This is a genomic window from Kribbella pratensis, from assembly GCF_004366075.1.
Classification (GTDB): Bacteria; Actinomycetota; Actinomycetes; order Propionibacteriales; family Kribbellaceae; genus Kribbella; species Kribbella pratensis.
Genome location: NZ_SODU01000002.1, coordinates 1,033,033 through 1,090,703 on the forward strand (window position 1 = coordinate 1,033,033; position 57,671 = coordinate 1,090,703).

The 57,671-nt window shown below is 68.8% G+C and carries 44 protein-coding genes (2 of these 44 only partly in view); 28 read left to right on the forward strand and 16 right to left on the reverse strand.

What is annotated here, in order from left to right:
• From EV137_RS20090 to sftH, 7 genes are all read right to left on the reverse strand, one after another.
• Nucleotides 1-406 carry the 5' end (the start) of an ABC transporter ATP-binding protein gene (locus tag EV137_RS20090; protein WP_134130324.1) on the reverse strand. 695 nt of this gene lie to the left of the window's left edge, so the window shows 406 of its 1,101 coding nt (coding positions 1-406); the start codon lies at nucleotides 404-406; its stop codon lies beyond the left edge, outside the window.
• Nucleotides 406-1,227 (reverse strand): carbohydrate ABC transporter permease, encoded by an 822-nt coding sequence (locus tag EV137_RS20095; protein WP_134130325.1) that lies wholly within the window; start codon nucleotides 1,225-1,227, stop codon nucleotides 406-408. Before EV137_RS20095 ends, EV137_RS20090 begins: the two co-directional genes overlap by 1 nt.
• Nucleotides 1,224-2,159, reverse strand: a complete 936-nt coding sequence (locus tag EV137_RS20100; protein WP_134002528.1) for a carbohydrate ABC transporter permease — start codon at nucleotides 2,157-2,159, stop codon at nucleotides 1,224-1,226. Before EV137_RS20100 ends, EV137_RS20095 begins: the two co-directional genes overlap by 4 nt.
• On the reverse strand, nucleotides 2,159-3,586 hold the full coding sequence (locus EV137_RS20105; RefSeq protein WP_134002530.1) for an extracellular solute-binding protein: 1,428 nt from the start codon (nucleotides 3,584-3,586) through the stop codon (nucleotides 2,159-2,161). Before EV137_RS20105 ends, EV137_RS20100 begins: the two co-directional genes overlap by 1 nt.
• Nucleotides 3,587-4,119: 533 nt before the next feature.
• A complete protein-coding gene (locus EV137_RS20110; RefSeq protein ID WP_238175442.1) occupies nucleotides 4,120-4,887 on the reverse strand; it encodes a ricin-type beta-trefoil lectin domain protein in 768 nt (255 codons plus the stop codon).
• Between the two features lie 331 nt (nucleotides 4,888-5,218).
• Complete coding sequence (locus tag EV137_RS41090) at nucleotides 5,219-5,653, reverse strand: hypothetical protein (RefSeq protein ID WP_202871049.1); 435 nt, start codon at nucleotides 5,651-5,653, stop codon at nucleotides 5,219-5,221.
• Nucleotides 5,654-5,689: 36 nt separating this feature from the next.
• Nucleotides 5,690-7,999, reverse strand: coding sequence for a DNA 3'-5' helicase SftH (sftH, locus tag EV137_RS20120; RefSeq protein ID WP_166679946.1), 2,310 nt, complete (start codon nucleotides 7,997-7,999; stop codon nucleotides 5,690-5,692).
• Nucleotides 8,000-8,160: 161 nt separating this feature from the next.
• On the opposite strand from sftH, the gene EV137_RS20125 reads away from it, so the two are divergent.
• From EV137_RS20125 to EV137_RS20155, 7 genes are all read left to right on the forward strand, one after another.
• Entirely contained in the window at nucleotides 8,161-8,520 is a 360-nt protein-coding gene (locus EV137_RS20125; protein ID WP_272948965.1) for an STAS domain-containing protein, read from the forward strand.
• 237 nt (nucleotides 8,521-8,757) lie between these two features.
• Nucleotides 8,758-11,061: a sodium-translocating pyrophosphatase gene (locus tag EV137_RS20130; RefSeq protein WP_134002536.1), complete on the forward strand. Its 2,304-nt coding sequence runs from the start codon at nucleotides 8,758-8,760 to the stop codon at nucleotides 11,059-11,061.
• 92 nt (nucleotides 11,062-11,153) lie between these two features.
• Nucleotides 11,154-12,359: a DUF4142 domain-containing protein gene (locus tag EV137_RS20135; protein WP_134130327.1), complete on the forward strand. Its 1,206-nt coding sequence runs from the start codon at nucleotides 11,154-11,156 to the stop codon at nucleotides 12,357-12,359.
• 273 nt (nucleotides 12,360-12,632) lie between these two features.
• Nucleotides 12,633-13,625: an ABC transporter ATP-binding protein gene (locus EV137_RS20140; RefSeq protein WP_134002540.1), complete on the forward strand. Its 993-nt coding sequence runs from the start codon at nucleotides 12,633-12,635 to the stop codon at nucleotides 13,623-13,625.
• A 1-nt stretch (nucleotide 13,626) separates the two neighbouring features.
• Nucleotides 13,627-14,391, forward strand: coding sequence for a hypothetical protein (locus tag EV137_RS20145; RefSeq protein WP_134130328.1), 765 nt, complete (start codon nucleotides 13,627-13,629; stop codon nucleotides 14,389-14,391).
• A gap of 177 nt (nucleotides 14,392-14,568) precedes the next feature.
• Nucleotides 14,569-15,363, forward strand: coding sequence for a DUF2785 domain-containing protein (locus EV137_RS20150; RefSeq protein WP_134130329.1), 795 nt, complete (start codon nucleotides 14,569-14,571; stop codon nucleotides 15,361-15,363).
• 307 nt (nucleotides 15,364-15,670) lie between these two features.
• Nucleotides 15,671-16,975, forward strand: coding sequence for a cytochrome P450 (locus tag EV137_RS20155; protein ID WP_134004289.1), 1,305 nt, complete (start codon nucleotides 15,671-15,673; stop codon nucleotides 16,973-16,975).
• 8 nt (nucleotides 16,976-16,983) lie between these two features.
• Here the strand turns inward: EV137_RS20155 and EV137_RS20160 are convergent, their stop codons facing one another.
• On the reverse strand, nucleotides 16,984-17,787 hold the full coding sequence (locus tag EV137_RS20160) for a TIGR03619 family F420-dependent LLM class oxidoreductase (protein WP_134130330.1): 804 nt from the start codon (nucleotides 17,785-17,787) through the stop codon (nucleotides 16,984-16,986).
• A gap of 188 nt (nucleotides 17,788-17,975) precedes the next feature.
• Here EV137_RS20160 and EV137_RS20165 point away from each other — a divergent pair, with 188 nt between their 5' ends.
• Nucleotides 17,976-19,547, forward strand: a complete 1,572-nt coding sequence (locus EV137_RS20165) for a GGDEF domain-containing protein (RefSeq protein ID WP_238175443.1) — start codon at nucleotides 17,976-17,978, stop codon at nucleotides 19,545-19,547.
• 15 nt (nucleotides 19,548-19,562) lie between these two features.
• Entirely contained in the window at nucleotides 19,563-21,134 is a 1,572-nt protein-coding gene (locus tag EV137_RS20170) for a GGDEF domain-containing protein (protein WP_238175444.1), read from the forward strand.
• Here the strand turns inward: EV137_RS20170 and EV137_RS20175 are convergent.
• Entirely contained in the window at nucleotides 21,128-22,570 is a 1,443-nt protein-coding gene (locus tag EV137_RS20175) for a DUF7059 domain-containing protein (RefSeq protein ID WP_134130331.1), read from the reverse strand. The genes EV137_RS20170 and EV137_RS20175 overlap by 7 nt on opposite strands.
• 88 nt (nucleotides 22,571-22,658) lie before the next feature.
• Nucleotides 22,659-26,294 carry an NPCBM/NEW2 domain-containing protein gene (locus EV137_RS20180; RefSeq protein WP_134130332.1) on the reverse strand — a complete coding sequence of 1,212 codons (3,636 nt, stop codon included), beginning with the start codon at nucleotides 26,292-26,294 and terminating at the stop codon, nucleotides 22,659-22,661.
• A 156-nt stretch (nucleotides 26,295-26,450) separates the two neighbouring features.
• Here EV137_RS20180 and EV137_RS20185 point away from each other — a divergent pair, with 156 nt between their 5' ends.
• Both EV137_RS20185 and topA read left to right on the forward strand, forming a co-directional pair.
• Nucleotides 26,451-27,818 carry an alpha/beta hydrolase gene (locus tag EV137_RS20185; RefSeq protein WP_134130333.1) on the forward strand — a complete coding sequence of 456 codons (1,368 nt, stop codon included), beginning with the start codon at nucleotides 26,451-26,453 and terminating at the stop codon, nucleotides 27,816-27,818.
• A gap of 242 nt (nucleotides 27,819-28,060) precedes the next feature.
• The gene (gene topA / locus EV137_RS20190) at nucleotides 28,061-30,820 is read left to right on the forward strand and encodes a type I DNA topoisomerase (protein ID WP_255517814.1); all 2,760 of its coding nucleotides are present in this window, start codon (nucleotides 28,061-28,063) and stop codon (nucleotides 30,818-30,820) included.
• 6 nt (nucleotides 30,821-30,826) lie between these two features.
• On the opposite strand, the gene EV137_RS20195 is transcribed toward topA, so the two are convergent.
• Nucleotides 30,827-31,240 (reverse strand): hypothetical protein, encoded by a 414-nt coding sequence (locus EV137_RS20195; protein ID WP_134002554.1) that lies wholly within the window; start codon nucleotides 31,238-31,240, stop codon nucleotides 30,827-30,829.
• A 104-nt stretch (nucleotides 31,241-31,344) separates the two neighbouring features.
• Here EV137_RS20195 and EV137_RS20200 point away from each other — a divergent pair, with 104 nt between their 5' ends.
• The 3 genes from EV137_RS20200 to EV137_RS20210 all read left to right on the forward strand — a co-directional run bounded on the left by EV137_RS20200 (nucleotide 31,345) and on the right by EV137_RS20210 (nucleotide 36,555).
• Nucleotides 31,345-31,782: a Fur family transcriptional regulator gene (locus EV137_RS20200; protein WP_134002556.1), complete on the forward strand. Its 438-nt coding sequence runs from the start codon at nucleotides 31,345-31,347 to the stop codon at nucleotides 31,780-31,782.
• Nucleotides 31,783-31,909: 127 nt separating this feature from the next.
• A complete protein-coding gene (locus EV137_RS20205) occupies nucleotides 31,910-33,688 on the forward strand; it encodes a sialidase family protein (RefSeq protein WP_134130334.1) in 1,779 nt (592 codons plus the stop codon).
• Between the two features lie 98 nt (nucleotides 33,689-33,786).
• Nucleotides 33,787-36,555 (forward strand): glycoside hydrolase family 2 TIM barrel-domain containing protein, encoded by a 2,769-nt coding sequence (locus EV137_RS20210; RefSeq protein WP_238175445.1) that lies wholly within the window; start codon nucleotides 33,787-33,789, stop codon nucleotides 36,553-36,555.
• 99 nt (nucleotides 36,556-36,654) lie between these two features.
• Here EV137_RS20210 and EV137_RS20215 read toward each other — a convergent pair whose 3' ends face one another.
• Nucleotides 36,655-38,067, reverse strand: a complete 1,413-nt coding sequence (locus EV137_RS20215; protein WP_134130336.1) for an aminotransferase-like domain-containing protein — start codon at nucleotides 38,065-38,067, stop codon at nucleotides 36,655-36,657.
• Between the two features lie 63 nt (nucleotides 38,068-38,130).
• On the opposite strand from EV137_RS20215, the gene EV137_RS20220 reads away from it, so the two are divergent.
• The 7 genes from EV137_RS20220 (at nucleotide 38,131) to EV137_RS20250 (ending at nucleotide 46,969) form a co-directional block, all read left to right on the forward strand.
• A complete protein-coding gene (locus EV137_RS20220; protein WP_134130337.1) occupies nucleotides 38,131-39,225 on the forward strand; it encodes a pyridoxal phosphate-dependent aminotransferase in 1,095 nt (364 codons plus the stop codon).
• Between the two features lie 43 nt (nucleotides 39,226-39,268).
• Nucleotides 39,269-41,254: a dTMP kinase gene (tmk, locus tag EV137_RS20225; protein WP_134002565.1), complete on the forward strand. Its 1,986-nt coding sequence runs from the start codon at nucleotides 39,269-39,271 to the stop codon at nucleotides 41,252-41,254.
• The gene (locus EV137_RS20230) at nucleotides 41,251-42,459 is read left to right on the forward strand and encodes a DNA polymerase III subunit delta' (RefSeq protein ID WP_134002567.1); all 1,209 of its coding nucleotides are present in this window, start codon (nucleotides 41,251-41,253) and stop codon (nucleotides 42,457-42,459) included. The genes tmk and EV137_RS20230 overlap by 4 nt, the downstream gene beginning before the upstream one ends.
• 243 nt (nucleotides 42,460-42,702) lie before the next feature.
• A complete protein-coding gene (locus EV137_RS20235) occupies nucleotides 42,703-43,368 on the forward strand; it encodes a DUF4190 domain-containing protein (RefSeq protein ID WP_134002569.1) in 666 nt (221 codons plus the stop codon).
• A gap of 31 nt (nucleotides 43,369-43,399) precedes the next feature.
• Nucleotides 43,400-44,374, forward strand: coding sequence for a DUF4190 domain-containing protein (locus tag EV137_RS20240; protein ID WP_134130338.1), 975 nt, complete (start codon nucleotides 43,400-43,402; stop codon nucleotides 44,372-44,374).
• A gap of 94 nt (nucleotides 44,375-44,468) precedes the next feature.
• Complete coding sequence (locus EV137_RS20245) at nucleotides 44,469-45,434, forward strand: PSP1 domain-containing protein (RefSeq protein ID WP_134130856.1); 966 nt, start codon at nucleotides 44,469-44,471, stop codon at nucleotides 45,432-45,434.
• Nucleotides 45,431-46,969, forward strand: coding sequence for an alpha/beta hydrolase (locus EV137_RS20250; RefSeq protein ID WP_134002573.1), 1,539 nt, complete (start codon nucleotides 45,431-45,433; stop codon nucleotides 46,967-46,969). Before EV137_RS20245 ends, EV137_RS20250 begins: the two co-directional genes overlap by 4 nt.
• Here the strand turns inward: EV137_RS20250 and EV137_RS20255 are convergent.
• Nucleotides 46,966-47,595: a hypothetical protein gene (locus EV137_RS20255; protein ID WP_134002575.1), complete on the reverse strand. Its 630-nt coding sequence runs from the start codon at nucleotides 47,593-47,595 to the stop codon at nucleotides 46,966-46,968. The genes EV137_RS20250 and EV137_RS20255 overlap by 4 nt on opposite strands.
• A gap of 89 nt (nucleotides 47,596-47,684) precedes the next feature.
• Here EV137_RS20255 and EV137_RS20260 point away from each other — a divergent pair, with 89 nt between their 5' ends.
• The 3 genes from EV137_RS20260 (at nucleotide 47,685) to EV137_RS20270 (ending at nucleotide 50,419) form a co-directional block, all read left to right on the forward strand.
• Nucleotides 47,685-48,038 carry a sterol carrier family protein gene (locus tag EV137_RS20260; protein ID WP_134004299.1) on the forward strand — a complete coding sequence of 118 codons (354 nt, stop codon included), beginning with the start codon at nucleotides 47,685-47,687 and terminating at the stop codon, nucleotides 48,036-48,038.
• Between the two features lie 106 nt (nucleotides 48,039-48,144).
• Nucleotides 48,145-49,431: an MFS transporter gene (locus EV137_RS20265; protein WP_134002577.1), complete on the forward strand. Its 1,287-nt coding sequence runs from the start codon at nucleotides 48,145-48,147 to the stop codon at nucleotides 49,429-49,431.
• A gap of 13 nt (nucleotides 49,432-49,444) precedes the next feature.
• Nucleotides 49,445-50,419 (forward strand): hypothetical protein, encoded by a 975-nt coding sequence (locus tag EV137_RS20270; RefSeq protein ID WP_134130339.1) that lies wholly within the window; start codon nucleotides 49,445-49,447, stop codon nucleotides 50,417-50,419.
• Here the strand turns inward: EV137_RS20270 and EV137_RS20275 are convergent.
• Entirely contained in the window at nucleotides 50,407-51,015 is a 609-nt protein-coding gene (locus tag EV137_RS20275; protein WP_202871051.1) for a TetR/AcrR family transcriptional regulator, read from the reverse strand. The two genes, EV137_RS20270 and EV137_RS20275, sit on opposite strands and share 13 nt — an antisense overlap.
• A gap of 104 nt (nucleotides 51,016-51,119) precedes the next feature.
• Here EV137_RS20275 and EV137_RS20280 point away from each other — a divergent pair, with 104 nt between their 5' ends.
• On the forward strand, nucleotides 51,120-53,231 hold the full coding sequence (locus EV137_RS20280; protein ID WP_134130340.1) for an MMPL family transporter: 2,112 nt from the start codon (nucleotides 51,120-51,122) through the stop codon (nucleotides 53,229-53,231).
• On the opposite strand, the gene pdxR is transcribed toward EV137_RS20280, so the two are convergent.
• Nucleotides 53,224-54,690, reverse strand: coding sequence for a MocR-like pyridoxine biosynthesis transcription factor PdxR (gene pdxR / locus EV137_RS20285; protein WP_134130341.1), 1,467 nt, complete (start codon nucleotides 54,688-54,690; stop codon nucleotides 53,224-53,226). The genes EV137_RS20280 and pdxR overlap by 8 nt on opposite strands.
• Before the next feature lie 28 nt (nucleotides 54,691-54,718).
• Here pdxR and EV137_RS20290 point away from each other — a divergent pair, with 28 nt between their 5' ends.
• The 3 genes from EV137_RS20290 to EV137_RS20295 are packed head-to-tail and all read left to right on the forward strand — an operon-like array spanning nucleotide 54,719 to nucleotide 57,167.
• The gene (locus tag EV137_RS20290; RefSeq protein ID WP_134130342.1) at nucleotides 54,719-55,519 is read left to right on the forward strand and encodes a methyltransferase; all 801 of its coding nucleotides are present in this window, start codon (nucleotides 54,719-54,721) and stop codon (nucleotides 55,517-55,519) included.
• Nucleotides 55,516-55,656, forward strand: a complete 141-nt coding sequence (locus EV137_RS40660) for a hypothetical protein (protein WP_166679948.1) — start codon at nucleotides 55,516-55,518, stop codon at nucleotides 55,654-55,656. The genes EV137_RS20290 and EV137_RS40660 overlap by 4 nt, the downstream gene beginning before the upstream one ends.
• A gap of 20 nt (nucleotides 55,657-55,676) precedes the next feature.
• A complete protein-coding gene (locus tag EV137_RS20295; RefSeq protein ID WP_134130343.1) occupies nucleotides 55,677-57,167 on the forward strand; it encodes a CYTH and CHAD domain-containing protein in 1,491 nt (496 codons plus the stop codon).
• Between the two features lie 122 nt (nucleotides 57,168-57,289).
• On the opposite strand, the gene EV137_RS20300 is transcribed toward EV137_RS20295, so the two are convergent.
• On the reverse strand, nucleotides 57,290-57,671 hold the end of the coding sequence (locus EV137_RS20300; RefSeq protein ID WP_134004303.1) for a monocarboxylic acid transporter. The gene runs 1,250 nt beyond the window's last position; the window shows 382 of its 1,632 coding nt (coding positions 1,251-1,632); its start codon lies off the right edge, out of view — the gene reads right to left on this strand; it ends in the stop codon at nucleotides 57,290-57,292.

Sequence of the window (57,671 nt, forward strand, 5' to 3'; positions counted from 1 at the left end):
ACAGTTGGCCGGGCTTACGTTCGAGCAGCCCCTGCAAGGACAGTTCGCCCGCAGTGCGCTCAGCCGTCGCGGCACGAGTGGCGGCCGCGACGCGGCGTACCTTCAACGGATAGGTGATGTTCTCGGAGACGCTCATGTGAGGGAAGAGCGCGTAGTCCTGGAACACCATCGCGACGCCGCGCTTGCCCGGCTCGGTGCGGGTCACGTCCGCCGCGTCGATGCGGATGCTGCCCTCGCTCGCGGGCTCCAGGCCGGCGATCGTCCGCAGCAGCGTGGTCTTGCCGCAGCCCGACGGACCGAGGAGGGCGAAGAACTCGCCGTCGGCCACGTGCAGGTCCAGCCCGTCGACGGCGCGGACGCCGTTCGGGTAGACGGTTGCGAGGCCTTCGATGTCGATGCCCGCCATCAGCTCTTGATCCCTCCGTGGAAGCGGAACCCGTAACGCGAGTTCACCAGCAGGTACAGCACGACGACCGGGATCGAGAACAGCAGCGAGAACACCGGCAGCACTTGCAGGTTCACGCTGCCGCCTTCGTCGGTGAGGGTCTGCATCAGCACCGCACCGGGCTGCTTGTCGATCGACCGGATGAGCAGGAAGGGCACCAGGAAGTTGCCCCAGGAGTTGACGAACGCCCAGACCATGATGGTCGCCAGCCCGGGGCGTGCGACCGGGAGTACGACATCGCGCAGGATCTGGCCGGTGGACGCGCCGAAGACCCGCGCCGACTCCTCGTAGGACTTGGGGACCGCGTCGACGAAGTCCTTCAGGATGAAGATGGCCGCCGGCAACAGCCCGCCGGTCATCACCAGCGCGACGCCGAACCGGGAGTCGATCAACCCGAGCTGGAACATCATCACGAAGATCGGGACCATCGCCGCCGTCCCGGTGACGACCGAGGACAGCAGCAGCAACCCGTACAGCAACGCGTCCCGGCCGGGGATGCGGACCCGCGACAAGGCGTACGACGCCAACGCGGCGAACGCGGTGACCGCGACAGCGGTCGTCACGCAGATCAGCAGCGAGTTGACCATCGAGTGCATCGCGTACGGATGGCCGAGCGTCTTCCGGACGTTCTCCAGCGTCCAGTCCGGCCAATGCACTCCGAGGCCCGGCGAGGCGTCGAACGGCGCCGACGCGATCCACAGCATCGGTACGGCGAAGAACAGCGTGATAGCGCAGATCAGGACGTAGAACCCGATCCGGCGCACGACGTAGCCGGGCCTCATGAGCGCCTCCGGAGCAGCCGCAGATAGACCAGTGAGACCAGGAGGTTCGCGATCAGCAGCAGGAACGAGATCGCCGACGAGTACCCGAGCTCACCGCCCTGCAGCGCCACGTTGTAGATGTAGACCGGCACCGTCTCGGACTCGTGGTTCGGTCCGCCCTTGGTGAGCAGGAACGGCGAGAAATCGTTCGCCGTCCACAGCGAGATCAGCAGCGTGTTGGTCAGCACATGCCCGCGGATGTGCGGAAACACGATGTCCCGCAGCGTCTGCCACCCCGATGCCCCGACCATCCGCGCCGACTCGAGCTGCGACGGCGGGACGGCCTGCAGCGCCGACGAGTAGAGCATCATCGAGAACGCCGTACCGCGCCATGTGTTGAACACCACCAGACACGCCATCGGGTAGTCGATGAGCCACGCGGTTCCCGGCGTACCCAGGATGCCGTTGAGCGTGCCGCCGTCCCGGTCGTAGAACGCGACCCACAGGTACGCGACCACGGTCGACGGCAGGATCCAGGCCAGCAGCGTGAAGGCCTCGACCGTACGGCGGACCACCGGGCGAGTGCGGCGAAGGACCCACGCCAGTGTGAACCCGAGGATGTTCTGCCCGATGATGGCGGAGCCGAGCACGAACAGCAACGTCAGCCACAACGCGTTGTGGAACAGCGCGTCGTTGAGCGCCTTCGTGTAGTTCGACAACCCCACCACCGACGGCGACACGGCCTCGACGCCGGTCAACCGGTAGTTGGTGATGCCGATGTAGATCGTCCAGATCGCGGGGAAGACCAGGAAGGCGCCGATCAGCAGGAGCGCGGGCGCGACGAAGCCGAAGGCGCGGCCGACGCCGAGTCCCGCGACGTCCCCGGCCGGACCACGGGTACGCCGTGCCGGCTCAGGGGGCCGAGCCGGCACGGGTGCGGAGGCGGAAGTCATCAGTTACTGGTGACCTTGTCCTTGCCGCCGGCCGCGGTCTCGACGACCTTCTGGTACGCCGTCGCGGCGGCGTCGGTGCTCTTGCCGCCGACCACGTCCGCGGTCGCCTGCTGCAGTGCCGCGGAGACCTTCGGGTACTCCGCCCGGCCCGGACGGTACTGCGTGATCGGCAGCACCTTCTCGGCGACGAAGCTCAGCATCGGGTCGCTCTTCAGCACCTCGCTGTTGACGTCCGACCGCTGCGTGATCTTGGCGGCGCCGGCCAGCGACTCCTTGACCATCTCCGCGGAGTTCATGAACTGCAGGAACTCCCAGGCCTGCTGCGGGAACTTGGTGTTCGGGTTGATCACGGTCGCGCCGCCGCCCGACATCGACACGAAGTCCTGGCCCTTCACGCCGGCGCCCGGCTTGCTCGCCGGGATCAGCGCCCACCCGACCGCGGTGTCCCGGTCGGCCATCTTCGCGACGCCGGCCTTGGGTTCGACGACGCTGCGCCAGAAGTAGTCGCTCTCGAGCAGGATGCCGATCTTGTTCGCGGCGAACTCGGCGAACGACTTGTCCCGGCCCTTGGCCTCGCGCTGCAGCACGGGGTCACCGAGACCCGTCGAGTAGACCTGGTGGTAGAAGTCCAGCACCTGGCGCAGTTGCGAGGTGTTGCCCAGCCACTTGCCGTCGGAGTTCACGGTCGCGCCGGTGCCGACCAGCAGCGGCAGTACGCCCTGCATGGTGGTCGCCTCACCCATCGCGGTGCCGGCGTTGATCTGGATCGGCGTCACACCGGAGATTTTCTTGAGCGCCTGACCTGCGGAGATGATGTCGTCCCAGGACTTCGGCTGCCAGTCGGCGGGCAGTCCGGCCTGCTGGAAGAGCTTCTTGTTGAAGTACAGGACCCGTCCGTCGGTGCCACCGGGTACGCCGTACCGCTGGCCGTTGTAGCTGCCGAGCGCCTGGACCGACTCCGGGATCTGCTTCCAGCCGTCCCAGTCGTCGACCTTGGCGGCCTCGCCGACGGTGTCGGTGAGCGGCTTGATGTAGTTGGCCTGGGCGAACTCGCCGACCCAGATGCCGTCGATCTGGAACAGGTCCGGTCCGGACTTGTTCGACAGGTCGAGGGAGAGCTTCTGCTTGTAGACCTCGTCGTCGGAGCCGTCGCCCTGGAACTTGACCGTGACGTCGACGCCCTTGCCCTTCTGGTCGGCGACGAACTTCGGGATCAGGACGTCTTGGACGAAGGTTGCCCCGGCGCTGCTCTTGCCGCCCTTGACCGAGTTCGACCCGAAGGTCAGCTCGACCTTCTTGGCGTCGGCGTTCCGGTTCGCGTCCTGGTCGCCGCTGCCGGAGTCGGACGAGCCGAGGCATCCGGTGAGCAGGGCGAGGGCCGCGGCGCCGAGTACGCCGGCGGTGGTCAACCGCGAGAGTGATCGCATCAGGGCTCCTTGCAGAAATGGTCCGGCGACAGTGCCGGTCAAACATTGGCACTCATCCGCGACTATGTGAAGACTTTTTCCCAACCCCGAGGCGAACGTTGTCGGGGGCTGTAGGCAACCAACCGTGAACTGTCAAGTCCGGTTCCCGCGTGATGCGTTGCGGAAGAGTTAAAGGATGCTCAAGGTTCTGCGACAACCGGTAATTGTGTAGATACAGAGGGTGAGTGGCCGAGCTACTGTCTAGCCGTTCGATTCAGCGGATCGGAGGTGAATGACGTGTCACTGCTCCATGGAGTCGCTTGCCTTGTCGACGACCTGCTCGGGCATTGCTGGTGCTGGTGGTGACCTTGGCCTGCGCGGTGACGACACCGGGCTCCCGCTGACGCGCAAGCAGCGGGACATCCCGGAACTCATCCCCGAGCGCCGCTTGGCCCCACCGCGAGAGACACCGCGAGAGACAAGGAGTGAAAAACGGCCGGCCCCGACGATGTCGGGGCCGGCCGTCCTCTCGTTGGCCGGTGTTCGAACTCGACTCAGCTCTGAGCCAGCTGCATCATCTGCTTCGGCAGTGTCGTCATCTCGGCCGGGATCGGAACCTGTGGCCTGATCAGCGACAACAGGCTGGCGGCCGCGCCCGCGATCGGCAGCGGCAGGGCCAGGCCCAGCGATGCCAGCAGCGCGTTCACGAGGGCCAGCACCGCGCCCAGGATGTCCAGACTCGGGATCGGCAGACCGCTCCAGGCCTGGATCGGCGTGCCGGCAGCGCTCATCGTGCCGGTCGGTTGTGCCTGCTTGGCCTTCCCCTTGCCAAGCAGCGACGTCAGGGCGAGCCCACTGGCCTCGTTCACGAAGGTGCCGGTGTCCTCGTCGTAGTTCCACTTCTGCCCGTCGCCGCTACGGCAGGGCAGGACCAGCAGTGGAGCCGAAGCCGGCACCTTGGCCAGGTCCGCGCCGCTGTCCAGGCAGGCTCCGGTCGTCGCAAGGGCGCCACCGACGCTCTTGCTCATCGCGACCTGCAGCTGGCCGGACTCGGTGTAGATCCACTCCTGGGTCTTGCCTTCCTTGCCCGGGGCGCACGCCATCATGACCGCCATCGGGACCTTGTCGGCCGTGACGAACGTCAGGCAGTAGCGCGTGTCGGAGCGCGTGGCGATCTGTTGTGCCACACCCACCGATACGCCCGGGGCCTTCGAACCACTGGGTTCCGGGTTCGCGGCTTGGGCCGGTACGGCGGTGGCGATGGCCACGCTGACCGCGAGCACCACCACGCCGGTGCGGCTGAACAGCTTGCGGATGATCAAGACAACCTCCAGAGGTCGTGCCATCTCGTGGCGTCAGGTCGTCGGGACCCCGTGGCGCGAGCCGGGTTTGCCGGCAGTGACTCAGCGCGACGTTGACGCCACAACCAGTAAGGCACAGGTGTGACCGAGGGGGTTATGCCGATTCCGCGAAACTTGATGCCAATGGCAACTAACTGCCAGGCGAAGTTCGTTGCGCAAGGCATCTACATCGAGTCGTCAGCTCGCTGTGTGGTCGCCGTGCGGAGGCTGTGAGTCGTTCGAGATCTTACGGCAATCCGGTGGTATGCCGGTCATCGTCAGTGCATGGTTGATGCCCTAGGCAACTGAGTGGTCAGTGGTGCTGTTTGGTGTCCTTGGGGTCCGGCGCCAGCTCCTGCTCGGTGGCGAGGCGCTCGTCGGCAGGGCCTTCGCGGGTGCTGCCGGTGCCGGCGGGGAGGTCGGCGGACGCATCACTCTGTGTGATCTCGCCTCCGACCTTGTCACTTGATGCAGTCGAAGTCACCGCAGGGGTGCCGTTCGTCGCCTGGGCGCGCAGTTCGCGCATCTCCTTGCGGCGGCGCAGGCCTCGCCCGAGGCCCTTCTTCAGCAGCCACAGGGCGACGACGAGGGCGGCGCCGGTGACCGCGCCGAGGAAGAACACGGTCGGCACCGAGACGCCGAAGTCGACGCCGAAGACCTCCAGCTTGGTGGAAGCGCTCGACGAGACCGAGACGCCCAACCCAAACAGCACGACCAGCACGATCAGGACGATTCCGAGAACGGCCATGGCGACCCGCCTATCTGCCGGCCCAGAGCCGGCCCTTCAGGCCTCACTGCTTAACAGTGCGGAGAGCAGCGCCACCGCGCCGCTCTTGTCGAGTGGGTTGTTCTGGTTCCCACACTTTGGTGACTGTACGCACGACGGGCATCCATCCGTACATTCACAGTGTGCAATCGCCTCGCGTGTCGCCGTCAACCACTCGCGCGCCGCGGCGTACCCGTGTTCGGCGAAGCCGGCCCCGCCGGGGTGGCCGTCGTACACGAAGACCGTCAGTCGGCCGGTGTCGGCGTGGCGGGCGGTCGAGACACCGCCGATGTCCCAGCGGTCGCAGGTGGCGAAGAGTGGGAGTAGGCCGATCGACGCGTGCTCGGCGGCATGCGCCGCTCCCGGCACGTCTTCCAGCCCGAGGCTCTCGACGGCGGTGTCGGGCATGGTCCACCACACGGCCTTGGTTCGCAGGGTGCGCTCCGGCAGGTCGAGCGGCTGTTCGTCGAGTACGTCGCCGGTCGCGATCAGCTTGCGCTGGTACGAGATGACCTGGCTCGTCACCTGGACCCAGCCGCGCGACAACTCCGCCGTACCCCACGAGCACGTTTCCTCGGTCGCGAGGATGCTGATCTCGGTGACGTCCCGCGCGAAGGTCGTGTAGTCCGGGGAGGCCGGCTCGACGACTGCGGCGTGCCCCTCGAGGTCGAGCGAGCGCACCAGGTAGGACTCACCCGCGTGGACGTAGACGGCGCCCTCGTGGACCGATGCATGGGCCGAGCCGCCGTCGACCGTGCCGAGCAGACGGCCGGTCTGGGCCTCCACGATCTGCACCGTCTTCCCGCCGGCCGACCGGATGTCGATGGCGTCGACGGCTCGCTCGCGGCGCGTCCAGAACCACCCGTGCGGCCGTTCGCGCAGCGCGCCCTGCCGCACGAGCTGGGCGATCACCTGCGCCGTCGTCTCGCCGAAGACCTCGAAGTCGTCGGGAGTCAGCGGCAGCTCTTGCGCCGCGGCACACAGCTGAGGCCCGAGCACGTACGGGTTCTCCGGGTTGAAAACCGTAGCCTCCACCGGGCGCCCGAAGATCGCTGCCGGATGTCGCACCAGGTAGGTGTCCAGCGGGTCGTCCCGTGCGATCAGCAGCGCCACCGCGTCCCCACCGGCCCGGCCTGCGCGTCCAGCCTGCTGCCAAAGCGACGCGCGTGTACCTGGCCAGCCAGAGAGCAGTACGGCGTCCAGCCCCGCAATGTCGATGCCCAGCTCGAGAGCGTTCGTTGCCGCGACTCCCGTGAGCTCACCGCTCTGCAGCATGCCCTCGAGCCGCCGGCGTTCCTCAGGTAGATAGCCGGCCCGGTACGCCGACACCTGGTCGATCAGTGTCGGGTCGACCTCGGCCAGGTTCTCCCGGGCCGTCATCGCGACCGACTCGGCTCCACGCCGCGACCGGACGAAGGCGACCGTACGGACACCTGTGACGACCAGATCGGTCAGGAGATCGGCCACCTCGGCTGTGGCGGACCGGCGTACCGGTGCGCCGTTCTCGCCGTGCAAAGAGGTCAGAGGCGGCTCCCACAGGCCGAACGCGATGCCGCCACGCGGAGAGCCGTCCTCGACCACCTCCACCATCGGCAGCCCGGTCAGGCGCTCACCTGACACGGCCGGCTCGGCCACGGTCGCCGAGGCGCAGACAAAGATCGGATGCGCCCCGTACTGCGCGCACACCCGACGCAGCCGCCGCAGTACGCCGGCGACATGCGCACCGAAGACGCCGCGGTAGTGGTGGCACTCGTCAACCACGACGTACTGCAGGCAGCCCAGGAAGCGCGCCCAGCGTTGATGGTTCGGCAGGACCGACCGGTGCAGCATGTCCGGGTTGCTGAGCACGTACGTCGCGTAGTCGCGCGCCCAGTCGCGCTCGGTCCGCTCCGAGTCGCCGTCCAGCGTCGTGGCCCGCAGACCGGGCACGGAGTACGCCGAGACCGCGCGGAGCTGATCGTGCGCGAGCGCCTTGGTCGGAGACAGGTACAACACAGAGGCGGTACGGCGGTGTGGTGAGGCCGCCTGCGCGATGCTCAACGTGGCGAAGGCCGGCAGCAGGTACCCGAGCGACTTACCGGACGCCGTCCCGGTCGCGACGACCACGTGTTTCCCGGCGTACGCCGCCTCGGCCGTCGCCACCTGGTGAGTCCAAGGGGCCGTGATGCCGGCGTCCCGCAGCTGGTCGAGGACCTCGGGCGGGACCCAGCGCGGCCAGTCACACGTTTGTCCCACGCGCGGCGGCACCGACTCGACATGCGTCAGCCGGTCGTCGCGACCGGCGGCCAGGCGCTTCAGGACGGCAGCCGCCTCACCACCTGCACGCATACCGGCACCTTAGGCCCTGGCATGGACACTTGCTCGCTGAGGACCAGCTGAGAGCTGCACGGTCGGATGCACGCGCTTTTTCGGGACGGGAATCGACTTCGGGTGGGCGAGATGAAAGAGTTTTCGGCAACGGGTCTCACTCACGGTCCGTACATGGTTGAATGCAGCAGTTCACGGGATCGGAGGCCGAAGTGGATCTGTCGCTGACCGCGCGCGCCGAGGGCGGGCGCACCGTCATCGAGGTTGCGGGGGAGATCGACGTCTACACCGCACCGAAGCTCCGCGAGAAGATCGCCGCGCTCGTCGACGAAGGGGTCTACGACCTGGTCATCGACCTGGAACGCGTGGAGTTCCTGGACTCCACCGGCCTCGGCGTTCTCGTCGGCGGACTGAAACGGGTGCGCACCCACGACGGATCCCTGTCCCTGGTCTGTACCCAGGAACGGCTGCTGAAGATCTTCCGGATCACCGGCCTGACCAAGGTCTTCGACATCCACCCGGACGTCGCCTCGGCGATCTGATCACAGCGAAACGGGTCCACCTCACTACGTTCGGTGAACGTTGCGCCCAGGTTCCGGCGCAGGTCTTGCCGGGTCGGCCGGGTATGGCGTAGACCACCCTGTCGTCAGGTCTGGTCGGGAACCCGTTAGAGTAACCCACCGCGCCAGGCCACTGGCGCTGTGTCGTATTTCCCCAACCCTTCGGTTGCGGCAGACGGGGGCCGTCAAGCCTGGATGGGTTGCCTACAAGGAGGACGGATGTCCGCGCTGCTTGCTCCACAAGCGGTGGATCTTTCGTCGAGCAACACCACACTGGTGATCGTCGTCGGGGTGATCGCGATTCTCGCGGTCGTCATCGCGATGGTCTTCCGGGGCCAGGTGCTTGCCGCGAACGATGGCACCGAGAACATGAAAACGATCGCCGCGGCGGTTCAGGAAGGCGCCTCGGCGTACCTGAACCGGCAGTTCCGGACATTGTCGATCTTCGCCGTGGTCGCGTTCCTGCTGCTGTTCCTGCTGCCGGCGCACACCGACGGCGGCAACGAGACCACGCTGAAGATCTTCCGCTCTGTGTTCTTCCTGGTCGGCGCGGGCTTCTCCGCCGCGATCGGCTACCTGGGCATGTGGCTCGCGACGCGCGCCAACGTCCGGGTGGCCGCGGCCGCGCGGGACGAGGGCCGCGATCCGGCCATGCGGGTCGCGTTCCGCACCGGCGGCACCGTCGGCATGGCGACCGTGGGCTTCGGCCTGTTCGGCGCCGCGCTGGTCGTGCTGCTGTTCAAGGGTGACGCCCCGACGGTGCTCGAGGGCTTCGGCTTCGGCGCCGCGATGCTCGCGATGTTCATGCGGGTCGGCGGCGGTATCTTCACCAAGGCTGCCGACGTCGGCGCCGACCTGGTCGGCAAGGTCGAGCAGAACATCCCCGAGGACGACCCGCGGAACGCCGCGACGATCGCCGACAACGTCGGGGACAACGTCGGTGACTGCGCCGGTATGGCGGCCGACCTGTTCGAGTCGTACGCCGTGATGCTGGTGGCCTCGCTGATCCTCGGCAAGGCCGCGTTCGGCGAGCAGGGCCTGATCTTCCCGCTGATCGTGCCGGCCATCGGCGCGCTCACCGCGGTCCTCGGTGTCTTCCTGACCCGTCCGCGGACCGGCGAGAACGGTCTGCGCACGATCAACCGCGCGTTCTACATCTCCGCGGTGGTCTCCGGTGTGCTCTGTGCGGTGGCGGCGTTCGTCTACCTGCCGGGCAGCTTCAAGGACCTCACCGGCGCGACCGAGGCGATCGCCGCGCACGACGGCGACCCGCGGCTGATCGCGACCTTCTCGGTCCTCATCGGCATCGTGCTGGCGGCGATCATCCTGGCGCTGACCGGCTACTTCACCGGCACCGAGGACAAGCCGGTCAAGGACGTCGGCAAGTCGTCGCTGACCGGTGCCGCGACCGTGATCCTGTCCGGTATCTCGGTCGGCTTCGAGTCCGCCGTCTACACCGCCGTGGTGATCGCGGCGGCCGTGTACGGCGCCTTCCTGGTGGGTGGCACCGGTGTGGTCGCGCTGTTCGCGATCGCGCTCGCCGGTTGCGGTCTGCTGACCACCGTCGGCGTCATCGTCGCGATGGACACCTTCGGCCCGGTCTCCGACAACGCGCAGGGCATCGCCGAGATGTCCGGTGACGTGGACGGCGAGGCGGCCCAGATCCTCACCGAGCTGGACGCCGTCGGCAACACCACGAAGGCCATCACGAAGGGCATCGCGATCGCGACCGCCGTACTGGCCGCGACCGCGCTGTTCGGTTCGTACACCGACGCCATCCGCACCTCGCTGGCCGAGAACTACGCCAAGTTCGAGGCGGACGCGCTGGTGTTCAACCCGGGCACGCTGGTCGGCCTGATCCTCGGTGCCGCGGTCGTGTTCATGTTCTCCGGTCTCGCGATCAACGCCGTCGGCCGCGCCGCCGGTGCGGTCGTCTACGAGGTACGTCGCCAGTTCCGCGACATCCCCGGGATCATGGAGGGCACGGGCAAGCCGGAGTACGGCAAGGTGGTGGACATCTGCACCCGCGACTCGCTGCGGGAGCTGGCCACCCCGGGTCTGCTGGCGCTGACCGCGCCGATCGCCGTGGGCTTCGGTCTCGGCGCCGCGGCGCTGGCCGGCTACCTGGCCGGTGCGATCGGCTCCGGCACGCTGATGGCGGTCTTCCTGGCCAACTCCGGTGGTGCCTGGGACAACGCCAAGAAGCTGGTCGAGGACGGCAACCACGGCGGCAAGGGCTCGCCCGCGCACGAGGCCACCGTCATCGGTGACACCGTCGGTGACCCGTTCAAGGACACCGCCGGTCCCGCCATCAACCCGCTGATCAAGGTGATGAACCTGGTCTCGGTGCTGATCGCGCCGGCCGTGGTGGGGATGTCGTCGATCGGCGACGACACCAACACGCCGCTGCGGATCGTCATCGCGGTCGTCGCCGTGGTGATCCTGGCCGCGGCCGTGTACGTCTCCAAGCGCCGGGAGTCGGTCATCTCCGACACTCCGGCCGAGGTGAACGCCGCAGCCTGATCGCAGGATCTGCCGAGACGGCCCGCCGGTTCCGACCGGCGGGCCGTTCCGTATGTCTGGACCCGAACCGTCCGCTCACTTACTGTCATGGTGTGAGGATTGCCCGGGTGTCCGCGCTGCTGCTTCTCGTTGCGGCGGGCGTTCTGGCAATGCTGCAGCCGGCGAACGCGGCGACACCGCAACCGGATGTCTCCTATCTCAACGCCGCCCACCAGCTCAACCTGACCATCAGCGAGGCCGCCCACACGGCGGCGGCCAAGGGCCGGACCTCCTGCGTACGGCGGGTCGCCGCCCAGCTGGAACGTGACCATCGCAAGCTTTCCGCACAGGAGCTCGACGTCGCCACGCGGCTCAATATTCTGCTGCCGACAGCACCTTCGGCGGCCCAGCGTCGCCAGCTCGACGTACTTGCGGCCAAGGCCGGCACCACGGCGTACGACGCCGCCTGGCTGGCCTTCCAGCGTCAGGAGCACCAGCAGTATCTGGCACTGGTAGAAGGCGAGCTTCCGATCAGTGCATCGCCTGCCGTCGAGGCACTGGCCGACGGCGCCAAGCCGGTCATCCAGATGCACCAGCGCTCGATCACGGGTACCTGTCGCGTCGGGACCACCACTCCGGTGGTGCCGACTGGAGAGGGCGGCCAGCAGGCCGAAGCCAACCTTGCCCGTACCAGGGCCGCACTGATCCTCATGGGTATCGGAGTGGTGCTGCTTCTGGTCGGCAAGTCGATCTCGCTGAAGCGACGCGTCCTGGGGATCGCAGCACTCGCGGCGGGTCTCGTGATGATGTTCGGAGGCCAGCCCGCCAACACTGGAAAGGTCCCGGATGCGGGTAAGTCGACCGCGGACCGAGAGGCCGCTGTACCGCCTGTCCGTCTGAAACTGCCCGGTGTGCTGGAGGCCTCGGTGCAGCCGGTTGCTGCCGGTGGCGACGGTCGGCTGGAGGTACCCAAGTCGGCCGCTGACGTGGGCTGGTGGGCCGCAGGTGCGGCGCCAGGCTCTGTTGGTGGCACAGTGCTGCTCGCGGGTCATGTGGACACCACTCGCGGGCGCGGGGTCTTCGCAGCGCTCTCCGGCGTACCGGTCGGCGCCAGGGTCGCGGTGACGGGTGGAGACGGCGGCGAGCACTGGTACCGCATCGTTGCGCGCCGTACCTATAAGCAGGAGGCCCTGCCCGCCGACCTGTTCCACGGTGCAGCGAAGCCCCGGTTGGCGTTGGTGACCTGCACGGGTTCGTACGACCGTACGGCGCACCGCTACAGCGAGAACCTCGTGCTCTACGGCGTTCCGCTGGACTGACCTTCTGGTAGTCACTTCCAGACCGAAGTACGTCGTACGTCGACTTTCGGCTGATGTGCGGGACCCTCCGCATGGGGGATCGTCGGGGTTGTGGTCAGGGGCATAACCGATAGCAGCCGCCCGCGGACCGGCGGCAGAATCAACCCAGGGGTGGACACACCGGATCCGCCCGGGGTCCGATGCCCGGCACCCGTCCGGCCTCGATACTGATCTCATCACGACACAACCCGCCCGACCGGGGACACTTCACGCAGGCGAACGAGGAGCACGGCGATGATCGAGGCAAAAGGCCTCACCAAGCGATACGGCGCAACAGTTGCCGTTGACAACCTGTCTTTCGAGGTGAAACCCGGCAGGGTGACCGGCTTCCTGGGCCCGAACGGGGCCGGCAAGTCCACCACCATGCGGATGATCCTCGGACTCGACACCCCGACGTCCGGCGAAGTCACCATCGACGGACAGCGGTACCGCGACCTGCACCGGCCGCTGACCAAGGTCGGCGCGTTGCTGGACGCCAAGTGGGTGCACCCGAACCGCTCGGCGCGGTCCCACCTGATGTGGATGGCCGCGTCCAACAAGTTGCCGAAGTCATCGGTCGACAAGGCGCTCGACATGGTCGGCCTGACGTCGGTCGCGAACAAGCGGGCCGGCGCCTTCTCGCTGGGCATGTCCCAGCGGCTCGGTATCGCCGGCGCGCTGCTCGGCGACCCGGAGGTGCTGCTGTTCGACGAGCCGGTGAACGGTCTCGACCCGGAGGGCATCGTCTGGATCCGGACCTTCATGCACCGGTTGGCCGACGAGGGCCGCACCGTGCTGGTCTCCAGCCACCTGCTGTCCGAGATGGCGCTCACCGCCGAGGACCTGGTCGTCATCGGCCGCGGCAAGCTGATCGCGCAGAGCACCACCCAGGAGTTCGTCGACCGCGCCAGCGGTACGACGGTGAAGGTGCGGACGCCGCAGCTCGACCAGTTCGCCGGCGTGCTGAACCAGCAGCACCTGACCACCCGGATCGAGGACGTCGAGGACCAGGGCAAGGTGCTGTTCGTCGAAGGCGACCTGACCACCGACCAGATCGGCGAGGCCGCCGCCGCGCACGGCATCGTGCTGCACGAGCTGACGCTGCAGCGCGGTTCGCTGGAGCAGGCATTCATGCAGATGACCGGTGATTCGGTCGAGTACCACGCGCACGAGGAGATCGCCGCTGTGACCTCGCTCGACGCACCCGACGCCGCCGAGGTGGCCGCGGGTCCGAAGGAGGACAACTGACATGTCGGTGATCGCTGTCGAACGCATCAAACTCTTCTCCACCCGCTCACCGTGGTGGTGCATGATCATCGCGGCCGTGCTGACCGTCGGGTTCGCGGCCTTGACGACCGGCTTCCTGAAGGGCGCCGACGAGCAGCAGGCGACCATCTTCATCACCCAGCCTGGCGCGCAGCTGAGCCAGATGGTGATGATGGTGATGGCCGCGCTGGCCGTCACCACGGAGTACCGGTTCGGCACCATCCGGACCAGCTTCCAGGCCGTTCCGCAGCGCGCCGCGCTGCTGCTCGGCAAGACCGCGGTGGTTGCGTTCCTGGCCGGCGTCATCGGCCTGATCGCGTCCTTCGGCGCCTGGGGGATCGGCAGCCTTTTCGCGAGCAACGCGGACCTGGCGATCGACACCGGCGCCGAGTGGCGGCTGCTGGCCGGCCAAGGTCTGATCTTCTCGATCTCCGCGGTGTTCGCGGTGGCGGTCGGCATCCTGATCCGGCAGAGCGCCGGTGCGATCGCGATCCTGATCCTCTGGCCGCTGCTGGTCGAGAACCTGGTCAACCTGATCCCGAAGGTCGGCGACGACCTGGCCAGGTGGGCGCCGTTCGCGAACGGCAGTTCGTTCCTCAACCAGGGCCAGGACTTCGGTCTGGCCGGACCGGGCGCGGGCGGCAGCGACTTCGCGCTCAGCCCGTGGTGGGCCTTGCTGTACTTCGCCGGCTGGGCGGCGGCGCTGATGACGATCGCCCTGGTGTCGGCGAGCAAGCGCGACGCCTGACAAGTCCACCCCGGTCAGCGGTTGAGGGGCCCCTGACCGGGGCAGGGGCCCGGCCGGGCTGAGGGGTCCTGGTCGCGACGGCCCGTGGTGCATCCGGTCTCCGGATGAACCACGGGCCGTTTCCCGTCCTGATTCGGGCCTGGCCGCGTGGCCCGCCGACGCATTACGGTGCCGCGCATGACGGACTGGGCGCACGTGCGTGAGGCGGGTTTCGAGGTTCCGGGAGGTCGGCCGGTGGGGGAGATGGTGGCCGAGCTGGTAGGGATGCTGCGGTCACCGGATCCCGTCGTACGGGACCGGCAGGCGTACTCCGTGCTGGCGACCTGGATCGGGCGCGGCGTGCTGTCGACGGACGAGCTGCGGGCGCTCGGCGACGAGATGGTGCCGCGGTTCACCGACCCGGAGATCCAGGCGCGGACGTTCGCTCCGCTGATCCTGGACTCGATCGTGACGGCCGGCGTCTTCGAACCGAGCTGGGTGCCGCCGTTCGAGCGCTGGTACGTCGCCGAGGAGGATCTGCGGGGGTACGACGAGAAGCTCGGCTGGTTGCACGCGGTGGCGCACGGCGCGGATCTGCTCGGGGCGCTCGGGCAGCACGCGGCGGTGGAGCCGGTGCAGATGCTGCGGCTCGGGATCGGGCGGTTGCTGACCCCGACGCCGTACGTGCTGCGGGACATGGAGGACGACCGGCTCGGGTACTCGCTCGCGGCGACGCTGACGCGCGACGACCTCACCGGCAGCGACGCGACCGACTGGCTGGACCCGGCGATCCGGCAACTGTCGAAACCGCCGGCCGAAGGGATCACGCCCGAGGTGACGAACACGATCCGCACGCTGCGGGTGCTGTACGTGCTCGCCGACCACGGTCTGCTGGTCAGGGATGCGAAGAAACTCACACGGATTCCGCAGGCCGACCAGGTCAAGACAAAGCTCGCGGACGTGCTCCGGATCGTCACGCCGTACTATCTCTGAGCCTGAAGTGGTCGGCGGCAACTACCTGCAGGGGTACGACGCATCCGACTTTCGTCTGGACTTTCCCTGAATCCTCCCCGAGGAACGGCACGTCGTAGTCCAGGGCGGAGTACAGGTGGTTTCAGGTGGCAGTGGAGGCTCGGTCCGTGACAAGGTCTCTGCTGGCACGCCATGGCCCCCTCCCATGGTGGAGCCAACGCCACTACCGGAGTAGTGCCAACACCATCAGATCTGGTCCCCGGCGAGGTTAGCTTTGACTTACACAGCCGCTGGGGGCAGCGGGTTTCAGAGAGGGCGCGTGGAAGTCATGGTTGCGACATACCTGAAGAGATGGGTGGGCAACCGCATTCTCAACAGGACCACCCGCAAGGGTGGCCTCGACCTGTCGAAGATGCGGATGTTCCCGCGCCAGGTCTCGATGCCGTTGCGCCGCGAGGGGCTCGATCCGGTCCCGGAGCTGGCCCAGGTGCGCGAGACCGAGCCGGTGCACAAACTGGCTCATCTGTTCGGGCTGAACGTCTTCGTCGTGAGCGGTCATGCCGAGGCGAAGGCAGTGCTCGCCGACAGCACGAACTTCAGCAACGACATCCGGCCGCTGGTCGGCTCGGACCCGAACAAGCCGTCCGAGGGCATCGGGGGTCTCGGGTTCACCGATCCGCCGGACCACACCCGGCTGCGGAAGCTGCTGACGCCCGAGTTCACCAAGCGCAAGCTGGCCCGGCTGGAGCCGGCGATCGAGAAGATCGTCAACGACCAGCTGGACCTGATGGAGGCCAAGGGCCCGGTCGCCGACATCGTCGCGGACTTCGCCTTCAACGTGCCGTTCCTGCTGATCGCGGACCTGCTCGGTGTCGAGGAGTCCGACCGCGATCGCTTCCGTGCGCTCGGGCCGGCCCGGTTCGACCTGTCCGGCGGCGGGATCGGGGTGTTCGGGTCGGCGTCGGAGTCGCGGGACTTCCTGTTCGAGATCGTCCGCAAGCAGCGGGAGAACCCCGGCGACGGGCTGATCGGGTCGATCATCCGCGAGCAGGGTGACGACCTCGACGACATCGAGCTCGGCGGGCTGGCGGACGGGGTGTTCCTGGGCGGGTACGAGACGTCCGCGAGCATGCTGGCGCTGGGCACGCTGGTGCTGTTGCGCGACCCGTCGAACTTCGAGCGGATCCGCAACGAGCCGGGTGCGGTCGACGTGATCGTCGAGGAACTGCTGCGGTACCTGACCGTGGTGCAGGTCGCGTTCCCGCGGTTCGCCCGGCACGACCAGGAGCTGTTCGGTCAGCAGGTGAAGAAGGGCGATCTGGTCGCGGTGTCGCTGTCCGGCGCGGATCGGGACAAGAAGGTCTTCGGCGCGGACGCCGAGGACTTCTACCCACGCCGTACGGTGTCGTCCGCGCATCTCGCGTTCGGACACGGCATGCACCGGTGCGTCGGCGCCGAACTGGCCAGGATGGAGCTCCGCGCGGCGTTCACCGCCCTCGCGCACCGCTTCCCGGACCTGTCGCTGGCCGTCCCCGAGGAGCAGCTCCGCTTCCGCGACTTCTCGATCGTGTACGGCGTCGAGTCCCTCCCCGTCCGCCTCCACGCATCCCCCGCCGAACAGGTCGCCGGCTGACCCGTGGGTTAGGTCAGCTGGAACCGTTCGGCGAACTGGGTCAGTTCGTCCAGGTCTGGGGTGGTCACTACCAGGCGGGTGACGCCTTGGGACTCGTAGGTTGCTGCGGCTTCTGATGTTAGGTCGATGGAGGCCCAGCGGGTGTACTCGAGGTTGGGGCGGGTCGACGTGGCCAGCTTCCATTGGGCCGCGCGTTCGGCCGGGGTCAGCGCGCCGCCTGGGAAGTACCCGTCGCCCCGGGTGCCTGCGCGGCGGGCGGCCGCGCGGCTGGAGCCGCCGATGTGGATCGGCAGTGGCGCCAGCGGATGCGGGAAGCTGCTCAGGTCCTCGAACTCGAAGAACTCGCCCGAGTAGCTGACGCGATCCCCCGACCACAGCAGCCGCAGTACGTCGATTGCCTCGTCCGTACGTCGTCCGCGGGACGCGAAGTCCACACCCACCGCCCGAGCTTCCCCCGGCAGACTGCCCACGCCGACGGTCAGCAAACGCATCCGCCCCTTCGACAGTACGTCGAGGGTCGCCAGCCGCTTCGCCAGCACCACCGGGTGGTGGTACGGCAGCAACAGCACCGCAGTCCCGAGCAGGAGCCGTTCCGTGGACGCCGCCACGAACCCGAGCAGCTCGAGCGGATCGCCGTACGGCAGGTCGGTCGGCATCTCGTACCCGCCGAAGGTGGCGCCGCGATACAGCGCCACGTGTTCCGGCACGTACAACCCCTCGAACCCGCACTCCTCCGCGCGCCGCGCGAACCTGACCAGCCGCTCCGGATCCATCCCGTACGCCGGCGTGCTGTAACTCACCGCGAATCTCATCGCCGAACCGTAAAACCCTGTCCCCAGGGTCAACGCAAACAAAGAGAAAATCTGTACGCCGAGTGCGGTTCTTGTGGCACTAGGTGGTCGTTGGCTGGATCGGGTCGTGACAGGACCGGGGGTGGGTGGTCACAATGGGCGGTCCGGCCCGAGGTGCGGGTGACGGAACAGGGAAAGGCCGTCGCGGTATGGGGAATGGCGAGATGGCGGCGGACGACGCGCTGACCGCACGGATCGCCGCCGCGATGACCGCGGCCCAGTCGGGTGGGCATGCGACGGCGGCTGCGGAGATCGAGGCAGTCCGGGCCGAGCTGGGCGGAGTGCCGAGCTACACGTTGGCGGCCGCGGAGTACGTCCGGGGTGTGACGGCCCACCATGCCAGTGACGCCGACGAGGCACTCAGAGCGGTCGATGCGTGTATCGAGATCGCCCGCGCGATCGACGAACCGGGCTGGGAAGCGAACGCCCTGCCGATCCGCATCATCAACCTCGCCCGCAGCGGCCGCGGCGGTGACACAGTCAACGACCTGGTCGCCGCCGAAGCAGCCTTGAACCGCACCAGGGACACCGGGCTGACCGCCTGGGCGCACACCGGCCTCGGCTACGCGTACGACGTCCTGCGGCTTTTCGAACTGTGCATTCCGCATTACGAGCTCGCCACCCAACTGGACGCCGATGTCTTCGAGCTGGCCGAGTCGCAGGCGATCGACCGGCTGAACCTCGCCGAGACGCACCTGCGCTGGGCGCACGAACTCGAACGCCTCGGTGATCCTTTGTATACAAGGGAGATCGAGGAGCGCCTGGCGTCGGCGGCGTACTGGGCGCGCGAGGCCGAGCGGGTGGTGGTCGACGACGAGACCCAGGAGTTCTGGAAACTCAGCGCCCGGCTGTGGATCGCCGCCGCCGCGACCGCCGCGAACCCGGACCAGGCGGTCGCCGACCTGACCGAGATCCGCGACGAGATCAGCAAGCTCGGCGAGACCGAGCGGCTCGCGATCGCCGGCGCCTACCTGGCCCGGGCCCTGCAGGCGCAGGGGAAGTCCGAGGAGGCCAAGGTCGCGGCGGACCGGGCGGCCGACGACCTGCTTCCGTTGGCCGACCCATCGACCCACGTCCTGGTGCTGCAGACCCGTTCGGAGGTCGAGGCGGTCGACGGTACGGCGGGTGCCCTGGCGGGCCTGGCCTACGCGCGATCGGTGGCGCGGGGGTGGTGGAAGGAGCGGCAGCGCGCGCTGAACGCCGTACGGCATGCGCTTGCCGCGCACGACCTGCCGGCCCGGCACGACGCCGAGTGGCACGCGGCGCGGCAGGACCCGCTGACCGGGGTGGGGAATCGCCGCGCGCTGGACGAGCGGCTGACCGCGGCCCGGGACTCGGGCCGGGCGGTGACGTTGCTGGCGATCGACGTGGACGATCTGAAGCTCGTCAACGACACGTTCGGCCACGCCTGCGGGGACGAATTGCTGCAGGTTGTTGCAAATCTCCTGGTAGAACAGGCGCGAGCGACCGATGCCGTGATTCGATCAGGGGGCGACGAGTTCTTCGTGGTGCTCGACCAGCCGGACGCCAAGGGCGGTGCCCAGCTGGCCGAGCGGATCCGGGTCGCCGTCGAGGCGATCGCGGCGACGACGGACACACCGTGGCTGCGCCGGCTCGGGTTGAGCCTCGGGTACGCCGCAACCGCCGAAGGAATTGCCGTGGAGCAGTTGATCTCCCGGGCGGACGAGCGTCTGTACCGGGAGAAGCGCCGCAAGAAGTGACGAAGGGTGGGAGGTGTGGTGCGGGAGACGTCCGGGGTGACGACGCGGATCGCGGCGGCGATGACGCGGGCACAGTCGGGCAATCCGGCCGAGGCGGCGCTCGAGCTGAACGCGTTGCTCGCCGAGCTGGGCCCGGAGCCCACCCACGAGCGGGCCGCCGCGGAGTACGTGCGAGCCGTCGCGGCGCATCACGCCACCGACTCGGTCGAGGCGCTGGACGCAGTCGACAGTTGCATCCGGGTGGCCCGCGCGATCGACGAGCCGGGCTGGGAGGCGAACGCGATCGCGCTCCGGATCGTCACGCTGATCCGGACCGGCGAGGGCGGTGACTCGGTCGCCGATCTGGTCGCCGCGGAGAACGCGCTGTCCCGGACCCGCGACCTCGGCCTGGCAGGCTGGGCGCACACCGGCCTCGGCTACGCGTACGACCTGCTTCGGCTGTACGAGCTGTGCATCCCGCACTTCGAGCTCGCCGCCGAGGGCGACCACGACCCGCTCGGCCTGCCCGAGGCGCCGGCGATCAACCGGCTGAACCTCGCGGAGTCGAACCTGCGCTGGGCCCACGAGCTCGAGCGGCTCGGCGACACGTCGTACGACGAGGAGATCAAGGAACGTCGGCGCGCCGCACACCGCTGGGCCGGCGAGGCGGTCGAGGTGATCCTCGCCGCCGACCTGCTCGGGTACTGGCCGATGGCCGGGCGGATGTGGCTCGCGGCGAGCAACGACAGCGCGGACGCGGGCGAGGCGGCCGTGATCCTGAAGGACTGCCGCGACCAGCTGGCCAAGCTCGGTGATCTCGAGCTGGCTGCGATCGCGGGCGCGTACCTGGCCAAGGCGTACCTGGAGTGCGACCGGATCGGTGAGGCGATGGACGCCGCGGACCGGGCGGCGAGTGACCTGCCGCCGACGTCCGATCCGCCCGTGGAGGCGTTGGTCCGGCACACCGCCGTACAGATCAGTGCGGAGGCCGGGGACACTGGTGCGTCCTCCGGGCTGCAGTACGCGCGGGCGATCAGCCGGGGCTGGTGGGCGGAGCGGTTGCGTGGGTTGTACGCCGTACGGAGCGCACTGGCCAACCACGAGCTCTCGATCCGCCACGATGCCGAGTGGCGCGCTGCGCGTGAGGATCCGCTGACCGGCGTGGGGAATCGGCGTGCGCTCGACGAGCGGATGTCGGTGGCGCAGGACTCCGGCCGCTCGATCGCGGTGATCGCGATCGACGTGGACAACCTGAAGGTCATCAACGACAGCTACGGGCACGCCAGCGGCGACGAGGTGCTGCGACGGGTCGGGACACTGCTGACCGAGCAGTGCCGCGCGGAGGACGTCGTCGCGCGCGCGGGCGGGGACGAGTTCGTCGTCGTACTCGACAACCCGGACGAGCGTGGTGCGCCTGAGCTGGTCGAGCGGATCAAGTCCGCGGCGGATCGTGAGGCCGAGCGGGCGGAGGAGCCGTGGTTCGCGCTGCTGCGATTGAGTGTCGGGCAGGCGAGCAGCACGGACGGTACGGCGGTTGCGGAGCTGCTGAAGGAGGCGGATCGGCGCATGTACGCCGAGAAGCGTCGACGCCGGCGCGCCGCTCAGTAGGTTAGGAAGCCTTCTATTACGAGGTTTCTGATCTGTGGGAGGTAGTCGGCGAGTACGTCGACCACTGGGCGGTCCATGAGGTCCGCCAGCGCTGCGAGGATCTGTCCGGTGCTCAGGTCGCCGTCGCAGGCGCCGACGAAGCCGGCCATCACGGTGTCGACCTGCTCGGCCCTCCGCATGCCACGCTGCCGTCGGAGCACGATCGTGGCCGGGTCCTCGGCTCCTGGCTGCCCGGTGGTCTCCTGGATGACGTCGTCCGCTACGTGCAGGTGCAGAGCGGTGAGGTCGGCCGGGAGGCCTTCGAGGCGTTCGAAGCGGTGCAGGACGTGCGGGCCGATCGGGCGCTCGATCTCGTACGGCCAAGCCTCCGCGGCCAGGGATCCTTCGACGTTGTGCAGCGTGATCCAGCCCATGCCGATCGCCTCGACGTTGTGCTCTTCGAGGTAGCACATCCATTCGTCGTACCTGGTGGTGTACTGCGGTGTGCCGTGCAGACCGGCGTCGCGGAGCCAGAGCTCGACGTACTCGGACGGGTCGAGTTGCTCGCGCTGGACCGCCCAGGCCGAGCGGTCGCCCGTCCAGGCGGCGATGCGGTCCTGCCAGTCCTGCCCGCGGACACAGGTCCAGTTGGCGAGCAGTTGGCACCATCCGCCGTCGGTCAGGTGGTCCGGTGCCTGGCGGACGAGCTGCTCGACCACGGCGTCGCCGGTGAACTCGGTCTCGCGGTAGGTGAGATCGCCGCCGGGCGGGGAGATCACGTACGGCGGGTTGCTGACGATCAGGTCGAAACGCTCGCCCCGGACGGGCTCGTACAGACTGCCGTCGCGGAGATCGAGGTCGATGTGGTTGAGCGCGGCCGTCGCTCTGGCGAGTTGAAGGGCGCGCGGGTTGACGTCGGTTGCTGTGAGCTGGTTGACGTGGTCCGCGAGATGCAGCGACTGAATGCCACATCCGGTGCCGATGTCGAGCGCCCGATCAGCCTTGATCGGGACGGTCAGGTGGATGAGGCTGAGGCTGGCCGGCGCGATGCCGAGCACATAGTCCGACCGCATCGCCTCCCGCCGCCCGTCGAGCCCCGGCGTGAGGTCCGCCACCACCCACCAGTCCCGCCCATCCTCCGCAAACGGCCTGATGTCCAGCACCGCCCGCACCTCGTCCCCACCACGCTCTGCGATGCCTAGGGCAATCAGATCGATCCCCGGAAACGCCTGCTCTACAAGGCTTTCCGGAACCGCCCGCTGGAGCAGGAACAGACGGATCATCGTGTCGAGCGCATCACCCGACGCCGTACGACGCGCTGCCGCCGCAGTCTCGTTCCGCGCCAACGCCCCGTTCGCCTGTACGCCGAGCCGCTCCGCAACCCCTTCCACGGTGTACCCCGCCCCGGCGAACGCCGTACGCAGCCGCTGCACCACCTGCCCCGTCAGTTCCCGCATGCCCACATCCTCGCACTCCGCGACTTGCCTACTGAGGTGGAGGGTTGCCCCCTGAGATTTCCGGCGGGCAACCCTCCAGCTGTGGGGGCTAGGGGTTGCAGGTGAGTTTGGCGTCGGCCCAGTCGGCGTGGTCGCTGGTGACGCCGTCGCCGCCGTCGGTTACCTGGAGGGTGAGGGTTTGGGAGCCGGTGACGTCGACCGTGGTGGCGGCGGTCGGTGAGGTGCCGGTCAGTTGGTCCGACGTGTAGCGGGCGGTGCCGTCGGTCAGGATCTTGAAGGTGACCTTGCCGCGGTCCTCCATTTCGTCGTCGATGCCCAGTTTGCTGGTGAAGGTCGTGCAGTTGCCGCCGAGGCGGACGCTCACCGACGAGGGGGCGTGAGCGCCCAGGCCCTTCGCGTACTGGACGCCGTCGAGCGTGATCGGGCCGCCGTCGCCGGCCGCGTCCTCGCCGTTGCTGTGGTCGCGCTCGACCGGGCCCCAACCGTTGGTGGAATCAAGGAACTCGAGGTCGCTGACCCAGTTCTCCCCGGTCGGTGCCGGCGGCAACGGCTTGTCGGCGATCGTGGCCGCGAAGAAGCCCAGCCCGCCGCCTGGCAGCTTGATCGCCTTCACGGTCTTCCCGGAATCGAGAGGTACGGCGGTGTAGAACACCCGGTAGTCCGTCGTCGTGTTGCTCAACCCGGCCGCCGTGTACCGTCCCTTGACCGACACGGCCAGCTTGGCGCCACCCGTCGTCGGATCCTGACAGCACCAGTTCGGCAACTGGAACGTGCCCTCGGACGTCGACCCGTCGGTGTAGATCACCGTCACCGTCCCGCGGGCGTTCAGGCTCGCGCCGGCGCCTAGCAGTGCTAGATGCGAGCCGGTCCCCGACACGAGGATCGGAGCCGACTGGTTCTTCACGAGGTTCGGCGTACCGGGCGCGCCGCTCGGCCAGGTGAAGTCGGCGCCCTGCACGTTCACGGTCGCGCCGGGTGTGTACCCGGCCGCCGCCAGTGCCTCGCCGTTGAAGCTGTTGCCCGACCCGTCGAAGTTCCCTTGCTTGTACGTCGACGCGTCGCTCACTCCGACCACGTTCGCAGCCTGCGACACCGAGGCGTACGGCAACTGCGCCGTACCTGTCGAGGTGTTCGTATAACTATTGCCTTGAGCAACGTATGACGCCTCCAACGTCAATGTGAAGCTCGCGGGTTTCACGTTCGCGCCGGGCGTGACCTGCAGCTTGGTTGTCACGGTTCGACCGGGGTCCACCGACGGGAAGGTGTTCGCGCCGCTGACGCTCCACCCGGCCGGAACCTGGACGTCGAGCCGTACGTCGCGCACCGTCGTCGCGGTGCCGTTGCGGAAGGACGCGGTCACCTCGGTCGCCTGACCCGGAGCGTTCCACAGTGACGGCGTGGTGAGCTCAGGCGTTCCGAAGGTGTTGGTGACATCAGGCCCGCCCACAGCCGACGTTCCCGACAGCACCACGACAGCGGTGCGGGAGGTCGGGATCGATGCCGTCTGCACGCGGACGATGCCATTGGCATAGGTGAAGGCGGCCGGGCGCCCGTCGATCGTGACGTTGCGCGGGGTGGAGCCGGTGTGGACGGTCAGCTCGTACGGGCGGGTGGCCGGCTTGCCGTCGTACGACCCGATGCCGGCGCCGATCTTCACGGTCACATCGCCGCGGCCTTGCGTCGGTGCGTCGACCGCGAACGTCTGCGTCGCGGACTTCCCGGACCGGGTCACGCGATCGTCCTCGTACATCGAGAACGACGACTTCCCGGACGGGTAGATGTCGAGGCTCACCCGGTCGCCGAAACCCTGCTCGGCGGCGGTGTTGATCCCGGGCTTCCACATCGGCACCACCGCGCCCGCCTTCACGAACAGCGGCAGTGTGTCGAGTGCGGCGTGGTACCCGTTCACAGTCGTCGGCCCTTGGTACACACGGCCCGTCCAGTAGTCGATCCACCGGCCCGCGGGCAGGTAGATCCCGTTCTTCACCTCGTCCGCGCCGTACATCGGCGCGACCAGGAACTCCTTCCCGGCCAGGAACTCGTACTTCGTCGTGTCGTCCCACGTCTTCGGGTCGGTCGGGTACTCCAGCACCAGCGACCGGTTCAGCGGAGCGCCGGTCCGGTAGGCCTCGGCGGCGTACGTGTAGAAGTACGGCAGCAACCGCTCCCGCAGTTTCAGGTACTTGCGGTTGATCGAGGTGTACGGATCGCCGTACGCCCAGGGCTGCTTGTACGCCGGGGTCGACCAGCCGGACATCGTCATGAACGCCGGGTTGAACACCTTCCACTGCATGTCCCGCACGTACGACGTCGCGGAGCCACCGAAGATCCCGTCCACATCGCCCGCGCTGTACGCGATGCCGGAGTTGCCGGACCCGGTGATCGCCGGGATCTGCCACTTGATGGCGTCGAGCGAACCGCTGTGGTCGCCGGTCCACTGCACCGCGCACCGCTGCGCGCCGGCCCAACCCTCGACCATCCACGCGAAGCCGCGGGCGTTGCTGTACTGCTCGATCCCGTCGTGCGCGGTGTCGCAGGCAGTCAGTGCGTACCGGTACCCCGGACCGACCCACGCGACGTCGAGCTTCCGGACGCGGACACCGGCTTCGCCGACCTCGGCCGGCTGCCGGTCCAGGTTCGACTGCGTCCACAGACCCATCTGGATGTTGCGCGCCCGCAGGTCGTCACCGGCCTGCTTCAGCGCCGGGATGTCCCGCTTGCCCCACCAGGTGCCGTCGACCTGCTCGGACTCGGTGTTGGCGGAGTACCCGCAGCCGTAGTCGTCGTTGACGAGCATCCAGCCGCCCGGCATGTCCTCGTCCTTGAAGCGCTGCGCGACCTTGACCGCGTCCAGCGTCGTCACCTTGTCCGGGTTGACCTTCCAGTCGTTGCTGGGATCCGGATCCGTCCCGTAGTGCCCGCGGTTGTAGCAGTCCGAGTCGCCGTACTCGAGTCCGTAGATCGGCGGCATGAACGGCCGGCCGGTGAGCTCGGTGTAGCGGTCGAGCGAGGTCTTCAGGTCGCCGATGAAGTAGTACGCGTCGAACCGCTTCTCGTCGTGCGTAGTGACAACGGGACTAGTGAAGTTGTAACTACCCGGGCTGAACGTATTGCGGAGTACGCCGTACCCCGCGGTGCTCATGTAGTACGGCGAGGCGTTCGGGTTGCCGCCGTCCTCCCAGTTGAAGTCCCGCGAGATCTTGATCGTCTGGTCGCGGTGTGAGAAGCGGCCGTTCTGCATGCCGCCGCCGAAGAACTGCTCGTTCGCGCCGCGGCCGAGGGTCTGCGTGGTGGACGTGTCCGTCCAGGACAGTGGTGTCGCCTCGGCCCACACGAGCTGGCCGTTCGAGCGGTACACCGAGAACTTCAGCGGCTGCTTCTGCGCGCGGACCTCGATCTTTCCGGTGCTCAGCGAGTAGTAGGCGCCGCGGTCCCGCCAGGTCGTCGGCGGCGTCCCGTAGTCGGTCTTGGTGACGATCTTCGAGCCTTCGCCGGTGTTGGCGGGATCGGTGAAGTTCCCGTCCGGCGCCATCCAGAGCCGGAACACGTCGTCCTTGAGGAACACGATCCGGACCTTCGCGGCCCCGGCGCTGAGGGTGTACGTCGCCTGGTCGGCGGAGAACCCGTTGACGTCACCGAGCGTGATGCCGGCGGCCTGCGCGGAGCCGGCGGTGTACACCAGCGCACCGGCTAGCAACGCTAGTGCGACTACTGAACGTTTCATGCGGACAAAGATGCTCACGACTGCCTCACTTCACGCATCAATGAACAAGATGCGGACATTGAAGCTCACCGGCGACCGGTTGTCATCAGGTCAGCTTCATCAAGTTGAAACGGTGTCGCTATCACGGAGTGAAACTCCGCGATGACGATGAGTCGCATGACGAACAGGCGTCCCACCAGCCCCAGCGGCCACGTCTTCACCAGGCGTCACGTCCTGTCGGCCGGTGTGCTGGCCGGTCTGGCGGCGGGTGTCGCGGCGGCGACGCCGGGTCTGGCCCAGGCCTCGCCGTTCGACCCGGACGCCGCGGACGGCCCCGCGCTGGACCGCGTCCGCACGCAGGGTGATCCGGACTTCCACCCGGTGCGGTTCCGGCTGCCCGAGCCGACCGGGCGCAAAGCGCTCGGGACGACGGCGATCCACTTGATCGATCGGTCCCGGCCGGATCCGAGTATGCCGAGCGGGCAGCGGGAGCTGATGATCAGCCTCTGGTACCCGGCGGGCATGTTCGGCCAAGCACCGTTCGCGAAGTACATGCCGCCGCGGACCGCGGTCGAGGTGGACGACCTGTGGACGGGTGACTACGGGCTCGCCCTGCCGAGCGGTTCGTTCGACTTCGCGAACACCGAGACGCATGCGCGCGTCGACGTACCGATGCAGCGGCTGCGGCATCCCGTCGTACTGTTCTCTCCCGGCTACCGGTACAGCCGGTTCGTGAACACCGCGCAGGTGGAGGATCTGGCCGGGCGCGGGTACGTCGTGGTCACTATGGACCACTCGCACGAGACGCCGGTGGAGTTCCCCGGCGGGCGCTTCCTGCCCGGTGCGCCGACCGCGGAGCCGGCCGATCCGGCGGAGATCCGGAAGGCGGTCGAGACCCGGACCGCGGACGCGCGGTTCGTGCTGGACGCGTTGGAGCGGCTCGCCCGCGGCGAGAATATCGATGCCGAGGGCAAGGATCTCCCGGACGGGCTGGCGGAGGGGCTGGAGCTGCGCAAGGTCGGCATGTTCGGGTTCGCGCTCGGCGGTTACACGGCCGCGAACACGATGCTCGAGGACGAGCGGGTGCTGGCCGGGCTCGACCTGGACGGCACGCTGCAGGACGACCGGCTGAAGGGCCCGCTCGGTGAGGTCGCGGAGAAGGGGCTGGACCGGCCGTTCCTGCTGTTCGGCTCGGCCGAGACGCAGCGGACCGATCCGGGCAAGGAGTACTACGACAGATCGTGGGCGACTTTCTGGGAGGCGCAGCGCGGCGGGAAGCTGAACCTGACGCTGGCGAGCACGAAGCAGCGGGCGTTCACCGACTACCAGTTCATCTTCTCCCAGCTGTTCCATGAGATCTACGGCGAGGACCCGATCATCACGTCGGTGATGAAGGCGCTGGTGGGCAGCGCCAAGCCGGCGCGGAGCGTGCTCGCCCAGCGCGAGTACGTCGCCGCTTTCTTCGGCCAGACACTGCGCCGCCGCCCGTCTCTTCTGCTGCGCGGAGACTCCTCCAAGTTCCCCGAGGTCCGCTTCGCCCGCTGAGACGGCGTACGCTCGTTAGGCGCCCAAGGGCAGTCTGTGGCAGTCTCGCGACGCGCGGTGACGGTGGGTTGTTCGCCACTTTCTGGAACCCTGAGGGGCATAAAGGGGGCCGCAGCGGTTACCGTGCGTTGAGAAATGCGTTGCCGTCGGCCGTACCCTGTCCTCGGGCAGGGTCGGTCTGTGCCCGGGGGAACAGACGACGGAGTAGGGGCGTTGTCGGCAGGACGAGAGTAGGGAGCGCAGTGGCAGGGGCAGCAGGGACGAAGACAGCCGCAGGGACCCGTCTGGTGATCGTCGAGTCGCCGAAGAAGGCGCGGATGATCGCCGGTTTCTTGGGGTCCGGGTACGTGGTGGAGTCCAGCTTCGGCCACATCCGCGACCTGCCGAGCGGGGCGGACGAGATCCCCGCCAAGTACAAGGGCCTCCCGTGGGCCCGGCTCGGCGTGAACGTCGAGGACCACTTCGACCCGCTGTACGTCGTGCCCGCCGACAAGAAGGCCCAGATCCGTAAACTCAAGGACCTGCTCAAAGGCGCCGACGAGCTCTTCCTGGCGACAGATGAGGACCGCGAGGGCGAGGCGATCGCCTGGCACCTGCTGGAGGAGCTGAAGCCGACCGTCCCGGTCAAGCGGATGGTCTTCCACGAGATCACCCCGAAGGCGATCCAGGACGCGGTCGGCAACGCCCGCGACATCGACGAGGACCTGGTCGACGCGCAGGAGGCCCGCCGGATCCTCGACCGGCTGTACGGCTACGAGGTCTCGCCGGTGCTCTGGAAGAAGGTCATGCCGAAGCTGTCGGCGGGCCGGGTGCAGTCGGTTGCGATCCGGATGGTGGTGGACCGCGAGCGCGAGCGGATCGCCTTCCGGAGTGCATCGTACTGGGACCTCGACGCCACGCTGGACGCCGGTGAGAGCCGGACGCCGCGGCAGTTCCCCTCCCGCCTGGTCTCGGTGGACAGCAAGCGGGTGGCGCAGGGCCGCGACTTCAGCTCGACCGGTGAGCTCAAGGGCGCGAACACGGTTCATCTGAACGAGCAGACCGCGACCGCGCTGGCGTCCGCGCTGCGTGACTCGCAGTTCACCGTCCGGTCGATCGAGTCCAAGCCGTACACCCGCAAGCCGTACGCGCCGTTCCGGACCACCACGCTGCAGCAGGAGGCCGGCCGCAAGCTCGGCATGTCCGCGTCGCAGACCATGCAGGTCGCCCAGCGGCTGTACGAGAACGGCAACATCACCTATATGCGTACCGACAGTGTCACGCTGTCGGACACCGCGATCACCGCGGCCCGGGCCCAGGTCCGGGAGCTGTACGGCGCGTCGTACCTGCCGGACAAGCCCCGCGTCTACACCTCCAAGGTGAAGAACGCCCAGGAGGCGCACGAGGCGATCCGGCCGGCCGGCGAGGTCTTCCAGACCCCGGCGCAGACCGGCCTGAGCGGCGCCGAGTTCCGGCTCTACGAGCTGATCTGGATGCGGACGATCGCGTCCCAGATGAAGGACGCCGCCGGGAACAGCGTGTCGATCAAGATCGACGCGACCGCCTCCAGCGGTGAGAAGTGCGAGTTCACCTCGTCCGGCCGGGTGATCACGTTCCACGGGTTCCTCAAGGCGTACGTCGAGGGGCAGGACGACCCGTCCGCCGGCAGCGACGACCAGGAGACCCGGCTGCCCAACGTCGAGGAGGGCGATGTCCTGCCCGCGATCGACGTTCTCGCCTCGGGCCATGAGACGACGCCGCCGGCACGCTACACCGAGGCCACGCTGGTCGGTGGGCTGGAAGAGCGGGAGATCGGGCGGCCGTCGACGTACGCCTCGATCATCGGCACGATCCAGGCCCGCAAGTACATCTACAAGAAGGGCCAGGCGCTGGTTCCGGCCTGGCTGGCGTTCGCGGTCGTCCGGCTGCTCGAGGAGCACTTCACCCGGCTGGTGGACTACGCGTTCACCGCGACGATGGAGGACGTGCTCGACGAGGTCGCGGCCGGTGACCTGCAGCGTGAGGGCGTGCTGTCCCGGTTCTACTTCGGCGACGACAACCTCGAGGGCCTGAAGTCGATGGTGACCGACCTCGGCGACATCGACGCCCGGGAGATGTCGACGTTCCCGGTCGGCGGCGACGACAGCGGGATCGTCGTCCGCGTCGGACGGTACGGGCCGTACGTCGAGGACAAGGACGAGCGGCGCGCGAACGTGCCCGAGGACCTGCCGCCGGACGAGCTGACCGTCGACAAGGCGAAGGAGCTGCTGGAGCAGCCGTCGGGTGTCGAGCACGAGCTGGGTACGGCGCCCGACACCGGTCTGCGCGTGGTGGCCAAGGCGGGCCGGTTCGGGCCGTACGTGACCGAGGTCCTGCCGGAGGACGCGCCGAAGAGCGCGAAGCCGCGGACCGGGTCGCTGCTGAAGTCGATGACCCTGGAGTCGATCGGGCTCGACGACGCGATGAAGCTGCTGTCGCTGCCGCGCGTGGTCGGGAAGGACCCGGAGTCCGGTGACGAGATCACCGCGCAGAACGGGCGCTACGGGCCGTACCTGAAGAAGGGCACGGACTCGCGGTCGCTGTCGTCCGAGGAGCAGATGTTCGACATCACGCTCGAGGAGGCGCTGGCGATCTACGCCGAGCCGAAGCAGCGGGGCCGGCGGGCCGCCGCGCCGCCGCTGAAGGAGCTGGGCGAGGACCCGGAGTCCAAGAAGCCCGTGGTCGTGAAGGAGGGTCGCTTCGGTCCCTACGTCACCGACGGGGAGACGAACGCGACGCTCCGCAAGGACGACTCGGTCGAGACCATCTCGCTGCTGCGTGCGGCCGAGCTGCTGGCGGAGAAGCGCGCCCGCGGTCCGGTGAAGAAGACGGCGAAGAAGGCCGCCAAGAAGACCGCGGCCAAGAAGACGACCGCCAAGAAGACGACTGCGGCCAAGAAGACGACTGCTGCGAAGAAGACGGCGGCGAAGAAGACCGCCGCCAAGAAGACGACCGCCAAGAAGACGGCTGCGAAGAAGAGCTGACCGGCCTCAGCCGCCGACGCTGCTGAAGCCGCGGATGATGAAGTAGAGCACGAACGCGAAGAACGCGATGAAGAGGATCGCGACCGGCACCGCCACCCACAGCGGCGGCCGCCGGGCGCGGAGCGAGGCGCCGGTGGTCTGACTGACCACCTCCTTCGCGACGACGCGGCCGTTGCGCCACTTCCCGGCGACGGTCACCTCTTCGCCGTCGGCGACCTGACCCTCCAGCGACAGCCCGCGCAGCTCGACCAGCACGGGCTGCAACTGCTTGCCGACGGCGTCGTGCTGCTCGAGCTGGAAGGTCAGCACCTGGACGGAGCCGTTCTCACCGCGCAGTTCGGAGCGGAACTGCACGTTCCGCACCACACCGCTCAGCTCGGCGGCGCCGCGGCGTACGACGGCGTTCGACTGATCACTCATCGCAGTTCCCCAAGGTGTGAGACGTCGTACGCGGAAAGTACATTGGTTTGGGTGCTCACCGGGGGACGGCTCGGTAGCTGAAGCCCGATTGCAAAGGAGCGCCTGTGACGAGTGCGGTGGAAGTCAGCGCGCAGCGGTTGCGGGAGCGTGGGGAGCGGGTCACTCCGGCGCGGCTCGCGGTGGTGGAGGTGCTGGCCGGCACCGAGGAGCACCTGAGCGCCGAGCAGATCGGTGAACGCGCCGAGCAACTCCGTCCGGGGATCCACCGCGCCACCGTGTACCGGGCGCTCGACGCGCTGGGTGAGTTCGGTCTGGTCACGCATGTGCATCTGGGCCGGGCGGGTACGACGTACCACCTGGCCGGGGACCTCGCGCCACGGCACCTGCACCTGCGCTGCTCCGAGTGCGGCACCGTGTACGACGCGCCCGGCGACGTCCTGGAGTCCGCCCGGAAGAAGCTCGCCCGCGAACTCGGCTTCCATCTCGCCCCCGAGCAGGTGGCCCTGGTTGGAGTCTGCAAGAACTGCGCCGAGAGCACCTGACCCAAGCTCTGGGCGCAGGGGCCGAGCGGGCTTACGCTGACGCCGGACACGTTTGTCACGGCCCAGGCCATTCCCGTGGTGAACCCTCCGCTTGCCCGGACCTGGGCCGCGCGGAGAGGAGTCCCCCGTGCGTTCCCTGCGACGATGTCTGATCCTGGCCGCTGCCCTCGCGCTCAGTGCGATCGGAGTTCAAGCCGCACAGTCCCAGACGGTGACCGACGCTCTCGTCAGCGTTGCCAGCCCCACCAACCTCCACCCCCGGAACTCGTCCAACGAGCCGTCCCTGGCGGTCAGCGCCATCCGGACGAATGTGCTCGCCGCGGGTTCCAACGACCTGGTCGACATGCAGCCCTGCTCGCGGTTGGCCGCCACGGAACATGCCGCCTGCTCGTTCCCGCTGGGTACCTTCAACCTTGGCGTCGGCCTGTCCGCGGTGCACTTCTCCTTCGACCGCGGCCACACCTGGATCCAGCCGACCTACTCGGGCCTGACAGCAGCCGACTGCAGCCCGACCGTCGAGCCGTGCGTCGCGCACGTCGGCTCGATCCACACCGTGCCCAACTACTACGAGAACGGCCTGCGCTCGCGCAGTGACACCGGCGTCGCCTTCGGGCCTGCGCCCGGACCGAACGGGTTCTCCTGGGCCAATGGCGACCGGCTGTACTTCTCCAGTCTGGCCACGAACCTCACCGACACTGTGATCCGGAACGGGACCGGCCAGAACAGCAATTTCGCGGTGACCGTGTCGAGCATCGACAACGTGACGCCGGCCCGGATCGCCAACCAGGCGAACTGGTCGAGGCCCTACTTCGCCGCACCGCATGCGGCGTTCAGTGCTGGCCTGGACAAGGAGCAGATCTGGGCGGACAACGCCGAGTCCAGCCCGTTCTTCGGCAATGCCTACGTCTGCTACTCGGACTTCCACAGCTTCAGCCAGGGCAACGCCTTCCCGCTGAAACCGATGGTGTCCACGTCCCGTGACGGCGGCGTCACCTGGAAGCAGCACCAGGTCGCGCCGGCCATCGCCAACGCCAGGCAAGGCGCGTACGACGGCTGCACCGTGCGGACCGACAGCCACGGTGTCGTCTACGTGTTCTTCACGCACTTCGGCGGGACGAGCCTGGCCGGCTTCCACACGGTGATCAAGTCACTGGACGGCGGTCAGACCTGGCGGAAGCCACAGGATGTCGTGGCGATCACGGATCCCTGCTTCCACAATGACCCGGTGACCGGGCGGTGCGTCATCGACGGTGTCGCGGGGGCCCGGACCGACCTCTCCGTGATGCCGAGCGTCGACATCGCGAACGGGGCGCCGACCGGTGTGGACGCGACCAACGAGATCGTGGACGCCTGGGTCGACGGGCGGGACGGCCCTGACCACGAGCGGGCGTTCTTCGCGTACTCGATCAACGGGGCGGCCTCGTTCAGTACGCCGACACCGATCTCGCCGCCAGGAGACATCACGGCGTACGCCGCGCCGGCCATCAGCCCGAACGGCAATCGCGTCTACGTGGTGTCGCAGGCGTTCACGTCGCCGTTCCAGGCGACGACGACCAACCCACGGCCAGAGCATGGAGTGCTTCAGACCGCCGCTATCGGGGCAGGTGGTGCCCCGGGCGCCTGGACGACGGAGTACTCCGGACCGCTCGGTGACGCGCGTGGTTCGTCACAGGGCCGGATCCTGTACAACGAGTTCCTCGGTGACTACGTCTATGCCATCGCGACGCGCGCCTACGGCGCCGGAGTATGGACGGACGTCCGCCGCACTGCCGACTGCCCGGCCTTCGACGCCTGGCGTCAGGCGTCCGCGAATGCCGGCACGGTCGTCCTGCCGGCGCCCTGGCCGCTGGGAGACTGTCCGGCGGCCTTCGGCAACAACGACATCTTCAGCGCCACTACCGGATAGGAAGTGCACCGGACAGCCCTGGCCAAATGAGGCCAGGGCTGTCCATATCTGTTGATCGGTGTGGAGTTGTGAACGGGATGGGCTTAGGGTCGACTCCTGTGACGGACTATGTCGAGGACTTTGCTTCGGGCTTGAACGTGCGGGCGCCGCGGGCCTGGCTGGATGACGACTCCGGGCGTGTGGCGCTCAGCGGGGACTGGAGCTTCCGGCTGTCCCCGACCGTGGCGGATGCGCCGGACGACCTGAAGGACCCGGACACCTCCGGCTGGGACACGATCGCGGTCCCGGGCCACTGGCAGCTGAGCGGGTACGGCGCGCCGGCGTACACGAACGTGGTCTACCCTTTCCCGCTCGAGCCGCCGTACGTGCCGACCGACAACCCGACCGGCGACTACGTCCGGACCGTGACGGTGCCGGCGGACTTCGAAGGCGCCCGCATCGTGCTCCGGTTCGAGGGCGTGGACTCGCGGTTCGCGGTGTACGTGAACGGCGAACGGGTCGGCTGGTCGTCCGGCTCCCGGCTGCCGTCGGAGTTCGACGTCACGTCGTTGGTTGCTCCGGGCAAGGAAGCGCGGATCGCGGTCCGTGTCCACCAGTGGTCGACCGGCAGCTACATCGAGGACCAGGACATGTGGTGGCTGTCCGGGATCTTCCGCGAGGTCAACCTGCTTGCGTTGCGCCCGGACGCGCCGACCGATGTCTTCGTCAAGGCTGCGTGGGACCACGTCGACGGCGCGGGCACGCTGCTCGTCGAGTCCGACGTACCGGGCACCGTGACCGTCCCCGAGCTCGGGCTGGAGCTGCCGACCGGCGAGCACACCCGGGTCGAGGGCGTGCAGCCGTGGAGTGCCGAGGTGCCGCGGCTGTACGACGCCGTACTGCGGACTGCCGGTGGTGACGTGCGGCTGCGGATCGGGTTCCGGACCGTCGCGATCGTCGACGGGATCTTCACGGTCAACGGCAACCGGGTGCTGTTCAACGGCGTCAACCGGCACGAGTTCCACCCGGACCGGGGCCGCTCGCTGACCGAGCAGGACATGCTGGACGACGTACTGATCATGAAGCGGGCCGGGATCAATGCGGTCCGCACCAGCCACTACCCGCCGCACCCGCACTTCCTGTCGCTGTGCGACGAGTACGGGCTGTACGTGATCGACGAGTGCGACCTCGAGACGCACGGGTTCGGGTACGAGCCGCAGCCGCCGAAGCTGCCGAACCCGGTGATGGACGAGCGGTTCCGCGACGACATGGTGCTCCGGATGCGCCGGACCGTCGAGCGGGACAAGAACCACCCGTCGATCGTGATCTGGTCGCTCGGCAACGAGTGCGGGATGGGCGACAACCTCAAGGCGATGTACGACCTGGTCAAGGAGCTCGACCCGTCGCGGCCGGTGCACTACGAGCGGGACCGGGATGCCGAGTTCGTCGACATCTACTCGAGCATGTACACCTCGCCCGAGGGTGTCGCGGAGATCGGCGAGGACACGTCGTCGTACCGAGGACTGCCGTTCATCCTCTGCGAGTACGGGCACGCGATGGGGAACGGGCCGGGCGGGCTGGTCGACTACCGCGAGGTTTTCGAGAAGTACCCGCGCTGCCAGGGCGGGTTCATCTGGGAGTTCATCGACCACGGCCTCCGGACCACGATCGACGGCCGCGAGGTCTACGCGTACGGCGGGGACTTCGGGGAGACGATCCACGACGGGAACTTCGTCTGCGACGGTCTCCTGTTCCCGGACCGGACGCCGTCGCCCGGCATGCACGAGTACATCAAGGTGATCGAGCCCCTGCGCGTCGTTGCTGATGGCAACCGTGTGTCGATCACCAACCGCTACGAGGTCCTCGACACCAGTCACCTGAGCTTCAGCTACGTCGTCGAGACCGAGGGGGAGCAGGTGGACTCCGGGAGCCTGTCGGTTACCGTGATCGCACCTGGCGAGACCGTGACGGTCGAGCTGCCGTCGGTGGACCCCTCGAAGTCCGAGACCTGGGTGACCGTGACCGCTTCTTTGACCGAGGCGACGTCGTGGGCGGAGGCCGGACACCGCATCGCGTGGGGCCAGATCCGGCTGGACGAGCCTGCTGCCGCCGAGGTTGTGGTGAACGGCTCTCCGGCCACAGGTGAGGCCGGGATCGACGGGATCACGGTTGCCGGCGTGAAGAACGCTCGGCTGGATGTCTGGCGGGCGCCGATCGACAACGACGCGATTCCCGGTGTCGCCGCGGCCTGGCGCGAGGAAGGGCTGCACCGCGTGCAGCACCGGATCGTGTCGCAGGGCGAGCGCGCCGGGGCCTGGGAGGTCGTCACCCGGACCGCGCCGCCGCAGTTGCAGTGGGGCCTGCGCAGCACCTGGCGCTGGACCGCTGTCGAGGACGGCGTGGTGCTCGAGCTGAACGTAGTACCGGAAGGGCTGTTCCCCGAGGTGCTGCCGCGGCTCGGCATCACGTTCGAGCTGCCGAAGGTGCGGCGGGTCGAGTGGTTCGGCACCGGCCCGAACGAGGCGTACGTCGACACCCGCGAGGCCGCCGCGGTCGGCAAGTACTCCGCCACGGTCGCCGAACTGCAGACGCCGTACGTTCGCCCACAGGAGAACGGCCACCGCATCGACACCCGCTGGGCCACGCTCGACGGCCTGCGGATCGAGGCGGTCGACCAGCTCTTCGGCCTGACCGTCCGCGACTGGACGTCGGCCGACCTGGAGAACGCGACCCACACCGCGGCCCTCACCCCGGGCGACACCACCCACGTCACCATCGACATCGCCCAAACCGGCGTAGGCACCGCCGCCTGCGGCCCCGCCCTCCCCGACCGAGACAAACTCAAAACCGCCCCGGCTAACCTGACCCTCCGCTTCAGGAACGTGTAACGAGCGGACCTGGGCCACTCACCAACCGGCACACCCCAGGCTCACCACCAACCCGGTCACGTACCACCGACCGGGTTGGTGAGTGCGGCAGGTCCGCCCTCAGATGGCGATGGCTGGGCGGGGGTGTACTCGGTTGGTGGGTGGGTGGTATGCCGACCAGGCTTGGGTTAGGCGGTGGATGGCTTCGGTTAGGTCGGCGGGACGGGCGCGGAAGTGTAGGCGGACGTAGGCGTCGCTGGCGCCGGTGACGTCCAGGCCGGAGCCGGGGAGGATGGCCAGGCCGTGGCGGAGGGCGGTCTGGGCGAAGGACGTGCCGTCGCCGTACGGCAGGCGGGCCCAGATGCACTGGCCGCCTGTCAAAGGTGTGGTGTGCCAGGTGGGGAGGGCCCGGGTCAGAGCGGCAAGTAGGTGGTCGTGGCGGGTCTTGAGGGTTTCGTGCAGGGCTGGGCCGTCCAGGAGCGGTAACAGGTGTACGGCGGCCAGCTGGGTCGGGACGTTGCCGCCTAGGTCGTGGACTGCGCGGAGGCGGGCCAAGCGGTTGATCAAGGGCGGCGTTGCGCGGATCCAGCCGATCCGCAACCCGCCCCAGATGCTCTTGCTGAGTGAGCCGATCGAGATCACGGAGTCGCCGTACGCCGCTATCGGCGTGGGCAACGCCTCGCCAGGGAACCTGAGGTCGGCCGGCACCTCGTCCTCGATCACCGGGATCCCCACACCGGACACCCGCTGACGCGCGAGTGCCGACATCACTGAGCCGGTCGGGTTCTGGTACGTCGGGATCACGTAGGCAAGCGCCGGTCGCCGCTCCCGGATCGCCGCCTCGAGGCCCTCGAGTCCCACCGGCAGACCACGCAGTACGGCGCCGTCCTCTCGGAACACCTCCAGCGCGCCCGGGTACGTCGGCGCCTCGACGAGCACCTGGTCCCCAGGCGACACCAGCGCGTGAGCCAGCAGGGACAGGGCCTGTTGACCGCCGTTCGTCACCAGAATCTGCCCAGGACCGGTTGGCACGCCGCGAGCCGAGTAGCGATCCGCCAACGCCTCGCGGAGCGCTGGGTGACCGTACGGGTAGTAGCCGATGTCGTCGGTGACGCGGGCGAGCTCTGGCGCGATCTTGGCGAACGCTTCCGCCAGTTGCGGCGGCGGATCACCTGGTGCGGCACAGATGGCCAGCAGTACGTCGTCGTCCCGGGCCTCCAGGGAGTCCAGGAAGATCGGGTCGATCGGAGCGTCCTCGACCTGGCCGTTTCGAGGTACACCGGCGACGCGTGTGCCGCTGCCCTGCTTCCGGGTGATGCGCCCTTCCGCCCGAAGCAGGTCGTAGGCGGCGACCACCGTCGTACGGCCGACCGCCAGAGCACCTGCGAGCGCGCGGTCCGGTGGAAGTAGCACGCCCGGCGGGAGTTCGCCGTCGTCGATCAGTTGCCGCAGGCGGGCCGCGAGCAGCACGTACAGCGGGCCGCGGCCGGACGACCAGCGGCCCAACCGGTCGACTACCTCGATTGGTCTCATCTGCGAACCAATTCTGCCGGATTGGCTCTCCACCGACCAGTGCGAGTCCAGAACGATGGCGGTATGCCGACCTTTCCGAGAAACCCGATCATGTCCCTGACCGCCGAGCAGCCGCGGCACGAACTGGGGGAGAGCTACGGCCCGGACCTCCGGCTCGCGGACCTGCTCACACCCGAACTGGGCGACCTCGAACTCGGCTATGGCACAGCGGCCGGTGACGTGAGGCTCCGTACGGCGATCGCCGACCGGCACGGCGTACGGCCCGAGGACGTGGTCGTCACTGTGGGCGGGATGCACGGGATCTTCCTCCTCGCCTACTTGCTGGAGGGAGAAGTGGTGACGACGGCGCCCCAGTTTCCGATGACGCGCAACGCGTTCGACACGGTCGGTGCGTCGGTCCGGGTCGTTCCGCTGACCTTCGACGAGGGCTACCGGCTCACTGCGGACGCGGTGCGCGGGCAGCTCACCCCACAGACCAAGCTGGTGAGTCTGGCAACGCCCCAGAACCCGTCCGGTGTCGCCGTACCGCTGGAGACCCTGCGCGAGATCGTCGAGGCGATGAGCGAGATCTGCCCGGATGCGTACCTGATGGTGGACGAGACCTATCGGACCGCGGCGTACGGCGACGATCCGATCGTGGACACGGCACTCCGGCTCGGGCCGAAGGTGGTGTCGGTCGCGTCGCTCTCGAAGTGTCACGGGGCGGCGGGGTTGCGGATCGGGTGGGTGATCAGCACGGACAGCGACCTGGTCGAGCAGTTGACGACGGCGAAGTTCAGCACGGTGGTGTCCGCCTCCACGGTCACGGAGGCGCTGGCGATTCGGGTGTTCGAGCAGGAGGACGAGATCCTCGCCGTACGGCGGCCTTGGCTGGAGCAGAACCTGCTGATCACGCAGGACTGGGTCAACGCGAACAGTGAGCTCGTCGAGTGGGTTCGGCCGGATGCCGGGGCGTTGTGCGTGATCCGGCTCAAGTCGTCGGTCGATCTCGAGCGGTTCCGGCGTACGGCGGCGGAGGCCGGCGTCCGGCTGGCCGAGGGGGACTGGTTCGGGGACGAGCCGCGGGTGTTCCGCCTCGGGTTCGGCTTCCTGCCCGCGGGCGAGTTGAAGGCCGCACTGGACGCACTCGGCGAAGCCCTCCACGCCGCCCGCCGATGATGCGCTGCGATGCGCTGTCCGACCCGCCCACTAGGCTGGCGGTGTGCCGGAGGTTTATGACCCGTTGACCGATCCTGCACCGGCGCACGATGTGCGGGCGGTGTTGCGGATCCGGGCGTTCCGGCGGCTGTGGATCGGGTTCGGGCTGTCCAGCCTCGGGGACTGGATCGGCCTGCTGGCGCTGACCGCGATGGCGAAGTCGTTCGCCGGCGACGACTACCAGGCGGCCAACTTCGCGATCGGCGGCGTGCTGTTCCTGCGCGTGCTGCCCGCCCTGGTGATGGGCCCGGTGGCGGGCTGGATCGCGGACCGGCTGGACCGGCGCTGGACGATGATCGTCGGCGACCTGATCCGGGCCGCGTTCTTCGTCAGCATCCCGATCGTCGGCACGCTGACCTGGGTGCTGGTGGCGACCGTGCTGATCGAGATCGTCAGCCTGGTCTGGGGTCCGGCCAAGGACGCCAGCGTGCCCAACCTGGTGCCCCGGCACCGGCTCGAGGCGGCCAACCAGCTCAGCCTGATCACGACGTACGGGACCGCGTTGCCGGCCGCGGTCATCTTCACCGCGATCACGCTGGTGTCGCGCTGGGCCGGCGACTTCGCCATCGACCTGGCCGTGTACGTGAACGCCGCGACCTTCGTCATCTCGGCGTTCGCGATCGTGTCGGTCGCCGAGATCGGTCGCGCGATCCACGAGCACGAGGACCATCCGACGCTGTGGCGGACCGTCGTCGAGGGCTGGTCCTACGTCACCGGCACTCCGGTGGTTCGCGGCCTCGTGATCGGGATCTCCGGCGCGTTCGCGGCCGGTGCGGTCGTGATCGGCCTCGGTCGCACGTACGTCGAGGGGCTGGGCGCCGGCGACCCCGGGTACGGCGTGCTGTTCGGTGCCGTGTTCGGCGGTCTCGCGCTCGGCATGGGGTTCGCGCCGCGGATCTTCTCCGGGTTGTCCCGGCGCCGGCTGTTCGCGGCCGGGCTGGTCGGGTCCGGGATCTGCCTGGCCGGGCTGGCGTTGATCCAGCAGATCGAGATCGCCACGATGATCGCGGTCCTGCTCGGGTTCTGCGCGGGCGGCTCGTGGGTCTCCGGGTACACGTTGCTCGGTCTCGAGGTGCCGGACGCCGTGCGCGGGCGGACGTTCGCGTTCGTGCAGTCCGCCGTCCGCACGGTGCTCGCGATCACGCTGGCGATCGCGCCGTTCGCCGCGGGCGCGATCGGCCGGCACACGTGGACGATCGGCGGCCGTTCGGCGACGTACAACGGCGCTTCGATGACGATGGTCGCGGCGGCCGTCCTGGCCGGGGTGATCGGCCTGCTCGCCTGGCGGCAGATGGACGACCGCCCGGGCGTTCCGTTCTGGCGCGACGTACGGCGCAGTTTCGGCAAGACGCGTGGTGACTATCCGACGACCGGCCTGTTCATCGCCCTCGAGGGCGGTGAGGGCGCCGGCAAGTCGACGCAGTCCGCGCTGCTGGTGAAATGGCTGGAGGAGCAGGGCCAGCAGGTGCTCCTGACCCGCGAGCCCGGAGCGACCGAGCTCGGCAAGACACTGCGACAGATCGTCCTCGACCCCGCGACCGGTGACATCTCGCACCGCGCGGAGGCGCTGCTGTACGCCGCCGACAAGGCCGAGCACGTCGACTCGGTGATCAAGCCGGCGCTGAAGTCCGGCGCGGTCGTGATCACCGATCGGTACGTCGACTCCGCGCTGGCGTACCAGGGGTCCGGGCGGGACCTGGACCTGTCCGACGTCGAGCGCGTGAATCGTTGGGCCACCAACGACCTCCGTCCGAACCTCACGATTCTGCTGGACCTGCCGCCGAAGAAAGGGCTCGGCCGGTTCGCCGAACGGGACCGGATCGAGGCGCAGTCCGACGCCTTCCACGAGCGGGTGCGGAACGCGTTCCTCGAGCTGGCTGCCGCCGAGCCCCAGCACTACCTGGTTCTCGACGCGACCCAGGACCGCGAGGACATCGCGCAACAGATCCGCGCCCGGCTGCAACCGATGCTTCCCAAGGTGAGCTTATGAGTGTTTGGGACGACCTGGTCGGGCAGGAGCCCGCGGTCGCCGTACTGCGGAAAGCTGTCGAAGGCGCTGCTGCCGTACTGCGGGGTGAGCGAGGTCCTGCGGTCGCCGGGATGACGCACGCGTGGCTGATCACCGGGCCACCCGGATCCGGCCGGTCGAACGCGGGTCGCGCGTTCGCGGCCGCGCTGCAGTGCAAGAACAACGGCTGTGGCGAGTGCAACGAGTGCCGTACGGCGCTCAGCGGCGCGCACCCGGACGTATCGCTGATCCGCACCGAGCTGCTGTCGATCCGGGTCAGCGAGGTCCGCGAGCTGGTCCGCCGGGCTGCGATGAGCCCGACGCAGGGCCGGTGGCAGGTGATGGTCGTCGAGGACGCGGATCGGCTCACCGAGCAGGCCGCGGACGCGTTGCTGAAAAGCATCGAGGAGCCGTCGCCGCGGACCGTCTGGGTGTTGTGCGCGCCTACCGTCGAGGACGTCGTCCCGACGATCCGGTCCCGCTGCCGTCTGCTGGTGCTGCGGACGCCGCCGGTCGCCGCGGTTGCGGAGATGCTGAGCCGGACCCTCGACATCGGCCAGGACCTGGCCTGGTTCGCGGCGCGGGCCGCGCAGGGGCACATCGGCCGGGCGCGGGCGCTGGCCCGCGACGAGGCGGTGCGCGAGCGGCGGAACAAGGTGCTCGAGGTGCCGTTCGCGCTGCGCGACCTCGGGGCCTGCCTGAAGGCGGCGCAGCGGCTGGTCGAGGCGGCCAAGGAAGAGGCCAAGGCCAGCGCGGAGAAGGTCGACGAGAAGGAGCGGGCAGCGCTCGAGCAGGCGCTCGGCGTCGGCACGAAGGGCGCCCGGCCGCGCGAGGCGAACGCGGCGCTGAAGGAGCTCGAGGAGCAGCAGAAGGCCCGCGCCAAGCGGTGGGAACGCGACGTTCTGGACCGTTCGCTGGTCGACCTGATGGCGCTCTACCGCGATGTGCTGGTGGTGCAGACCGGGGCCGGCAGCGAGCTGATCAACGCCGAGCTGCAGCGCAACATCGAGCAGCTCGGGAGCCGGACGACGCCCGAGCAGACGGTACGCCGGATCGACGCGATCGCGATGTGCCGGGACGCGATCGAGGCGAACGTGGCGCCGCTGGTCGCCCTCGAGGCCATGACGGTCGGACTGTTCGAGGGCCGCAGCGACGGCTTCACGATCCCCAGGCGCCCGCAGCGCTGAGTCGTGCATCACGCCACGTCCGATAACTGGGCGGAACGTGTAACACCGAGACCCGTGGGTCCGATGACTGGGTGACTGGGCGGAGCGGTCCGCCCGGCCTCACCCTGCCGTGAAATGGACCCCAATGACCGTGCTTATGCCACGCCTCCGGCGCAGCGGGTCATGGGGCTGTGACTCCCAGCCTTCCCTCGTCGCTCCAGTCGCTTCGCTCCTTCCGCTCCTCAGTCCAGGCCGGGAGGCCCCATGACCGGGCCGCCCTCCCCGATGCAGCCTGCGCGGCAGTCGTTGCCGTCGGCTGAGTCGTGGTTGGAGGGCATTCCGACGCCGAAGGGGCGGCAGGACGGGTACGCCGTCGCGGCGTTCGCGGTCAGCCTGCCCGGGCTGGTGCCGATCGCGGTCGTGCTGGCCGGGGTGGCGCTGCGGCGGATCAAGCGCGCCGGCGGGCACGGGAAGCGGCTCGCGTACGGCGCTTTGGCAGTGTCGCTGTGCTGGGTGATCGCGATCGGTGTCGCGGTCACGCTCAACCTGGTCGGCGAGCACCGGCGGGGCATCGGCAAAACCGTGTCGATCTCGCAGGTGGAGGTCGGCCGTTGCTTCGACGCGGACCTCGAGGCCGCGACGCTGCGGCTGGTACGGATCGCGGACTGCGCCGCGGCCCACACCGGAGAGGCGTACGCGAAGGTGCAGGCCGCGCTGGTCGGGTTGTCCACCGCGCAGACCGGGACCGTCGCCACACAGCAGTGCGCCGGCGCGTTCGTCGAGTTCGTGGGGACGCCGTACGAGCGGTCCGAGCTGGACATGTACTACGTCGTCCTCGACGACCGCGCTGTTGCTGACGGCAACGTCCTGTGTCTGGTCGGCATCCCCGGGACCCACCTGACGGGTACGATGCGCGGATCACAGCGGTAATGCCCGCGGGGGATTCAGTGGGGGTAGTAGCGTGAGTCAGCCACCGTACGGCCCGGAGCCGGAACGACCAGAGGACGACCGGCCACAGGATCGGCCGCACGATCCGACGCGGGCGTTCCCGACGTACGGACGGCCGCAAGCGCCTGGGGGACCTGGAGCGCCCGGTAGTGCGCCCGGTGATGCGCAGGGCGGGGCGCCGTGGGCTGCGCCTGGGCAGCCGTCGTACGGGTCGCAGCAGTCGCCGTACGGGCAGGCCCCCGGTGGTCAGGCGTACGGGCAGGGTTACGGGCCCGGGCAGTATCCGCCGGCCGGGCAGGCGCCGGGGCCGTACGGATACGGCTATGGGTACGGCGGTTACGGCTACAGCGGCTCAGGTGGGACGAACGGGCTGGCCACCGCGGCGCTCGTGACCGGGCTCGGCGGGTTCGTCATCGGGGTGTCCGCGCCGGTGGCGATCGGACTCGGCATCGCCGCGCTGGTGCAGATCAACCGGAACAAGCAAGAAGGCAAAGGGATGGCGATCGCCGGTCTGGTGATGGGATCCCTGGTGACGCTCGGCTACACGCTGCTGATCGTCCTCTTCGTCGCGCTCGGTTCCTCCGACGACGACTACAGCGGACCGGATCCGGTGACGTCGTCCAACTCGGGTCCGACCACGTACGTCGACGAGCTGGCGGTCGGCGAGTGCTTCGACGAGGGCGGAGAAGAGGACGAGGTGGTCCGACAGCCCTGTCCGGACGAGCACGACGGCGAGGTCGTGGGGGTCGTGACGCTTCCCGGTGCGACGTACCCGGGTGACAGCGCCATCAACAAGCAGGCTGACCGCGCTTGCGGACCGGTGTTCGGCACGTACGTAGGGAAGTCGCGTGACCAGTCCGAGCTGTATCTGGACTGGTGGACGCCCAGCAAAGGCGCCTGGAACGACGGCGATCATCGGGTTCTGTGCGCCGCGTTCGGCCCTGACGACGACAAACTCACCGGCACCGTGAAGAACAGCCACCGGTAGGGGCGTAACCCGCGCGCCGGGGGCGGTGAACAGGCTATTTCCTGTGTAGGGCGACCACTTCCTGTGCAACGCCCCGTACTCTGACCCCGTGGGCATGGTGATGGCGGTGTCGTTCGAGCGGTACGGGCGGCTTTACTACCTTGACCCGGGTGAGTTTCGGCCTCGGGTGGGGGAGAAGGTGCTGGTGCCTACCGACGACGGCCCCGAGGTGGCGGAGTGTGTGTGGGCGCCGCAGTACGTGACCGAGGACATCGGTGGGCTGCCGTTGTGCGCGGGGATCGCGACCGCCACGGACCTGGACCGCGACGAACAGAACCGGCAGCGGCGCGCGGACGCGCGGGTGATCGCCAAGCGGACGATCCGCGAGCACGACCTGCCGATGAAGGTGGTCGGGATCGATTTCGTCGACCGGCGGCCGGATATCGACCAGTTGGTGATCGTGTACTTCTCGGCGCCGCACCGGGTCGATTTCCGTGAGCTCGTCCGGGATCTGGCGCGGGCCCTGCGGGCGCGGATCGAGCTGCGGCAGGTCGGCGCCCGCGACGAGGCGCGGTTGCAGGGCGGTATCGGGCCGTGTGGGCGGGACCTGTGTTGCGCGACGTTCCTGAAGGACTTCGAGCCGGTCAGTGTCCGGATGGCGAAGGACCAGGACCTGCCGCTGAACCCGTTGAAGATCTCCGGCGCCTGCGGCCGCCTGATGTGCTGCCTGAAGTACGAGCACCCGCTCTACCAGGAGTTCAACGCGAAGGCTCCGGCGCTCGGGACGGCGGTGGAGACCCCCGCGGGTGATGGAGTGGTGGTCGGGCACAACGTGCCGAGCGACACCGTGGTCGTCCGGCTCGCGGCGTCGGGCCGGCGCTGCGCGTGCAGCCGGGCGGACGTCTGCTCGCCGCGGCAGCAGTACGAGGCCTCGGATACGACGACCCCGGACGCAGCACCCGTCGTACCGGAAGCGAGTGCAGCGCCCGAACAGCCGGAGCCGACCGAGGAGCGGCGGGCGCGGAAACCACGCCGCCGGCGCCGCCTGCACCATGACGACGAGGGAGAAACCGCGCAGTGAGATTCCGCAGGTCGACCGTGCTGGTGGCAACTCTGGCGGTGCTTGCGAGCGGATGTGGGGTAGCGAGTCGCGCGCAGGACGCCGACGGCGGTACGGCGCCCGGCGTCGGCAGTAACCCGCCCAGCGGACCGGTGGGCCCGATCCCGGCCGGACTGGAGAAGTTCTACCAGCAGCAGCCGGACTGGGAGCGCTGCGGCACCAACCAGCAGTGCGCGACCATCGAGGTCCCGCTGGACTACACCAAGCCGACCGGCCAGACGATCGAGCTGCGCGCCCGGAAGGTGCTCGCCAAGGACCGCGGCGGCCGGATCGGCACGTTGTTCATCAACCCGGGCGGCCCCGGAGCGTCTGGGCAGGACTTCGCCGCGCAGGCGCCGATGCTGTTCGGGTCGTCGCTGCTGCGAAAGTTCGACATCATCGGCTGGGACCCGCGGGGCGTCGGTGAATCCACCCCGGTGAAGTGCTTGGACACCGCGCAGCTGGACGCGATGATCGCCGCCGACGGGAGCCCGGACACCCCCGCCGAGGTCGCCGACGTCGAAAAGCAGGCCAAGACCTTCGTGGCCGGCTGCAAGCAGCGCTCCGGTGAGCTCCTGCCGCATGTGAACACCAAGGACGCCGCCCGCGACATCGACGTACTGCGCGGCATCGTCGGGGATCCGCAGCTCTACTACCTGGGGATGTCGTACGGCACCTACCTCGGTGCGACGTACGCCGAGTTGTTCCCGAAGAACGTCGGCCGGCTGGTGCTGGACGGCGCAGTCGACCCGGCGATCTCGTCCCAGCAGATGGGGATGGCGCAGGCGAAGGGCTTCGACAAGGCGCTGGACGCGTTCGCGGAGGACTGTGCGCAGCGCTCCTGCAAGCTGGGCAGCAGCAAGAACGAGGTGCTGGCCAAGGTCGACAAGCTGATCAAGGACAGCGACGCGCATCCGCTGCCGGGCGACGGGCAGCGCCAGGTCACCCAGGCCCTGGTCGTCCTCGGTCTGGTCTACCCGCTGTACCTGAAGGAGTTCTGGCCGCGGCTCGAGGACGCCGTCGTCGACGGGCTCGCCGGGAACGGCGCGCGGCTGCTCGCGATGGCCGACGAGTACACCGACCGCAAGCCGTCCGGATACTCCGACAACGCGAACGAGGTCCAGATCGCGGTCAACTGTTCCGACCGGCCCGACGTCACCTCGATCGCGCAGCTCCAGGCGGAGGTGCCGGAGTTCAAGGCCGCCTCGCCGCGGTTCGGGGAGTTCCTCGCCTGGTCGTCGGCGTCCTGCATCAACTGGCCGGTGAAGCCGACGGACAAGCCGCACCAGATCAAGGCGGCCGGCTCGAAGCCGATCATGGTCCTCGGTACGACGCGCGACCCGGCCACGCCGTACGAATGGGCGGTCGGTCTCGCCCACCAGCTCGAGAACGGCATCCTCGTCACCCGCGAGGGCGACGGCCACACGGCGTACCTGTCGGGCAACGCCTGCGTGAAGAACGTCGTGGAGAGCTACCTCGTGCAGGGCAACACGCCCGCCGCCGACATCAAGTGTTAGTTCGGGCGGTCGTCGCCCGGGTCGACCGGGAGTTTGAGGGTGTCGGTGGCCTGCTGGAGGACAGCACGCAGGCCGGCCTCGTCCTGCGGGCGGCCGCCGACGGTGATCTCGACCGCTGACGTCTTGCCGTCGTCGAGCGAGACCCAGCGCGACAGACCCATCCGGGGACCGCGGCTCTGGTCGACGTACGTGTAGACCAGCGTGCCGTTGTCGCGGCTGAGCACCTTCAGGCCGGGCTCGTCGATGCTGCGCTCACGGTTCGCGACCAGCTCGTCCGGGGTCTGCTTGCTGCCCCGTGTGTCGAACCGGATCTGCCAGACGCCGGTCGGGTCGACGAACTTCGGGCGGGTGCCGCTCTGAGCGCTCTTCCACCCGGCCGGGACCTCGGACGACACCGGGTCGTCGTCGGTGCCGAAGTTCTGGACGACGTACTGCAGCCCGTCGGCCTGCAGTCCGTCTCCACGGCTCGGGGTGCCGGACGGCGACGGACTCACGATCCCCACCGGCGTGTCGTGGGCGGTGAACGGATTGCCACCGTTCACGGCGACGACTGTGCCGAACACGGCGACACCGACGGTCATTCCCGCCAGCGTCATCAGCAGCGCCTGGTGCCTGGGCGTGAGCATCCCGACCTCGCTTCCCTCTCTCCGGGCCGATTATCCCCGACGAGAGGGGCGTCACCGCAAACTGCCGCGTACGCTGGCACGTCGTGGAGATGTCCGATGCCGCGTTCCGGCAGGCCTTGCGACGCTACGACGACGGTACGGCGGAACGCGCCGACCTGAAACTGCTCACCAAGGAACTGTTGCAACGCCTGGTCGCGAAAGCACCCGGCCACGCGGTCGAGGTACGCGTCCCGCCGTACGGCGCCGTGCAGTGCATCGAGGGCCCGCGACACACCCGCGGTACGCCGGGCGCGGTCATCGAGATGCCGCCGGACCTGTGGATCGACGTGGCCCTCGGCCGCACCACCTGGCCCGACGCCCGGATGACCGGCAAACTCCGCGCGAGCGGCGAGCGCACCGACCTGAGCGGTTTGCTCCCCCTGATCCCGCATTTGCCTGGCTGACCCCCGACTTGCTGGGTCAGCCAGGCAAATTGCTGGGTCAGCCAGGCAAATGGGTCAGCGGGAAATCAGGTTCGTTTGGTGTGGTCGGACCTGTCACTATGTTCCGGTGGCAGCAAGTCTGAGCGCGCGGCTGGCCCGGTTGCGTGTCGATCTGACTCCGTGGCGTGGTTCCCGCGATTTCCGCATCCTGCTCGTCGCGGGGTCGGTGTTCTTCCTCGGCGGCATGGTCGGGTACGTCGCCCTGCCGTACCAGCTCTACCAACTCACCGGATCGAACTTCGCGGTCGGTGCGATGGGCCTGGTGACGATCGTCCCGCTGGTCGTGTTCGGCCTGTACGGCGGTGCGCTCGCCGATCACGTCGAACGCCGTACGCTGCTCGTCGCCACCGGCCTCGCGCAGGTCGTGATCTCCGCGCTGATGGTCGCCAACACGCTGCTCCCGAACCCGCAGGTCTGGCTGATCTACGTCTGCGGCGCCCTGAACGCGATCGCTACCTCGCTGCAGCGGCCTTCGCGCGAAGCGCTCCTTCCGCGGGTGGTGAAGCACCAGGAGATTCCGGCCGCGGTCGCGCTGAGCTCACTGACCTCGCAGATCGGTCAGCTCGCCGGTCCGGCCCTGGGCGGTGTCCTGGTCGGATCGGTCGGCGTGACCTGGGCGTTCTCGGTGGAGTTGGCCGGCATCGTGTTCGCGACGCTGCTCTACGCCCGGCTCGGTTCGTACCGCGCCGGCGAGCAGTCCACGGCGCCGAGCCTGCGGGCGATCGGCGGCGGCATCGTCTACGCGTTCCGCCGCAAGGACCTGCTGGCGACGTACCTGGTCGACATGGTCGGGATGTTCCTGGCGATGCCGATCGTGCTGTTCCCGGCGTTCGCGACGGACGTCCTGAAGGAACCGAAGCTGCTCGGCCTGCTGTACAGCGCCGAAGCGATCGGGGCGATGTGCGCCAGCCTGACCAGCGGCTGGGCGAAACACGTCCATCACCAGGGGCGGGCGGTGGTGCTGGCCACGATCGGCTGGGGGGCCGCGGTCGGGATCGCCGGGCTGGCGCCGAACATCTGGTTCGCGATCGCCTTCTTCGCGGTGGCCGGCGCGGCCGACATGGTGTCGGTGCTGTTCCGTTCGGTGATCTGGAATCAGACGATCCCCGACGAGATGCGCGGGCGGCTGGCCGGGATCGAGATGCTCGGCTACTCGCTCGGGCCGCTCGGCGGTCAGGCCCGCTCCGGGGTGGTCGCCGACCTCACCACGGTCCGGACCGCGATCGTCAGCGGCGGCGTGCTGTGCGTCGCCGGCGTGGTCGCCACATCCGTCTGGCTGCGCGAGTTCTGGCGGTACGACGCCCGTACCGACGAACACGCCGTCCGCGAAAGAGAGCTCCGATCCGCGGGCTAAGGTTCCTGTCATCATGCGTATCCGCCGGGTAGTGACCGCCTCCGCGCTGACCGTCGTACTGCTCGCAGGCTGTAGTGGTCCGGCGGACGAGAACTCGCCGAGCGTGCCGCCGCTCGTGTCGATGAGCACAGCACCGAACTCGGAGACCCCGTCGCCGACGCCTTCGGTGACGCCGTCCGGGACGTCCAAGGTCGCGGACACGTTGTGCGTGCGGATGGACCCGACGCTGGTGCAGACGACGCTCGCGGTGCCGGTCGCGAACATCCAGCCGAAGGCGCCGCCGCCCGAGTTCGACATCCCGACGTACGACGTGTGTCAGTTCGCGCTCAGTGCCGGCCCCAACGGCCCGGTGCTGAGGGTTGGGGTGTCGGTGCTTCCGGCGACTCCGGCGATGCTGGCGGCTACCCAGAAGGCGTACGCCGCGCATCCGCGCGAGCCGGCCAAGCCCGTCAAGATCGGTCGAGGCGGGTACGGCACAAGTACGTTCCTGGTGTTTCTGTCGGCCGGCAGGATGTACAAGCTCTCCGGGCCGCAGGCGACCCTCGCGAAGTACGTCGTACTCGGCCAGGAGGTCGTGCGGCAGGCTGCCGGGCTGGCGGACGCCGATCGGCTGATCACGCGCCCCGAGTGTGATCGCGGTACGGCGGCGGCCGAGAAGGTGATGGGCGCACCGGCGATGGCCCGGCGCGACGGTCAGACCCTCGTCGGCGACCCGGTCTGCGGCTGGCTGACCTCGACGAGCGTGATCTCCACCTCGGTACGCCGGGAGCGGGACGCCAAGGCCCTGATGGCCCCGATCCGCAAGCTCGCGACCTCGCAATCCATCCCGCTCGGCGACGAGGGGTACGTCGACACCGCCACCGGCCGTACGACGATCCGCGTCGGCGACGACAAGCTCGTCGACCTGGTCCCGCTTCCCGCCCGCGCGATCAACCCGGATCTGATGACCCAGTTCGCCCTCGCAATGTCCCCGCTCTACACCCGCTGATCGAGCGGGGTCAGGTAGCCGACCAGGGCCTGGTTGAGTTCGCTGATCCATCGTTCGCGCTCGGTGGCGGGAGTGGTGACGATGGTGCCGAGCAGAGCGGCGAAGATCTGGGTCGCGACGGCCGACGTGGTCGCGAGGCGATCCGATGGCAGGTCGGGATAGCGAGCGGCCAGGACCTCGGCGACGCGGCCGGTGACAGCCTTCTGCAGCGCGCGGGTCGGCGCCGTGAGCTTGTCCGGCAGGTCGCCGCTGCCGAACAGGGCCTTGAACCCCGGGTTCTCCAGGTTGACCTCGACCATCGGGCGGATCATCCGGTCGACCAGTTCGGGCAGCGGGAGTTGCGCCGTCCCCGGGTCGAACGCCTTCTCGTGCGCGGCGGCCAGTTCGCTGCGGTAGCGCTCCGCGAGCGCCTCGGCGAGGGCCTCCTTGTTCGCGAAGAACTGGTACAGCGTGCCTGGGGAGACGCCGGCCTGGCGGGCGATCGCGTTGGTGGTCGCCTTCGCGTACCCGGCCTCGGCGAACACGACCGCGGCGGCGTCCAGCAGCTGCACCATCCGCCGCTGCCCGCGTGCCTGGCGACGCGGCTCCTCGGGCATGGGTCGACCTCCGTTGACAAACACGAGTAAATGCTCGTATTTTTCAGTATGCGAGCAACTGCTCGTGTTTGGTCATCCTACCCCCGCTCGCCCGGAGGTCCGCCATGCCCGAAACCATCCCGCCTGTGCTGCCGGAAGGCTCAGGTCCCCGTCGGGAGGCCGGTCTGCTCGAGCGCCTCGGTCGGCTGGTGGTTCGGCGCCGGCGTGTTGTCGTGCTGCTCTCGCTCGTCCTGACAGCGCTCGTGCTCGCCGTCGCGGCCGGGGCGCTCAACGCCCTCTCGCTGTCCCGGATCGCCGATCCGGCATCGGAGTCGGATCGCGCCCGCCGGGTGCTCGCCGAGCAGTTCCGGACCGGTCCGCCGAACCTCGCGTTCCTGGTCACGGCGCAGACCGGGACGGTCGACGATCCCGCCGTACGGGCCGCTGGTGTTGGGTTGACCAACGAAATCGCGCGGCAGTCAGGCGTTGCCGAGGCGGCGTCGTACTGGTCGCGTGACGACAGTCCAGCCTTGCGGAGCAGGGATTCCCGGCAGGCGCTGATCCTCGTCCATGTGCCGGGCGAGGTGAACGAGGCGCGACAGCGGGTCGGTGACCTCGCCGCTCAGTACGCCGGATCGCGCGCCGGGATCACCGTGCAGCCGGGCGGTCAGGACGAGGTGTTCCGCGAGATCGGGGCCCAGGCTCGTGCGGACTTCCTGCGGGCTGAGGTGATCGTGATCCCGATGGTGCTCGGGCTGCTGATCCTCATCTATCGCAGGGTTTCGGCGGCCCTCATGACGCTGGGGATCGGGATCTTCGCGACCGGCGGCGCGTTGGCCGGGCTGCGGGTGATCGCGGCGTTCACCGAGGTCTCGACGTTCGCCGCCAACCTCGCGCTGGTGATGGGACTGGCGCTCGGCGTCGACTACTGCCTGTTCGTGATCGCGAGGTTCCGCGAGGAGTTGGCGGCCGGTGCTGAGGTCGACGACGCCGTGGTGACCGCGGTGCGCACGGCCGGGCGGACTGTCTTTTTCAGTGGAATGACGGTCGCCGTCTCCCTGCTCGCACTGCTGCTGTTCCCACTGTCGTTCCTGCGGTCCTTCGGGTACGCCGGTGTTCTCGTCGTCCTGTCCGCGTTGATCGGCGCGCTCGTCATCCTCCCCGCCGCGCTGGCACTCCTCGGCCGCCGAGCGGTCCGTCCCGCGGCGGCGAGGTCCGACTCCGGCCGCTGGGCAGCACTCGCGATCGCGGTGATGCGGCGCCCGGCGCTCATCGGCGGCGCCGTCCTTGCACTGATCTTGTTGCTCTCGTCACCCGCGTTGGGCCTGCGCCTCGGCCTGCCGGACGCGCGGATCCTCCCCGCTGACGCGAGCAGCCGGATCATGGCGGACCAGGTGCGCCAGAACTTCGGCCAGGAGGAGTCCGATGCCCTGTACGTCGTGATGCCCGAGGCGGGCGATCCGGCGCGACTCGCGCCGTACGCGAAGACCCTCAGGCAGTTGGACGGGGTGGCGCAGGTCGACACCTACGTCCGCAACGGCGGGGCGTACCTGACCGTCATTCCGACCGCCGAGGTGCTCGAGGGAGACGTCGGGCACCTCGTTGAACAAGTCCGTGCGGCCGAGGCGCCGTACCCGGCGATGATCGGCGGCTCGCCGGCGGAGATGACGGACTGGCGTTCGGCACTCACCGAACGGATCCCGTTGGTGCTCGGGTTGATCCTGCTGCTCAGCGTGCTCGTCCTGTACATCGCGACCGGCAGCGTGCTGCTGCCGTTGAAGGCGACCGTACTGAACCTGCTCAGTCTCGTGGTGATGTTCGGCGTCATGGTGTGGGTGTTCCAGCACGGCAACCTGTCCGGGCCGCTCGGCTTCACCGCGACCGGCGTACTGGAGGCCAGTATGCCGACGCTCATGTTCTGCATCGTGTACGGACTGTCGATGGATTACGAGGTGTTCATCGTGTCGCGGATCCGGGAGGAGTACCTGCGGACCGGGGACACCGAGCGGGCGGTGGCGACGGGGCTGCAGCGATCGGCGCCGTTGGTCACGACCGCGGCCGCCGTCCTCGCGCTGTCGTTCGCGGTCTATGCGACCGGCGGGGTCGTGTACCTGAAGATGATCGGGGTCGGGATGGCCGTCGCGGTGCTGGTGGACGCGACGGCGATCCGGGGCGTGCTGCTGCCCGCGTTCATGAAGCTCGCCGGGCGGGCGAACTGGTGGAGTCCGATCAGCTGACCTTCGCGATGGTGGCGATGGCTTCGGTGATTTCGGTGGGGGTTCGGGCGGCGTAGCCGAGGACCAGGCCGGGGGCGTGCGGGAGTTGGCAGTGCCACGAGAGAGGGTGGGTTTTCACGCCGGCTTCCAGGGCGGCCGCGGCCAGTTCGGTGTCGTTTCCCTCGGCTCGATCGGCGAAGGTGATCGTGAGGTGCAGGCCGGCGGCGGCGCCGTGGATGGTTGCGGTGGGCAAGTGGTTGCGGATGGCGGCGACCATCGCGTCGCGGCGGGTGCGGTGCCGGCGGCGCAGGAAGCGGAGCTGGCGCTCGAGCTCGCCGGACTCCATCAGAGCGGCGAGGGTGAGTTGCGGGAGACCTGCGTTGCCGAGGTCCGCCAGGCGCTTGCGGGCGATGAGTTCTTCCTTGTACTGCGGGGGTGCGAGCATCCACCCGATCCGTAGTGCCGGGGCGAGCAGCTTGGAGATGCTGCCGGTGTAGATCACCTGGTCGGGCAGCATCGCGCGGAGCGCGGGGACGGGCGGCCGGTCGTACCGGTGCTCGGCGTCGTAGTCGTCCTCGATGACCAGTCCGCCGTCCGTCGCCCACTGGATCAGCTCGCGACGACGCTCGCCGTCCAGTACGACGCCGGTCGGGAAATGGTGCGCCGGTGTCACCATCACCGCGCCGGCCCCGGAATTCCGCAGTACGTCGACCTGCAGCCCGCGATCGTCGACGGGGATCGGCGGCGTCCGCATACCCCAGTTCTGCAGGTGCTGACGGGAACCGAGCGAGCCGGGGTCCTCGACCGCGATCTCGTGGATGCCGTGCCGGTCGAGCATCTGGGCCACGAGCCCGATCGCCTGGGCCACGCCGGCCACGATGATCAGGTCGTCCGGGTCCGCGGTGATCCCGCGGTACTGCGCCAGCCACGCCGCGACCGCACGTCGCAACGTCGGCGTACCCGCAGGATCGCCGTACCCGAAATCGGCAGACTCCAGGTCCGCCAGCACCGCTCGCTCCGCGCGCAGCCAGGCGCTGCGCGGAAACGCCGCCAGGTCGGGCACCCCGGGCGTCAGGTCGATCCGCGCCGGCAGATCCCGCAACCGGTCGAACACGTCGTCGGCCACCACCAGGCTCTTACGCCCGACGGAGCGTGGGCCCTCGGACGTTCGGACGTCGCCGAGCATCGGGGCGGCGACGACGACAGTTCCGCGGCGGCCGTGGGTGGAGACGTGGCCGTCCTCGGTCAGGCGCTGGTAAGACTCGGTGACCACGCCCCGGGAGAGGCCGAGGTCGGTCGCCAGGGTGCGGGTCGCGGGCAGGCGGGTGCCGACCGGGAGGTGGCCGGTGGAGATGGCCGTCCGCAGCCGATCGGTGAGCCAATCCGCGAGACCGCCGGGCGGTGCGTCGGCCGGGTCGAGCTGGAGGAAGTCCGCCCCGCCATTGGACCTGCCACTTATCGCCGGATTGGACCTGTTCACAGGACCATTGTGGCGCGACCTTGGAGGTATGGGAACCGACTACGTCCACGGCTACACCCCGGCGGAGACCCGCCGGCTGTCCGACCAGGCCGGCACGCTCGCCGACCTGCTGCACGGCGGCACCACCTACCCACCCGGCAGCCGCGTGCTGGAGGCCGGCTGCGGAGTGGGAGCACAGACCGTTCAGCTGGTCACGCGAAGCCCCGGCATCGACCTGGTCTCGATCGATATCTCCGAAGCGTCGCTCGCCCAGGCCAAGGCCCGGGTCGCCGACCAGGCACCGGGCGCGACAGTCGAGTGGCGGCACGCGGACCTCCACGACCTGGCCGGCGAGAAGTTCGACCACGTCTTCGTCTGCTTCGTCCTCGAGCACCTCCCGGACCCCGTTGCCGCACTCGTCGGGCTCCGCGGCCTCCTCAACCCGGGCGGCACGATCACCGTGATCGAGGGCGACCACGGGTCCGCGTTCTTCCACCCGCGCAGCGCGCAGGCCCAAGCCGTCATCGAGTGCCTCGTCGACCTGCAGGCTTCGGCGGGCGGCGACTCGCTGATCGGCCGACGGCTCCAGCCCTTGCTCGAGCAGGCCGGGTACGACGACCTACAGGTCGGACCGCGCACCGTGTACGCCGACCAGACCCTCCCGCACCTCGTCGACGGCTTCACCCGCAAGACCTTCATCGCGATGGTCGAGTCCGTCCGCGACCGCGCGATCGCCGCCGGCCTGCGCACCGAGGCCGAGTGGGCCGCGGGCATCCGCGACCTCGAGAAGTCCGCCGGACCCGGCGGCACGTTCCACTACACGTTCTTCAAAGGAGTGGGCACGACATGATCGCCTTCCTCGTCCTGATCGGATTGATCTGCTGGGCCCTCAATCGCAATCGGCGCAGGCAGCTCCGGCCGACGATCGGCGGCCGCACGGACCGCGATCTGCAACGACTGATCGCCGATCTCAGGGCATGTTCATGAACGCCTGGTAGACAAGGGGTATGGCCCCGACTGAGCAGCTCGAGATCGAGACGAAGTACGACGTCGACACGAGCACGACCCTGCCGGCGCTGCACGAATTGCCCGGGGTCGCGAGTGTCGCGCAACCGGTCGAGCTCGACCTGGAGGCGGTGTACTACGACACGCCTGAGCTCGACCTGGCTGCGAACAAGGTGACGCTTCGCCGGCGTACCGGTGGCGAGGACGACGGGTGGCACGTGAAGTTTCCGGCGTCGTCCGGTGGACGGCTCGAGGTTCGATATCCGCTCGGCTCGGCGCGCACTGTACCGATCGCGGTCGTCCGTACGGTCCGCGTGCATGTCCGCGACCAGCCGTTGGCGCCGGTCGTGACGCTGCAGACCCGACGCATCGTCCATCGGCTGCTCGACGCGGACGGCGGTGTCCTCGCGGAGCTTGCCGACGACCACGTGACCGCGACGGTCGAGGGCGGTGAGCCGGAGCGCTGGCGGGAGTGGGAGGTCGAGCTGGTCGACGGCGACGGCCCGCTGCTCGAGGATGCGGGCGAGTTGCTGAAGGCTGCGGGCGCTCGTCCGGCGAGCGGTCCGAGCAAGCTCGCAAGGGCACTCGGCGATCGCGTTCCGGCGTACGACGAATGGACCTTGCCCAAGAAGCCGCGGACGTCGGACCTGTTCCGCGCGTACGCCGGCGCACAGGTGCAGGCGATCCGCGAACGGGACCCCGAGGTACGGCGGGACGTTCCGGACTCGATCCACAAGTTCCGGGTCGCGACGCGGCGGCTGCGCTCGGCGCTGGCGACGTACCGGCCGGTGATCAACCGTGCGGTCGGTGACCCGTTGCGGGCCGAGTTGAAGTGGCTGGCCGGTGAGCTCGGCGTCGCCCGGGACGCGGAGGTGCAGCGTGAGCACTTCGCGGCCGAGGTCGCGGAGCAGCCGGTCGAGCTGGTGATGGGACGCGTCGCGGGGCGGATCGACGACCATCTGCGGCAGGTCTACAAGGACGGACGCGCCGGGGCGCTGGCCGCGCTGGAGAGTCCGCGGTACTTCCGGTTGCTGGATGCTTTGGACGAGCTGGTCGCGAATCCGCCGCTGACTGACGACGACCGGAAGGCGAGCAAGCAGATCGGCGAACTCCTCGAGCACGACTACCGGCGGATGCGCAAGGCGGTACGCCGTTCGCAGCAGGCCGAGACCGTGGCGGAGCAGGACCACGAGCTGCACGAAGTACGTAAGGCGTCGAAGCGCCTGCGGTACGCCGCGGAGTCCGCCGTACCCGTCCTGTCCGACGAAGCCGCCGACCTGGCGGCCCGCGCCGAGGAGGTCCAGGAGATCCTCGGCGAACACCAGGACTCGGTCGTCTCCCGCGAACTCCTCCACCACCTCGCCCTGCAGGTCTACGCCGAAGGCGGCAACCCCTTCACCTACGGACTCCTCCACGCCACCGAACAATCCCGAGGCAACACCTCCCGCGAGTCCTTCTACAAACTCTGGCCCACCCTCGAATTCAGCATGTAATACCCCGCGGTTGACGTGTGAGACGGACCCGGGTGGAGGGGGCCGGGTCCGTCTCGTTGGGGCGGGGGTGGGGCTGCCAGGCAGGACCGCGTCGATTCAGCAGGGCCTGCCTGACAGGTCTTTCAGTGGCGGACCGCCTTCTCGGCGCCGGCGCCGGTGAGGGAGCGGACCTCCATCTCGGCGAAGCGGTCGACGTCGACCGGCTCCTTGCTGGTGATCGTGCCGAGCCAGCCGAGCAGGAACGCCAGCGGGATCGAGACGATGCCGGGGTTGTCCAGCGGGAACCAGTGGAAGTCGATCCCGGTGTCGGTGATCATCGACAGGCTCTTGTGAGTCTTCGCGTCCACCTTGCCGGAGACGACCGGGCTGAAGATGATCAGGATGATCGTCGAGGCCAGACCGCCGTAGATGCTCCACAGTGCGCCGCGGGTGTTGAAGCGCCGCCAGAACAGCGAGTACAGGATCGTCGGCAGGTTCGCACTCGCCGCGACCGCGAACGCCAGG

Coding starts and splice junctions, on each gene's coding strand:
- EV137_RS20235 (WP_134002569.1), top strand. CDS start 42,703: ATGACCGGGCCGCCCTCCCCGATGCAGCCTGCGCGGCAGTCGTTGCCG.
- EV137_RS20195 (WP_134002554.1), bottom strand. CDS start 31,240: ATGAGTGATCAGTCGAACGCCGTCGTACGCCGCGGCGCCGCCGAGCTG.
- EV137_RS20230 (WP_134002567.1), top strand. CDS start 41,251: ATGAGTGTTTGGGACGACCTGGTCGGGCAGGAGCCCGCGGTCGCCGTA.
- EV137_RS40660 (WP_166679948.1), top strand. CDS start 55,516: ATGATCGCCTTCCTCGTCCTGATCGGATTGATCTGCTGGGCCCTCAAT.
- EV137_RS20290 (WP_134130342.1), top strand. CDS start 54,719: ATGGGAACCGACTACGTCCACGGCTACACCCCGGCGGAGACCCGCCGG.
- EV137_RS20145 (WP_134130328.1), top strand. CDS start 13,627: ATGTCGGTGATCGCTGTCGAACGCATCAAACTCTTCTCCACCCGCTCA.
- EV137_RS20160 (WP_134130330.1), bottom strand. CDS start 17,787: ATGAGATTCGCGGTGAGTTACAGCACGCCGGCGTACGGGATGGATCCG.
- EV137_RS20150 (WP_134130329.1), top strand. CDS start 14,569: ATGACGGACTGGGCGCACGTGCGTGAGGCGGGTTTCGAGGTTCCGGGA.
- EV137_RS20185 (WP_134130333.1), top strand. CDS start 26,451: ATGACGAACAGGCGTCCCACCAGCCCCAGCGGCCACGTCTTCACCAGG.
- sftH (WP_166679946.1), bottom strand. CDS start 7,999: ATGCGTGCAGGTGGTGAGGCGGCTGCCGTCCTGAAGCGCCTGGCCGCC.
- EV137_RS20125 (WP_272948965.1), top strand. CDS start 8,161: ATGCAGCAGTTCACGGGATCGGAGGCCGAAGTGGATCTGTCGCTGACC.
- EV137_RS20140 (WP_134002540.1), top strand. CDS start 12,633: ATGATCGAGGCAAAAGGCCTCACCAAGCGATACGGCGCAACAGTTGCC.
- EV137_RS20255 (WP_134002575.1), bottom strand. CDS start 47,595: ATGCTCACGCCCAGGCACCAGGCGCTGCTGATGACGCTGGCGGGAATG.
- EV137_RS20295 (WP_134130343.1), top strand. CDS start 55,677: ATGGCCCCGACTGAGCAGCTCGAGATCGAGACGAAGTACGACGTCGAC.
- EV137_RS20270 (WP_134130339.1), top strand. CDS start 49,445: ATGCGTATCCGCCGGGTAGTGACCGCCTCCGCGCTGACCGTCGTACTG.
- EV137_RS41090 (WP_202871049.1), bottom strand. CDS start 5,653: ATGGCCGTTCTCGGAATCGTCCTGATCGTGCTGGTCGTGCTGTTTGGG.
- EV137_RS20155 (WP_134004289.1), top strand. CDS start 15,671: ATGGTTGCGACATACCTGAAGAGATGGGTGGGCAACCGCATTCTCAAC.
- EV137_RS20130 (WP_134002536.1), top strand. CDS start 8,758: ATGTCCGCGCTGCTTGCTCCACAAGCGGTGGATCTTTCGTCGAGCAAC.
- EV137_RS20275 (WP_202871051.1), bottom strand. CDS start 51,015: ATGCCCGAGGAGCCGCGTCGCCAGGCACGCGGGCAGCGGCGGATGGTG.
- EV137_RS20260 (WP_134004299.1), top strand. CDS start 47,685: ATGTCCGATGCCGCGTTCCGGCAGGCCTTGCGACGCTACGACGACGGT.
- EV137_RS20280 (WP_134130340.1), top strand. CDS start 51,120: ATGCCCGAAACCATCCCGCCTGTGCTGCCGGAAGGCTCAGGTCCCCGT.
- EV137_RS20220 (WP_134130337.1), top strand. CDS start 38,131: ATGCCGACCTTTCCGAGAAACCCGATCATGTCCCTGACCGCCGAGCAG.
- EV137_RS20100 (WP_134002528.1), bottom strand. CDS start 2,159: ATGACTTCCGCCTCCGCACCCGTGCCGGCTCGGCCCCCTGAGCCGGCA.
- EV137_RS20245 (WP_134130856.1), top strand. CDS start 44,469: ATGGTGATGGCGGTGTCGTTCGAGCGGTACGGGCGGCTTTACTACCTT.
- EV137_RS20105 (WP_134002530.1), bottom strand. CDS start 3,586: ATGCGATCACTCTCGCGGTTGACCACCGCCGGCGTACTCGGCGCCGCG.
- EV137_RS20215 (WP_134130336.1), bottom strand. CDS start 38,067: ATGAGACCAATCGAGGTAGTCGACCGGTTGGGCCGCTGGTCGTCCGGC.
- EV137_RS20165 (WP_238175443.1), top strand. CDS start 17,976: ATGGGGAATGGCGAGATGGCGGCGGACGACGCGCTGACCGCACGGATC.
- EV137_RS20180 (WP_134130332.1), bottom strand. CDS start 26,294: ATGAAACGTTCAGTAGTCGCACTAGCGTTGCTAGCCGGTGCGCTGGTG.
- EV137_RS20175 (WP_134130331.1), bottom strand. CDS start 22,570: ATGCGGGAACTGACGGGGCAGGTGGTGCAGCGGCTGCGTACGGCGTTC.
- EV137_RS20095 (WP_134130325.1), bottom strand. CDS start 1,227: ATGAGGCCCGGCTACGTCGTGCGCCGGATCGGGTTCTACGTCCTGATC.